The sequence below is a fragment of the Chromobacterium indicum genome (genome assembly GCF_039708975.1).
Lineage (GTDB): Bacteria > Pseudomonadota > Gammaproteobacteria > Burkholderiales > Chromobacteriaceae > Chromobacterium > Chromobacterium piscinae.
Window position 1 is genome coordinate 56,559 of the sequence record NZ_JAYFSJ010000010.1, and the last position, 55,030, is coordinate 111,588.

Annotated in this window: 54 protein-coding genes, 3 tRNA genes and 1 riboswitch (2 of these 58 only partly in view); of the genes, 36 read left to right on the plus strand and 21 right to left on the minus strand. The window is 63.7% G+C overall.

Annotated features, from left to right (window positions below; genetic code table 11):
* On the plus strand, positions 1-668 hold the end of the coding sequence (gene recG, locus VA599_RS14755; protein WP_346789269.1) for an ATP-dependent DNA helicase RecG. 1,381 nt of this gene lie to the left of the window's left edge; only the last 668 of its 2,049 coding nucleotides appear in the window; the start codon falls outside the window, past its left edge; the stop codon is at positions 666-668.
* A 194-nt stretch (positions 669-862) separates the two neighbouring features.
* On the opposite strand, the gene VA599_RS14760 is transcribed toward recG, so the two are convergent.
* The 5 genes from VA599_RS14760 to pstS all read right to left on the minus strand — a co-directional run bounded on the left by VA599_RS14760 (position 863) and on the right by pstS (position 6,347).
* Positions 863-2,317, minus strand: a complete 1,455-nt coding sequence (locus tag VA599_RS14760) for an inorganic phosphate transporter (RefSeq protein ID WP_346789271.1) — start codon at positions 2,315-2,317, stop codon at positions 863-865.
* A 244-nt stretch (positions 2,318-2,561) separates the two neighbouring features.
* Entirely contained in the window at positions 2,562-3,335 is a 774-nt protein-coding gene (pstB, locus tag VA599_RS14765; RefSeq protein WP_031296183.1) for a phosphate ABC transporter ATP-binding protein PstB, read from the minus strand.
* Between the two features lie 3 nt (positions 3,336-3,338).
* Positions 3,339-4,229 carry a phosphate ABC transporter permease PstA gene (pstA, locus tag VA599_RS14770; RefSeq protein WP_021476492.1) on the minus strand — a complete coding sequence of 297 codons (891 nt, stop codon included), beginning with the start codon at positions 4,227-4,229 and terminating at the stop codon, positions 3,339-3,341.
* Positions 4,230-4,263: 34 nt separating this feature from the next.
* Positions 4,264-5,226 (minus strand): phosphate ABC transporter permease subunit PstC, encoded by a 963-nt coding sequence (gene pstC / locus VA599_RS14775; RefSeq protein ID WP_021476493.1) that lies wholly within the window; start codon positions 5,224-5,226, stop codon positions 4,264-4,266.
* A gap of 83 nt (positions 5,227-5,309) precedes the next feature.
* Positions 5,310-6,347, minus strand: a complete 1,038-nt coding sequence (gene pstS / locus VA599_RS14780) for a phosphate ABC transporter substrate-binding protein PstS (RefSeq protein WP_021476494.1) — start codon at positions 6,345-6,347, stop codon at positions 5,310-5,312.
* Positions 6,348-6,519: 172 nt separating this feature from the next.
* On the opposite strand from pstS, the gene tpiA reads away from it, so the two are divergent.
* The 19 genes from tpiA to VA599_RS14875 all read left to right on the plus strand — a co-directional run bounded on the left by tpiA (position 6,520) and on the right by VA599_RS14875 (position 23,448).
* Positions 6,520-7,266: a triose-phosphate isomerase gene (tpiA, locus tag VA599_RS14785; protein WP_346789273.1), complete on the plus strand. Its 747-nt coding sequence runs from the start codon at positions 6,520-6,522 to the stop codon at positions 7,264-7,266.
* 1 nt (position 7,267) lies between these two features.
* Positions 7,268-7,618: a preprotein translocase subunit SecG gene (gene secG, locus VA599_RS14790; RefSeq protein ID WP_021476496.1), complete on the plus strand. Its 351-nt coding sequence runs from the start codon at positions 7,268-7,270 to the stop codon at positions 7,616-7,618.
* A 19-nt stretch (positions 7,619-7,637) separates the two neighbouring features.
* Positions 7,638-7,722 (plus strand) — tRNA-Leu (locus VA599_RS14795).
* Between the two features lie 91 nt (positions 7,723-7,813).
* Positions 7,814-8,170 (plus strand): NADH-quinone oxidoreductase subunit A, encoded by a 357-nt coding sequence (locus VA599_RS14800; RefSeq protein ID WP_011134496.1) that lies wholly within the window; start codon positions 7,814-7,816, stop codon positions 8,168-8,170.
* The gene (locus tag VA599_RS14805; protein WP_011134497.1) at positions 8,161-8,637 is read left to right on the plus strand and encodes a NuoB/complex I 20 kDa subunit family protein; all 477 of its coding nucleotides are present in this window, start codon (positions 8,161-8,163) and stop codon (positions 8,635-8,637) included. The genes VA599_RS14800 and VA599_RS14805 overlap by 10 nt, the downstream gene beginning before the upstream one ends.
* Before the next feature lie 10 nt (positions 8,638-8,647).
* Positions 8,648-9,244, plus strand: a complete 597-nt coding sequence (locus VA599_RS14810) for an NADH-quinone oxidoreductase subunit C (protein WP_021476497.1) — start codon at positions 8,648-8,650, stop codon at positions 9,242-9,244.
* Positions 9,237-10,490: an NADH-quinone oxidoreductase subunit D gene (locus tag VA599_RS14815; RefSeq protein WP_046155444.1), complete on the plus strand. Its 1,254-nt coding sequence runs from the start codon at positions 9,237-9,239 to the stop codon at positions 10,488-10,490. Before VA599_RS14810 ends, VA599_RS14815 begins: the two co-directional genes overlap by 8 nt.
* The gene (gene nuoE / locus VA599_RS14820; RefSeq protein ID WP_021476499.1) at positions 10,490-10,990 is read left to right on the plus strand and encodes an NADH-quinone oxidoreductase subunit NuoE; all 501 of its coding nucleotides are present in this window, start codon (positions 10,490-10,492) and stop codon (positions 10,988-10,990) included. The genes VA599_RS14815 and nuoE overlap by 1 nt, the downstream gene beginning before the upstream one ends.
* Positions 10,990-12,285: an NADH-quinone oxidoreductase subunit NuoF gene (gene nuoF / locus VA599_RS14825; protein WP_021476500.1), complete on the plus strand. Its 1,296-nt coding sequence runs from the start codon at positions 10,990-10,992 to the stop codon at positions 12,283-12,285. Before nuoE ends, nuoF begins: the two co-directional genes overlap by 1 nt.
* A 3-nt stretch (positions 12,286-12,288) precedes the next feature.
* Positions 12,289-14,610 carry an NADH-quinone oxidoreductase subunit NuoG gene (gene nuoG / locus VA599_RS14830; RefSeq protein ID WP_346789278.1) on the plus strand — a complete coding sequence of 774 codons (2,322 nt, stop codon included), beginning with the start codon at positions 12,289-12,291 and terminating at the stop codon, positions 14,608-14,610.
* 3 nt (positions 14,611-14,613) lie between these two features.
* Positions 14,614-15,660, plus strand: coding sequence for an NADH-quinone oxidoreductase subunit NuoH (nuoH, locus tag VA599_RS14835; RefSeq protein WP_021476502.1), 1,047 nt, complete (start codon positions 14,614-14,616; stop codon positions 15,658-15,660).
* Positions 15,661-15,689: 29 nt separating this feature from the next.
* A complete protein-coding gene (gene nuoI / locus VA599_RS14840; RefSeq protein ID WP_199776295.1) occupies positions 15,690-16,169 on the plus strand; it encodes an NADH-quinone oxidoreductase subunit NuoI in 480 nt (159 codons plus the stop codon).
* Between the two features lie 9 nt (positions 16,170-16,178).
* A complete protein-coding gene (locus tag VA599_RS14845; RefSeq protein ID WP_021476504.1) occupies positions 16,179-16,823 on the plus strand; it encodes an NADH-quinone oxidoreductase subunit J in 645 nt (214 codons plus the stop codon).
* A gap of 28 nt (positions 16,824-16,851) precedes the next feature.
* Positions 16,852-17,157, plus strand: a complete 306-nt coding sequence (gene nuoK / locus VA599_RS14850) for an NADH-quinone oxidoreductase subunit NuoK (protein WP_011134506.1) — start codon at positions 16,852-16,854, stop codon at positions 17,155-17,157.
* A gap of 33 nt (positions 17,158-17,190) precedes the next feature.
* Complete coding sequence (nuoL, locus tag VA599_RS14855) at positions 17,191-19,242, plus strand: NADH-quinone oxidoreductase subunit L (RefSeq protein ID WP_021476505.1); 2,052 nt, start codon at positions 17,191-17,193, stop codon at positions 19,240-19,242.
* Between the two features lie 40 nt (positions 19,243-19,282).
* A complete protein-coding gene (locus VA599_RS14860) occupies positions 19,283-20,782 on the plus strand; it encodes an NADH-quinone oxidoreductase subunit M (protein WP_021476506.1) in 1,500 nt (499 codons plus the stop codon).
* 21 nt (positions 20,783-20,803) lie between these two features.
* Positions 20,804-22,258, plus strand: coding sequence for an NADH-quinone oxidoreductase subunit NuoN (gene nuoN, locus VA599_RS14865; protein WP_346789282.1), 1,455 nt, complete (start codon positions 20,804-20,806; stop codon positions 22,256-22,258).
* 10 nt (positions 22,259-22,268) lie between these two features.
* Entirely contained in the window at positions 22,269-22,565 is a 297-nt protein-coding gene (locus tag VA599_RS14870; RefSeq protein WP_346789284.1) for a DUF2818 family protein, read from the plus strand.
* A gap of 127 nt (positions 22,566-22,692) precedes the next feature.
* A complete protein-coding gene (locus VA599_RS14875; RefSeq protein ID WP_161627458.1) occupies positions 22,693-23,448 on the plus strand; it encodes a ribonuclease T2 family protein in 756 nt (251 codons plus the stop codon).
* Between the two features lie 63 nt (positions 23,449-23,511).
* Here VA599_RS14875 and VA599_RS14880 read toward each other — a convergent pair whose 3' ends face one another.
* From VA599_RS14880 to VA599_RS14900, 5 genes are all read right to left on the minus strand, one after another.
* Positions 23,512-24,174, minus strand: coding sequence for a DUF799 domain-containing protein (locus VA599_RS14880; protein WP_021476510.1), 663 nt, complete (start codon positions 24,172-24,174; stop codon positions 23,512-23,514).
* A 9-nt stretch (positions 24,175-24,183) separates the two neighbouring features.
* Entirely contained in the window at positions 24,184-24,552 is a 369-nt protein-coding gene (locus tag VA599_RS14885) for a DUF4810 domain-containing protein (protein ID WP_346789286.1), read from the minus strand.
* A gap of 32 nt (positions 24,553-24,584) precedes the next feature.
* Complete coding sequence (locus VA599_RS14890; protein WP_021476512.1) at positions 24,585-25,253, minus strand: CsgG/HfaB family protein; 669 nt, start codon at positions 25,251-25,253, stop codon at positions 24,585-24,587.
* A gap of 128 nt (positions 25,254-25,381) precedes the next feature.
* Positions 25,382-26,248 (minus strand): lipid A biosynthesis lauroyl acyltransferase, encoded by an 867-nt coding sequence (locus VA599_RS14895; RefSeq protein WP_346789287.1) that lies wholly within the window; start codon positions 26,246-26,248, stop codon positions 25,382-25,384.
* Positions 26,245-27,141, minus strand: coding sequence for a lysophospholipid acyltransferase family protein (locus VA599_RS14900; RefSeq protein WP_346789288.1), 897 nt, complete (start codon positions 27,139-27,141; stop codon positions 26,245-26,247). The genes VA599_RS14895 and VA599_RS14900 overlap by 4 nt, the downstream gene beginning before the upstream one ends.
* Before the next feature lie 76 nt (positions 27,142-27,217).
* On the opposite strand from VA599_RS14900, the gene metK reads away from it, so the two are divergent.
* Complete coding sequence (gene metK, locus VA599_RS14905; protein ID WP_231152987.1) at positions 27,218-28,387, plus strand: methionine adenosyltransferase; 1,170 nt, start codon at positions 27,218-27,220, stop codon at positions 28,385-28,387.
* Between the two features lie 47 nt (positions 28,388-28,434).
* Here metK and VA599_RS14910 read toward each other — a convergent pair whose 3' ends face one another.
* Positions 28,435-30,024, minus strand: coding sequence for a histidine kinase N-terminal 7TM domain-containing protein (locus VA599_RS14910; RefSeq protein ID WP_346789290.1), 1,590 nt, complete (start codon positions 30,022-30,024; stop codon positions 28,435-28,437).
* Between the two features lie 89 nt (positions 30,025-30,113).
* A riboswitch (S-adenosyl-L-homocysteine riboswitch) is annotated at positions 30,114-30,205 on the plus strand.
* A gap of 72 nt (positions 30,206-30,277) precedes the next feature.
* Between VA599_RS14910 and ahcY the strand changes: the two genes are divergently transcribed.
* The 3 genes from ahcY to VA599_RS14925 all read left to right on the plus strand — a co-directional run bounded on the left by ahcY (position 30,278) and on the right by VA599_RS14925 (position 33,248).
* On the plus strand, positions 30,278-31,678 hold the full coding sequence (ahcY, locus tag VA599_RS14915; protein ID WP_104946203.1) for an adenosylhomocysteinase: 1,401 nt from the start codon (positions 30,278-30,280) through the stop codon (positions 31,676-31,678).
* 123 nt (positions 31,679-31,801) lie between these two features.
* Complete coding sequence (gene metF / locus VA599_RS14920) at positions 31,802-32,638, plus strand: methylenetetrahydrofolate reductase [NAD(P)H] (RefSeq protein ID WP_021476518.1); 837 nt, start codon at positions 31,802-31,804, stop codon at positions 32,636-32,638.
* Positions 32,639-32,690: 52 nt separating this feature from the next.
* Positions 32,691-33,248 carry a TIGR00645 family protein gene (locus VA599_RS14925; RefSeq protein WP_021476519.1) on the plus strand — a complete coding sequence of 186 codons (558 nt, stop codon included), beginning with the start codon at positions 32,691-32,693 and terminating at the stop codon, positions 33,246-33,248.
* A 60-nt stretch (positions 33,249-33,308) separates the two neighbouring features.
* Here VA599_RS14925 and VA599_RS14930 read toward each other — a convergent pair whose 3' ends face one another.
* The gene (locus VA599_RS14930) at positions 33,309-33,794 is read right to left on the minus strand and encodes an Lrp/AsnC family transcriptional regulator (RefSeq protein ID WP_021476520.1); all 486 of its coding nucleotides are present in this window, start codon (positions 33,792-33,794) and stop codon (positions 33,309-33,311) included.
* A gap of 422 nt (positions 33,795-34,216) precedes the next feature.
* Here VA599_RS14930 and hppD point away from each other — a divergent pair, with 422 nt between their 5' ends.
* The 6 genes from hppD (at position 34,217) to VA599_RS14960 (ending at position 38,649) form a co-directional block, all read left to right on the plus strand.
* Positions 34,217-35,293, plus strand: a complete 1,077-nt coding sequence (gene hppD, locus VA599_RS14935) for a 4-hydroxyphenylpyruvate dioxygenase (RefSeq protein ID WP_346789292.1) — start codon at positions 34,217-34,219, stop codon at positions 35,291-35,293.
* 121 nt (positions 35,294-35,414) lie between these two features.
* Positions 35,415-36,545 (plus strand): homogentisate 1,2-dioxygenase, encoded by a 1,131-nt coding sequence (locus VA599_RS14940; protein WP_104948055.1) that lies wholly within the window; start codon positions 35,415-35,417, stop codon positions 36,543-36,545.
* Positions 36,546-36,720: 175 nt separating this feature from the next.
* The gene (locus VA599_RS14945; RefSeq protein WP_346789293.1) at positions 36,721-37,698 is read left to right on the plus strand and encodes a fumarylacetoacetate hydrolase family protein; all 978 of its coding nucleotides are present in this window, start codon (positions 36,721-36,723) and stop codon (positions 37,696-37,698) included.
* Positions 37,691-38,335, plus strand: a complete 645-nt coding sequence (gene maiA / locus VA599_RS14950) for a maleylacetoacetate isomerase (RefSeq protein ID WP_346789295.1) — start codon at positions 37,691-37,693, stop codon at positions 38,333-38,335. Before VA599_RS14945 ends, maiA begins: the two co-directional genes overlap by 8 nt.
* A gap of 156 nt (positions 38,336-38,491) precedes the next feature.
* Positions 38,492-38,567, plus strand: a tRNA-Phe gene (locus tag VA599_RS14955).
* Positions 38,568-38,573: 6 nt separating this feature from the next.
* Positions 38,574-38,649: transfer RNA gene (locus tag VA599_RS14960), tRNA-Phe, on the plus strand.
* A 68-nt stretch (positions 38,650-38,717) separates the two neighbouring features.
* Here the strand turns inward: VA599_RS14960 and VA599_RS14965 are convergent.
* A complete protein-coding gene (locus tag VA599_RS14965) occupies positions 38,718-39,917 on the minus strand; it encodes an MFS transporter (protein ID WP_021476525.1) in 1,200 nt (399 codons plus the stop codon).
* 152 nt (positions 39,918-40,069) lie between these two features.
* On the opposite strand from VA599_RS14965, the gene VA599_RS14970 reads away from it, so the two are divergent.
* Together VA599_RS14970 and cfa are read left to right on the plus strand one after the other, a co-directional pair.
* Positions 40,070-40,867: a Cof-type HAD-IIB family hydrolase gene (locus VA599_RS14970; RefSeq protein ID WP_346789297.1), complete on the plus strand. Its 798-nt coding sequence runs from the start codon at positions 40,070-40,072 to the stop codon at positions 40,865-40,867.
* Positions 40,868-41,006: 139 nt separating this feature from the next.
* Entirely contained in the window at positions 41,007-42,161 is a 1,155-nt protein-coding gene (gene cfa, locus VA599_RS14975) for a cyclopropane fatty acyl phospholipid synthase (RefSeq protein ID WP_346789298.1), read from the plus strand.
* 69 nt (positions 42,162-42,230) lie between these two features.
* Here cfa and ptsG read toward each other — a convergent pair whose 3' ends face one another.
* The 3 genes from ptsG to VA599_RS14990 all read right to left on the minus strand — a co-directional run bounded on the left by ptsG (position 42,231) and on the right by VA599_RS14990 (position 47,514).
* The gene (gene ptsG, locus VA599_RS14980) at positions 42,231-43,994 is read right to left on the minus strand and encodes a PTS glucose transporter subunit IIBC (protein ID WP_346789299.1); all 1,764 of its coding nucleotides are present in this window, start codon (positions 43,992-43,994) and stop codon (positions 42,231-42,233) included.
* A gap of 173 nt (positions 43,995-44,167) precedes the next feature.
* On the minus strand, positions 44,168-46,681 hold the full coding sequence (gene ptsP, locus VA599_RS14985) for a phosphoenolpyruvate--protein phosphotransferase (RefSeq protein WP_346789301.1): 2,514 nt from the start codon (positions 46,679-46,681) through the stop codon (positions 44,168-44,170).
* Between the two features lie 440 nt (positions 46,682-47,121).
* On the minus strand, positions 47,122-47,514 hold the full coding sequence (locus VA599_RS14990; RefSeq protein ID WP_021475516.1) for a DoxX family protein: 393 nt from the start codon (positions 47,512-47,514) through the stop codon (positions 47,122-47,124).
* Positions 47,515-47,616: 102 nt separating this feature from the next.
* On the opposite strand from VA599_RS14990, the gene VA599_RS14995 reads away from it, so the two are divergent.
* Both VA599_RS14995 and VA599_RS15000 read left to right on the plus strand, forming a co-directional pair.
* On the plus strand, positions 47,617-48,504 hold the full coding sequence (locus tag VA599_RS14995; RefSeq protein WP_346789303.1) for a LysR family transcriptional regulator: 888 nt from the start codon (positions 47,617-47,619) through the stop codon (positions 48,502-48,504).
* A gap of 127 nt (positions 48,505-48,631) precedes the next feature.
* Positions 48,632-48,952: an energy transducer TonB gene (locus VA599_RS15000; protein WP_346789305.1), complete on the plus strand. Its 321-nt coding sequence runs from the start codon at positions 48,632-48,634 to the stop codon at positions 48,950-48,952.
* Positions 48,953-48,991: 39 nt separating this feature from the next.
* Here the strand turns inward: VA599_RS15000 and VA599_RS15005 are convergent, their stop codons facing one another.
* The 5 genes from VA599_RS15005 to aroQ form a co-directional block, all read right to left on the minus strand.
* Positions 48,992-50,059 carry a DUF3426 domain-containing protein gene (locus VA599_RS15005; protein WP_346789307.1) on the minus strand — a complete coding sequence of 356 codons (1,068 nt, stop codon included), beginning with the start codon at positions 50,057-50,059 and terminating at the stop codon, positions 48,992-48,994.
* Positions 50,056-50,952, minus strand: coding sequence for a 50S ribosomal protein L11 methyltransferase (gene prmA / locus VA599_RS15010; protein ID WP_021475512.1), 897 nt, complete (start codon positions 50,950-50,952; stop codon positions 50,056-50,058). Before prmA ends, VA599_RS15005 begins: the two co-directional genes overlap by 4 nt.
* On the minus strand, positions 50,952-52,307 hold the full coding sequence (accC, locus tag VA599_RS15015) for an acetyl-CoA carboxylase biotin carboxylase subunit (protein WP_166440980.1): 1,356 nt from the start codon (positions 52,305-52,307) through the stop codon (positions 50,952-50,954). The genes prmA and accC overlap by 1 nt, the downstream gene beginning before the upstream one ends.
* Positions 52,308-52,430: 123 nt before the next feature.
* The gene (accB, locus tag VA599_RS15020) at positions 52,431-52,889 is read right to left on the minus strand and encodes an acetyl-CoA carboxylase biotin carboxyl carrier protein (RefSeq protein ID WP_021475510.1); all 459 of its coding nucleotides are present in this window, start codon (positions 52,887-52,889) and stop codon (positions 52,431-52,433) included.
* A 41-nt stretch (positions 52,890-52,930) separates the two neighbouring features.
* Positions 52,931-53,401, minus strand: a complete 471-nt coding sequence (aroQ, locus tag VA599_RS15025; RefSeq protein WP_021475509.1) for a type II 3-dehydroquinate dehydratase — start codon at positions 53,399-53,401, stop codon at positions 52,931-52,933.
* Positions 53,402-53,673: 272 nt separating this feature from the next.
* Between aroQ and queA the strand changes: the two genes are divergently transcribed.
* Both queA and VA599_RS15035 read left to right on the plus strand, forming a co-directional pair.
* Entirely contained in the window at positions 53,674-54,696 is a 1,023-nt protein-coding gene (gene queA, locus VA599_RS15030) for a tRNA preQ1(34) S-adenosylmethionine ribosyltransferase-isomerase QueA (RefSeq protein ID WP_346789310.1), read from the plus strand.
* Between the two features lie 42 nt (positions 54,697-54,738).
* Positions 54,739-55,030: the 5' portion of a gamma-butyrobetaine hydroxylase family protein gene (locus VA599_RS15035; RefSeq protein WP_104946213.1), read on the plus strand. It continues 80 nt past the right edge of the window; 292 of the gene's 372 nt are visible here — the first part of the coding sequence; it begins with the start codon at positions 54,739-54,741; its stop codon lies off the right edge, out of view.

Here is a 55,030-nt window from a genome sequence, read left to right on the forward strand (position 1 = left end):
TGGTGCAGTTCGTCGAGAAGACCTGCGCCGAGGGCAACCAAGCCTACTGGGTGTGCCCGCTGATCGAGGAGTCCGAGGCGCTGCAACTGCAGACGGCCGTCGACTGCCACCAGCATTTGCAGCAGGATCTGCCGGGCCGCCGCATCGGCCTGGTGCACGGCCGGATGAAGGCAGCGGAAAAGGCCGAGGCGATGGCGGCGTTCGGGGCGGGCCAGCTGGACGTGCTGGTGGCGACAACGGTGATCGAGGTCGGCGTGGATGTGCCCAACGCCAGCCTGATGGTGATCGAGCACGCCGAGCGCATGGGCCTGGCCCAGCTGCACCAGTTGCGCGGCCGGGTAGGGCGGGGCAGCGCCAGGAGCGTGTGCGTGCTGTTGTTCGAGAACCCCTTGTCCGATCTGGCCAAGGCGCGGCTGAAGGTGATCTACGAGAATACCGACGGTTTCGAGATCGCCCGCCAGGATCTGCAGATCCGCGGTCCCGGCGAGTTTCTGGGCGCGCGGCAGAGCGGCTTGCCTATGCTGCGCTTCGCCGATCTGGAACAGGATCAGGCGCTGCTGGAGGCGGCGCGCGATCTGGCGCCGGTTTTGCTGGAGCGCTGGCCGCGTGAGGCCGAGGCGCATCTGGAGCGCTGGCTGGCCGGCCGCGAGCAATTCCTCAAGGCGTAAAAAAATCCGCCGCGATTGGGGGAAATCGCGGCGGCGAGGGAGGATTGCTGCAAACAAAAGAAACCATTAATGAAGCAGGCGTATATTAGCAATCAATGAATTTTTCGTTCAAGCGCGGACAGCAGCTCCGTTGACTTGGATCAAGCATGAAAAAAGCCGCTCATCGAGCGGCTTTTGCGTTTGGGCGTTGTGGATCAGAACCAGTGCGCAGCCAGGTAGTACAGGCCGGCGGCCAGGCCCATCGAGGCCGGCAGCGTGAACAGCCAGGCCAGCGCGATCGAGCGCACCGTGCTCATCTGCAGGCCGGCCTTGTCGGCGATCATGGTGCCGGCCACGCCGCTGGACAGCACGTGGGTGGTGGACACCGGGAAGCCGAACCAGCTGGCCAGGCCGATCGACACGGCGGCGGTGGTCTGCGCGGCCACGCCCTGGGCGTAGGTCATGTCCTTCTTGCCGATGCCTTCGCCCACGGTCTTCACCACGCGGCGCCAGCCTATCATGGTGCCGATGCCCAGCGCCAAGGCCACGGCCACGATCACCCAGGTGGGCGCGTATTCGGTGGTGGTGGTCAGATCCTTGCGCAGATTGCTCAGCAGCTGCTTGTCGTCGGATGACAGCTTGGGCAGATCGGCGGCCTTCTTGGCGGCGTCGTCCAGGCACAAAAGCTGGGTGCGCACGTCCCAGCGCTGCGAAGCGCTGAGGGTATGGTAGTCGTTGCCGTCGCCCATCAGTTTCAGCAACTGGTCAGCGGTGGCCACGGTCTGCTGTGGATGGCACTCGTACTGGCTGGTGCTGGTGGACTTGACGATGATCTTGGACAGATCGGCCTCGTGGCGCTGGTAGAACTGCTGCAGGTGCTGCGCCGCGTCGCGGGTGCGTTCCAGCTGGTACGGGGTGCTGTCCAGGTTCAGCACGAACTTAGCCGGCACGATGCCGATCAGCACCAGCATCACCAGGCCCACGCCCTTCTGGCCGTCGTTGGAGCCGTGGGCGAAGCTGACGCCCATCGCCGATACGATCAGCATGAAGCGGGTCCAGAACGGCGGATGCTTGCGGCCTTCCACCTGCTGGCGCTGGTACGGCGTTTTATGGACGTTGCTGCGTGGACGGAAGCGCCGCAGCAGGATGACGATCAGACCCGCCATCATCGCGCCGGCAATCGGCGACACCAGCAGCGAGGCGCCGACGTCGATCGCTTTGCCCCAGTTGATGCCGTGCGACAGCGAGGTGTTGTTGATGAAGCTGTTGGCCACGCCCACGCCGAGGATGGCGCCGATCAGCGTGTGGCTGCTGGACGCCGGCAGGCCCAGATACCAAGTGCCGAGGTTCCACAGGATGGCGGCGGCGAGCAGGGCGAACACCATCGCCATGCCGCGGCTGGTGTTCACCGAGATCAGCAGGTCCACCGGCAGCAGGTGCACGATGGCGTAGGCGACGGCCAGGCCGCCGCTCATCACCCCGAGGAAGTTGCAGACGCCGGAATAGAACACGGCGAGGCGCGGCTTCATCGACTGGGTGTAGATGACGGTGGCGACGGCGTTGGCGGTATCGTGAAAACCGTTGATGAACTCAAAGGCGAGCACGAAGCCCAGAGAAAGCATCAAAGTGATGGCTACATGGGTATCGAGCCCGGAAAACAGGTCCAGCATGGCGAGTCAGCGTTTATCGTAAAGGCGGGATTGTTGTGTTCCGCGCCATGGCCGTCAAGTCTTTATAAAAAAAAAATAAAGCGTGTGGTTTTGCCTGCGAAAACGGCAAAATCTTCTTGACAGCCCAGGGTTGCAAGACGGCTAAGTCCATGATTTTACAAAATGGCGTCATCATTATTGCTTAGCCGGACGGCATGAAAAACGGCTGGCGCGATGCGTGCGCCAGCCGGGTTCGAAGGTGGAATCAGCCGAATTTGCCGGTGATATAGTCCTCGGTAGCCTTTTTCTGCGGCGTGGTGAAGATGGTGTCGGTGTTGCCGAACTCCACCAGCTCGCCCAGATACATATAGGCGGTGTAGTCGGACACCCGCGCCGCCTGCTGCATATTGTGCGTCACGATGGCGATGGTGTAGTCCTCTTTCAGTTCGTGGATCAGCTCTTCGATGTGGGCGGTGGAGATCGGGTCCAGCGCCGATGTCGGTTCGTCCAGCAGCAGCACCTCCGGCTTGGAGGCCACCGCGCGGGCGATGCACAGCCGCTGCTGCTGGCCGCCGGACAGCGAGTTGCCGGACTGCTTGAGCTTGTCCTTCACCTCGTCCCACAGCGCGGCCTTGCGCAGCGCCCATTCGACGCGGTCTTCCATCTCGCCCTTGGACAGCTTTTCGTACAGCTTCACGCCGAAGGTGATGTTGTCGTAGATCGACATCGGGAACGGGGTCGGCTTCTGGAACACCATGCCGACCTTGGCGCGCAGCAGGTTGACGTCGATGTCGCGCGCCAGGATGTTCTGGCCGTCCAGCATGATCTCGCCCTCGGCGCGCAGGCCGGGGTAGAGCTCGTACATGCGGTTGAAGGTGCGCAGCAGCGTGGATTTGCCGCAGCCGGACGGGCCGATGAAGGCGGTCACCTTGCGCGGCGCGATCTCCAGCTGGATGCCTTTCAGCGCGTGGAAGTTGCCATAGAAGAAATTCAGGTCGCGGACCTCGAGCTTGGAGGCGGTGCTGGTCATGGTTGTCATGCCTTAATTCGATTGATTCTTGCGGCCGCCCATCCAGCGGGCGACGATGTTCAGGGCGAGGACGCTGAAAGTGATCAGCAGCGAGCCGGCCCAGGCCAGCGTGTGCCAGTCCTCATAGGGGCTCATCGCGAACTGGAAGATCACGATCGGCAAGTTGGCCATCGGCTGGTTCATGTTGCTGTTGAAGAACTGGTTGTTCAGCGCGGTGAACAGCAGCGGCGCGGTTTCGCCGGAAATCCGGGCCACCGCCAGCAGGATGCCGGTCAGCACGCCGGCCTGCGCCGCGCGCAGCGTCACGGTCAGCGTTACCTTCCATTGAGGCGCGCCGAGCGCGGCGGCGGCTTCCCGCAGGCTGTTGGGCACCAGGCGCAGCATGTTCTCGGTGGTGCGCACCACCACCGGGATCACCAGGATGGCCAGGGCGAAGGAGCCGGCCCAGCCGGAGAAGTGGCCGACCGACACCACGTACACCTCGTACACGAACAGGCCGATCACGATGGATGGCGCCGACAGCAGGATGTCGTTGATGAAGCGGGTGATGGGCGCCAGCCAGCCGCGCTGGCCGAATTCGGCCAGGTAGATGCCGGCCAGGATGCCGATCGGCGTGCCGAACAGCGTGCCGAAGGCGGTCATCACCAAGCTGCCGTATATGGCGTTGGCCAGGCCGCCGGCGGAGCCCGGCGGCGGCGTGCTTTCGGTGAACACCTGCCAGCTGATGCCGGACAGGCCGTGCTGCAGCAGCGTGATCAGGATCCAGAACAGCCAGAACAGGCCGAAAACCATGGTCAGCATCGACGCGGCCATGGTCAGCCGGTTGACCAGCCGGCGCCGGCGGTAAGTGAGGCTATCCTGCTTCAGGCCGGATGCGGGGGCGGTGCGCAAGGCGTCGTTCATTGTCGCTTGGCTCATCGTTGTGACGTCTTTCATGTCAGGAAGGCTTGCCTTCCTGTTTCTTCAGGCGCAGCAGCAGCAGTTTGGAGCAGGACAGCACCACGAAGGTGATGAAGAACAGGATCAGGCCCAGCTCGATCAGCGAGCCCATGTACAGGTCGCCGTTGGCTTCGGCGAACTCGTTGGCCAGCGAGGAGGCGATGGAGTTGCCCGGCTCGAACAGGCTGGTGGAAAAGCGGGTGGAGTTGCCGATCACGAAGGTGACGGCCATGGTTTCCCCCAGCGCGCGGCCCAGGCCCAGCATGATGCCGCCGACGACGCCGGTCTTGGTGTAGGGCAGCACCACGTAGCGCACCACTTCCCAAGTGGTGGAGCCCAGGCCGTAGGCCGACTCCTTCAGCATGGTGGGCACCACTTCGAACACGTCGCGCATCACCGAGGCGATGAACGGAATCACCATGATGGCCAGGATCAGGCCGGCGGAGAACAGGCCGATGCCCATCGGCGCGCCCTGAAACAGGAAGCCCAGCAGCGGCAGTTCGCCCAGGTTGTCGATCAGCCACGGCTGGATGTGGTCGGCGAAGAACGGGGCGAACACGAACAGGCCCCACATGCCGTAGATGATGGACGGAATGCCGGCCAGCAGCTCGACGGCGATGCCCAGCGGGCGCTTGAGCCAGGTCGGGCACAGCTCGGTCAGGAACAGCGCGATGCCGAAGCTGACCGGCACGCCGATCAGCAGCGCGATGAAGGAGGTGGCCAGGGTGCCGAAGATGGGCACGACAGCGCCGAATTTCTCCTGCACCGGATCCCAGTCGGTATTGAACAGGAAGCTCCAGCCGAAGCCCTTGATGCTGGGCATGGCGCCGACCAGCAGCGAAAGGAGGATGCCCAGCAGCAGCGCCAGCACCAGGAAGGCGAAACAGCGGGTAGTCACCCGGAAGATTTTGTCCAGCAGCTGCTGGCGTCCCAGCTGCTGCTCATAGCTCAGTTTTTGCATGCGCCGATTCTTGATGGTTCAGACACAAGGCCGGAGAGAGCGAACTCCCCCCGGCCTGGGTGCGACAGTATAAGCGTCGCCTGTCAGTTCCAGACAGCCTTGCCGCTGCCGTCGGTGATTTGTTTCCAGCTGGTGCGGATCACGCCCTTCACGCTGTCGGGCATCGGGATGTAATCCAGTTCCTGCGCGGTTTTGTCGCCGTTCTTGTATGCCCAGTCGAAGTACTTCAGCACTTCGGTGGCCTGCGCCGGCTTGTCCTGCTTCTTGTGCATCAGGATGAAGGTGGCGCCGGCGATCGGCCAGCTCTGCTTGCCCGGCTGGTTGGTCAGCAGCAGGTAGAAGCCCGGCGCTTTCTTCCAGTCGGCATTGGCGGCTGCGGCCTTGAACGAGGCCTCATCCGGCTTCACGAAGGCGCCGGACTGGTTCTGCAGCAGGCCGTAGGCCAGCTTGTTCTGCTTGGCGTAGGCGTATTCGACATAGCCGATGGCGCCCTTGATGCGCGACACGTAGTTGGCCACGCCCTCGTTGCCCTTGCCGCCCACCGAGCTGCCCTTCCAGCTGACGGCGGTGTTGGAGCCGACGTCCTTCGCCCATTCCGGCGATACCTTGGACAGGTAGTTGGTGAAAATGAAGGTGGTGCCGGAGCCGTCGGAGCGGCGGACGACCGAGATGCGCTGGTCAGGCAGCTTTACGCCCGGGTTCAGCTTGGCGATGGCCGGATCGTTCCACTTGCCTACCTTGCCCAGGTAGATGTCTGCCAGCAGCGCGCCAGTGAACTTGATCTGGCCGGCGGCGACGCCCGGGATGTTGTAGACCGGCACCACGCCGCCCATCACGGTCGGGAACTGAGTCAGCCCGGACTTTTCCAGTTCTTCCGGTTTCAGCGGCATGTCGGACGCGCCGAAATCGACGGTCTTGGACTGGATCTGCTTGATGCCGCCGCCGGAACCGATGGACTGGTAGTTCATGTTGTTGCCGGTGCTGCCCTTGTAGGTCGCCGCCCACTTGGCGTACAGCGGGTAGGGGAAGGTTGCGCCGGCGCCGGTGATGTCAGCCGCGTAGACCGAGCCTGCGATAAGCGTGGAACCCAGGACTGCGGCCAGACGAACAGACTGTTTCATTGCTTAACTCCCGAACGAAAGGATGGGACTGCGTTTGTAATGGCCGCCATCGTATCGGTTGAATCTTTCAGTAATATTACAAGTCGTAAATGCTTGATCCAGGCCCATTGGAGCGGCGGGCGAGGGCGCGCTATAATCGGCGCCAACCAAGCAACATGAAGTGGAGAAACGCATGTCCGGCAAACTGGTGATTGGCAACTGGAAGATGAACACCCGCGGCGACAGCGCCCGCCAGCTGGCGGCGGCATTGCTGGCCGACGGAGAGACCAATCGCGAAGGCGTCGGCATCGCCGTTCCCGCCGTCTACCTGGCGGCGCTGGCCGAACAGCTGAAGGGCGGCAACATCGCCTTGTCCTCCCAGGACGTCAGCCGCTTCGCCGCCGACGGCGCCTTCACCGGAGAGGTGAGCGCCGAGATGTTGGCCGATGTCGGCTGCCGCTACGCGTTGGTCGGCCACTCCGAGCGCCGCCAGTATTTCCGCGAAGACAACGCCGCCTTGCTTGCCAAGATGCGCAACGCCATCGCCGCTGGCGTGGTCCCGGTGCTGTGCGTCGGGGAGACGCTGGAGCAGCGCGAGTCCGGCGCTTATCTCGACGTGGTGCGGGAACAGCTTGCCATCCTGGCCGAGATCGCCGATGGTGAATACGTTGTCGCCTACGAACCGGTGTGGGCCATCGGCACCGGCAAGGTGGCGTCGCTTGAGCAGATCGCGGAAATCCATGCATTCATCAAAAATTGGTGCTTGCAAAACGTTTCCGGCTCCGATAAGATTCGCGTCCTCTACGGCGGCAGTGTCAAAGCAGAGAATGCCGAGGCGATCCTGGCGACGGAAAACGTCGGCGGAGCACTGGTCGGAGGGGCCTCTCTGGACGCCGGTTCATTCAGAGTGATTTGCCAAGCCGCAGGAAAAATGATATAGTATGGAACTTCTCAAGACGCTTATTTGGATTGTAAATCTGCTGTCCGCAGCATCTATCATCGTCCTTGTTCTGATGCAGCATGGCAAGGGTGCGGATATGGGCGCGGCTTTTGGTAGCGGCTCGTCCGGCAGTCTGTTCGGGGCGTCTGGTTCTGCGAATTTCTTGAGCAGAACGACCGCGGTTGCTGCCGCGGTGTTTTTCTCGACTTCTTTGGCGCTGGTCTTTCTTTCCGGGGGTGGAAAGAGCGATCTCGGCGTGATGGGCGGTAAGATTGAACAGGCTGTGCCGCAAATCCCGGCAGGCGCGCCTAATAAAAATGCTTCGGGAACGGCTTCCAAAATCCCGGAGTAACAATTTAAAGCTTTGCTGTGCCGACATGGTGAAATTGGTAGACACGCTATCTTGAGGGGGTAGTGGCGAAAGCTGTGTGAGTTCGAGTCTCACTGTCGGCACCACCATTCAAAAACAGGCCACCGGGACTCCGGTGGCCTGTTTTATTTGGAGCCAAGAGGGGGCGACCCCTCTTTTTTTGGGGGTGTACGGGAAATGCTGCAAAACTACTTTCCCATTCTGATGTTTGTCATCGTCGGACTTCTGGTCGGCGTGGGCCCTATTGTCTTGGGCAAACTGCTGGCACCAAACCGTCCCGACGCTGAGAAACTTTCTCCATACGAATGCGGCTTCGAGGCCTTCGAAGATGCCCGCATGAAGTTTGACGTCCGCTATTACCTGATCGCCATTCTCTTCATCCTGTTCGACCTGGAAATCGCCTTCCTGTTTCCGTGGGCGGTGGTGTTGAAGGATCTGGGCGTCTATGGTTTGGGCGTGATGGTCGAATTTCTGGCCGTGCTGACGCTCGGCTTCGTCTACATGTGGAAGAAGGGAGCTCTGGAATGGGAGTAGAAGGGATTCTGGAGAAAGGCTTCGTCACCACGACAGCCGACAAGCTTATCAACTATACCCGCACGGGTTCTCTGTGGCCGATGACCTTCGGCCTGGCCTGTTGTGCGGTGGAAATGATGCACGCCGGCGCGGCGCGTTATGACCTCGACCGCTTCGGCGTCGTGTTCCGTCCCAGCCCCCGCCAGTCCGACCTGATGATTGTCGCCGGCACGCTGTGCAACAAGATGGCGCCGGCCCTGCGCAAGGTTTACGACCAGATGGCCGAGCCCCGCTGGGTGATCTCGATGGGCTCCTGTGCCAACGGCGGCGGCTACTATCACTATTCCTATTCTGTAGTTCGCGGCTGCGACCGCATCGTGCCTGTGGATGTCTACGTGCCGGGCTGTCCGCCGACCGCGGAAGCGCTGCTGTACGGCATCATCCAGCTGCAGAACAAGATCAAACGTACCAACACCATCGCCCGCTAAGGTAGAAACTATGGCCTCCAAGAAAATGGAAGCGTTGGGTTCGGTCGTTGCCGCGGCGCTGGGCGACAAGCTCGTGAGCAGCGCGCTGGCTCTGGACGAGCTGACCATCGTCTGCAAGGCGTCCGATCTGCCGTCCGTGGCGCTGACGCTGCGCGACCACGCCGACCTCGCCTTCGAGCAGTGCATCGACGTCTGCGGCATGGACTACAGCGCCTACCGCGACGAGCCGTGGGACGGCCCGCGCTTCGCCGCCGTGTACCATCTGCTGTCCGTCAAGCTGAACCATCGCATCCGCCTGCGCGTCTTCGCCGCAGACGACGATTTCCCGGTGATCCCCTCGGTCAACGACGTCTGGAACGCCGCCAACTGGTTCGAGCGCGAAGCGTTCGATCTGTACGGCATCGTGTTCGAAGGCCACCCCGACCTGCGCCGCCTGCTGACCGACTACGGTTTCGTCGGCCACCCGTTCCGCAAGGACTTCCCGCTGTCCGGACACGTGGAAATGCGCTACGACCCGACCCAGCAGCGCGTGATCTATCAGCCTGTCACCATCGAACCGCGCGAGATCACGCCGCGCATCATTCGCGAGGAGAATTACGGTGGCTGAGATCCGTAACTACACCCTCAACTTCGGCCCGCAACACCCGGCCGCGCACGGCGTGCTGCGCCTGGTGCTGGAACTGGACGGCGAAGTCGTCCAGCGCGCCGACCCGCACATCGGCCTGCTGCACCGCGGCACCGAGAAGCTGGCCGAAAGCAAGACCTTCATCCAGTCGCTGCCGTACATGGATCGTCTCGACTACGTGTCCATGATGTGCAACGAGCATGCCTACTGCCTGGCCATCGAGAAGATGATGGGCATCGAGGTGCCGGAGCGCGCGCAGTACATCCGCGTGATGTTCGCCGAAATCACCCGCGTGCTGAACCACCTGCTGTGGATCGGCGCCCACGCGCTGGACATCGGCGCGATGACCATGTTCCTGTACGCCTTCCGCGAGCGCGAAGATCTGATGGACTGCTACGAGGCGGTGTCGGGCGCGCGCATGCACGCGGCTTACTTCCGTCCGGGCGGCGTCTACCGCGACCTGCCGGACAGCATGCCGCAGTACACCGTATCCAAGATCAAGAACGCCAAAGAGCTGGCGCGCCTGAACGAAGGCCGCAAGGGCTCGATGCTGGACTTCATCAGCGATTTCACCGACCGTTTCCCGGGCTATGTCGACGAGTACGAAACCCTGCTGACCGACAACCGTATCTGGAAGCAACGGACGGTGGGCATCGGCGTGGTGACGGCCGAGCGCGCGCTGAACCTGGGCATGACCGGCCCGATGCTGCGCGGTTCCGGCATCGCCTGGGACCTGCGAAAGACCCAGCCGTACGACGTGTACGACAAGATGGACTTCGACGTGCCGGTGGGCGTGGGCGGCGACTGCTACGACCGCTACCTGGTGCGCGTCGAGGAAATGCGCCAATCCAACCGCATCATCCAGCAGTGCGTGGCCTGGCTGCGCGCCAACCCCGGCCCGGTGATCACCGACAACCATAAGGTGGCTCCGCCTTCGCGCGAAGGCATGAAGTCCAATATGGAAGACCTGATCCACCACTTCAAGCTGTTCACCGAAGGCATGCACGTGCCGGAAGGCGAGGCTTACGCCGCGGTGGAGCACCCGAAGGGCGAGTTCGGCATCTACCTGGTGTCCGACGGCGCCAACAAACCGTACCGCCTCAAGATCCGCGCGCCGGGTTACGCCCATTTGGCCGCGCTGGACGAGATGGCCAAGGGCCACATGATCGCCGACGTCGTCGCGATCATCGGTACGCAGGATATCGTGTTTGGGGAGATTGACCGCTGATGCTGTCCGCACAATCGCTAGCCTTGATCGACCGCGAGGTCGCCAAATATCCGGCCGACCAGAAGCGCTCCGCCGTCATGGGCGCGCTGCGCATCGCGCTGGACGAGCGGCGCGCCGCCGGTGAAACCCCGGAAGCGCGCTGCCTGAACCAGGAGCTGATCGAGTTCGTGGCCAACTACCTGGGCATCGCCCCGGTGGCCGCCTACGAAGTCGCCACCTTCTACAACATGTACGACATGAAGCCGGTGGGCAAATTCAAGATCACCGTCTGCACCAACCTGCCCTGTGCGCTGTCCGGCGGCGTCAACGCCGCGGAGTACATCTCGAAGAAGCTGGGCATCGCCATCGGCGAAACCAGCGCCGACGGCATGTACACCCTGCTGGAAGGCGAATGCATGGGCGCCTGCGGCGACGCGCCGGTCTTGCTGGTGAACAACCACAAGATGTGCAGCTTCATGACGCCCGCAGCAATCGATAAAAAACTGGCGGAGTTGAAATAATGGCTGTCTTCGCTAATGGCGTGATTTTCGACGGCGTCGACACCAGCCAGCCCGACTGCTGGCGTCTGGACGCCTACGTGGCCCGCGGCGGCTACCAGGCGCTGCGCCGCATCCTCGATTCCAAGATGACGCAGGAAGACGTGATCGCGGAAGTGAAGAACTCCGGCCTGCGCGGCCGCGGCGGCGCGGGCTTTCCGACCGGCCTGAAATGGAGCTTCATGCCGCGCTCGTTCCCGGGCGACAAGTACGTCGTCTGCAATACGGACGAGGGCGAGCCGGGCACCTTCAAGGACCGCGACATCATCCGCTACAACCCGCACTCGCTGATCGAGGGCATGATCATCGCCGGTTACGCGATGGGCACCAAGGCGGGTTACAACTACATCCACGGCGAAATCTTCGAAGACTACGTGCTGTTCGAAGAGGCGCTGGAAGAGGCGCGCAAGGCGGGTTTCCTGGGCCAGAACATCCTGGGCTCCGGATTCAACTTCGACCTGTTCGCCCATCACGGCTACGGCGCCTACATCTGCGGCGAAGAAACCGCGCTGCTGGAGTCGCTGGAAGGCAAGAAGGGCCAGCCGCGCTTCAAGCCGCCGTTCCCGGCCAGCTTCGGCCTGTACGGCAAGCCGACCACCATCAACAACACCGAATCGTTCGCCTCGGTGCCGTTCATCATCCGCGACGGCGCGCAGACCTTCCTCGAGAAGGGCAAGCCGAACAACGGCGGCACCAAGCTGTTCTCGGTTTCCGGCCACGTCAACCGTCCGGGCAACTACGAGATCGCGCTGGGCACCCCGTTCTCCGAGCTGCTGGAAATGGCCGGCGGCATGCGCGACGGCAAGAAGCTGAAGGCGGTGATCCCGGGCGGCTCGTCCGCTCCGGTGCTGCCGGCCGACATCATGATGCAGTGCACGATGGACTACGACAGCATCGCCAAGGCTGGCTCAATGCTGGGTTCAGGCGCCGTGATCGTGATGAACGAGGACGTGTGCATGGTCAAGGCGTTGGAGCGTCTGGCCTATTTCTACCACGAAGAATCCTGCGGCCAGTGCACGCCGTGCCGCGAAGGCACCGGCTGGCTGTACAAGGTGATCCATCGCATCGTCAATGGCCAAGGCCGCAAGGGCGATCTGGAGCTCCTGGATTCCGTGGGCAACAACATGGCCGGCCGCACCATCTGCGCGCTGGCCGACGCCGCGGTGTTCCCGGTTCGCAGTTTCACCAAGCATTTCCGCGAGGAGTTCGAGTACGCGATCGAACACGGAAAGACCTTGGTGGATCACAAATGGTGTTGAGCGATGCTTGAAATCGAAATCGACGGTAAGAAACTGACGGTGCCGCAAGGCAGCACCGTCATCGAGGCTGCCCATTCGGTGGGCACCTATATTCCGCACTTCTGCTACCACAAGAAGCTGTCCATCGCGGCCAACTGTCGGATGTGCCTGGTGGAAGTGGAAAAGGCGCCGAAACCGCTGCCGGCCTGTGCCACCCCCGTCACCGACGGCATGAAGGTCCATACCGCGTCGCCGCTGGCCAAGAAGGCCCAGCAGGGCGTGATGGAATTCCTGCTGATCAACCACCCGCTGGATTGCCCGATCTGCGACCAGGGCGGCGAATGCCAGCTGCAGGATCTGGCGGTCGGCTACGGCAACTCCACCTCGCGTTACGAGGAAGAGAAGCGCGTGGTGGTGGGCAAGGACATGGGTCCGCTGGTTTCCGCCGAGGAAATGTCGCGCTGCATCCACTGCACGCGCTGCGTCCGCTTCACTGAAGAAGTGGGCGGCTTCCAGGAAATCGGCATGGCCAACCGCAGCGAGTTCTCCGAGATCCTGCCGTTCCTGGGCAAGACCGTGGACTCGGAAATCTCCGGCAACGTGATCGACCTGTGCCCGGTGGGCGCGCTGACGTCCAAGCCGTTCCGCTACAGTACCCGCGCTTGGGAGCTGTCGCGCCGCAAGTCGGTGAGCCCGCACGACGGCCTCGGCTCCAACCTGGTGGTCCAGGTGAAGAGCAACGAAGTGATGCGCGTGCTGCCGCTGGAAAACGAAGCCATCAACGAGTGTTGGATCGCCGACCGCGACCGCTTCTCCTACGAAGGCCTGAACAGCGCCGAGCGTCTCACCAAGCCGATGATCAAGTTCGACGGCAAGTGGCACGAGACCGACTGGGAAACCGCGCTGAACTACGTGGTCAAGGGCCTGAACGGCGTGTCCGCCGATCATGGCAAGGACGCCATCGGCTTCCTGCTGAACCCGCACTCCACCACCGAGGAGCTGCACCTGGCGCAGAAGCTGGCGCGCGCTTTCGGCGTGAACGCCATCGACTACCGCCTGCGCCGCAGCGACTTCTCCGCCGACAGCGCCAAGCAGGGCGCCGAATGGCTGGGCTCCACCATCGCCGAACTGGCCGACGCCAAGTCGGTGCTGGCGGTGGGCGCCTCGCTGCGCAAGGAACAGCCGCTGCTGGCTTCCCGCCTGCGCGCCTCGGTCAAGAAGGGCGCCGACCTCAACATTATCCACGTCGCCGACGACAATCTGCTGACCAAGATCAACGGCAAGCTGATCGTGTCGCCGCTGGCGCTGGTGAACGCGCTGTCGCAGGTGCTGAAGGCCGTGGCTGAGATCAAGGCAGGCGCTAGCGAGATCGACCTGGCCGCGGTTGAAGTTTCCGCCGAAGCCCGTCGCATCGCCGAAAGCCTGACCGGCGCGGAAACCGCGTTCGTGGTGCTGGGCAATGTCGCGCAACATCATCCGGCCTACGGCCAGTTGCTGTCGCTGGCTCAGGAAATCTCCCGCCTGTCGGGCGCGCGTTTCGGTGTTCTGGCCGAAGCCGCCAACAGCGTGGGCGCCGAGCTGGTGGGCGCGCTGCCGAAGGCCGGCGGCAACGCCGCCGCGATGATCGCCAAGCCGAAAAAGGCCTACTTCCTGCTGAACACCGAAGTGGAGTTCGACAGCTACAACCCGCAGGCCGCCGTGGCCGCGATGAAGCAGGCCGCCACCGTGATCGCGCTGACCGCCTACAAGGGCCAGGGCCTGCTGGACTACGCCGACGTGCTGCTGCCGGTCGCGCCGTTCTCCGAAACCGCCGGCTCCTTCGTCAACATGGAAGGCAAGCTGCAGACCTTCAATGGCGTGGTGAAGCCGCTGGGCGAAACCCGTCCGGCCTGGAAGGTGCTGCGCGTGTTGGGCAATATGCTGGGCCTGTCAGGCTTCGAGCAGAACAGCGCCGAGGAAGTCCGCGCCGAGTTCGGCGATCTGGCCTCCAAGCTGAACAACGCGCTGTCCAAGGTCGCAGCCGATCCGGCCGTGTCCTCCGGCATCGTCCGCGTAGGCGAAGTGCCGATGTACCAAGCCGACGCCATTTGCCGTCGCGCGCCGTCGCTGCAGCAAACCAATGAAGCCAAGGGCGCCGCCGTCGTCCGCGCGCACAGCGGCCTGCTGGCCAAGCTGGGCGTGGCAGCCGGTTCCACCGCGTTGCTGAAGCAGGGCGAGGGCGAGGCGCGCGTTTCGGTCGAAGCCGACGACAGCCTGCCGGCCGACGTGGTACGGGTCGCCGCCGCGCACGCTTCCACGCTGGCGCTGGGCGGCATGTTCGACGCAATCGAGATCAAGCAGGGGTAAACGATGGAGTTCTTGCAAGGTATTCTTGGCACTGACGCAGGGCTCCTGGTGTGGACCCTGCTGAAGATCATCGCCATCGTGCTGCCGATGTTGGGCTGCGTGGCGTATCTGACGCTGGCCGAGCGCAAGGTGATCGGCTACATGCAGATCCGCATCGGCCCGAACCGGGTCGGTTATTTCGGTCTGCTGCAGCCCATCGCCGACGCGGTGAAGTTGCTGATGAAGGAAATCATCCTGCCCACCAACTCCAGCAAGGGCTTGTTCCTGCTGGCGCCGGTGCTGTCCATCGGACCGGCTCTGGCGGCCTGGGCGGTGATTCCGTTCACCGAACACCTAGTGGTGGCCAACGTCAACGCTTCGCTGCTGTACATCCTGGCGCTGACCTCGATGGGCGTGTACGGCGTGATCATCGCCGGCTGGGCGGGCAACTCGAAGTACTCCTTCCTCGGCGCCATGCGTTCCGCCGCCCAGATCGTTTCGTACGAGCTGGCGATGGGCTTCGCGCTGGTGGGCGTGCTGATGGTTTCCGGCAGCCTGAACCTGGTCGACATCGTCAAGCAGCAGTCTTTCGGCATGGGCGGCGGTTCGCTGCTGTCCTGGAACTGGATTCCGCTGTTCCCGCTGTTCATCGTCTACCTGATCTCCGGCGTGGCCGAGACCAACCGCGCGCCGTTCGACGTGGCGGAAGGCGAGTCGGAAATCGTCGCCGGTTTCCACGTTGAATATTCGGGCATGGCGTTCGCGATCTTCTTCCTGGCCGAATACGCCAACATGATCCTGGTCGCCGCGCTGACCGCGCTGCTGTTCCTGGGCGGCTGGCTGTCGCCGTTCCCGGCGTCGTGGGGCATCCTGGGCGCCGGCGGTTTCCACTGGCTGGCGATCAAGGTGTCGATGGTGCTGTTCTGCTTCCTGTGGTTCCGCGCCACCTTCCCGCGCTATCGCTACGACCAGATCATGCGTCTGGGCTGGAAGGTGTTCATCCCGGTGACCCTGGCGTGGATTCTGGTGGTGGGCGTGTGGATGTTTACCCCGCTGTCCATCTGGCACTGAGACAGGGGATAGGTGAAAAAATGAATTCGATCCGCAACTTTTTCAAGACCTTCCTGCTGGTGGAGCTGGTCAAGGGCCTTATGGTCACTGGCCGCTACTTCTTCGCCCGCAAGATCACGGTGCAGTTCCCGGAAGAGAAGACGCCGATTTCGCCGCGCTTCCGCGGCCTGCACGCGCAGCGCCGCTACGCCAACGGCGAAGAGCGCTGCATCGCGTGCAAGCTGTGCGAGGCGGTGTGTCCGGCGCTGGCCATCAACATCGAGTCCGAGCAGCGCGACGACGGCACCCGCCGCACCACGCGCTACGACATCGATCTGACCAAGTGCATCTTCTGCGGCTTCTGCGAGGAAGCCTGTCCGGTGGACGCCATCGTGGAAACCCACATCTTCGAATACCACGGTGAAAAACGTGGCGACCTCTACTACACCAAGCCGATGCTGCTGGCCATCGGCGACAAGTACGAGGCCGAAATCGCCGCCAACAAGGCGGCCGACGCCAAGTATCGCTAAGGGGAGGCCATGAACCTAACTACGGTAATTTTCTACGTTCTGTCCGCCATTCTGGTCTTCGCCGGCGTGCGGGTGGTCACCGCCAAGAACCCGGTTCACGCCGCGCTGTTCCTGGTGCTGGCCTTCTTCACCAGCGCCGGCCACTGGCTGCTGATGGAGTCGGAGTTCCTGGCGATCACGCTGGTGCTGGTTTATGTCGGCGCGGTGATGGTGCTGTTCCTGTTCGTGGTGATGATGCTGGACATCAACATCGAGAAGCTGCGCGAAGGTTTCTGGAAGAACCTGCCGGTGGCCGCCACCGTCGGCGCCATCATGGTGTTCGAAATGGCGCTGATCCTGGTCAGCCCGCAGGCCGCGCTGTCGCAGTACAAGGCCGCCGCGCCGCTGGCCGCCGACTTCAGCAATGTGAAGATGCTGGGCAGCCAGCTGTACACCACCTATCTGCTGCCGTTCGAGATCGCGGCGGTCGTGCTGTTGCTGGCGATGATCGCCGCCATCGGCCTGACCATGCGCGCGCGCAAGGACACCAAGACGATCGACCCCGCCGTCCAGGTGAAGGTGCGCCGCGAAGACCGCGTCCGCATCGTCAAGATGGACGCCGTGAAAAAAGTGGAAGAAGCCGAACAGGCCGATTCCGGTGAGCAACAGGCCTGACGGCCAATCAACCAATAAGGGAGGAAACGTGCTGACACTGACTCACTTTCTGGTGCTGGCCGCCATCCTGTTCGCCATCAGCGTGCTCGGGATTTTCCTGAACCGGAAAAACCTGATCATCCTGCTGATGGCCATCGAGCTGATGCTGCTGGCGGTGAATTTCAACTTCATCGCGTTCTCGCACTACCTGTCGGATTCGGCAGGCCAGATCTTCGTGTTCTTCATCCTGACGGTTGCCGCCGCCGAGTCCGCCATTGGTCTGGCGATCCTGGTGGTGCTGTTCCGCAACCTGCAGAGCATCAACGTTGAAGACTTGGGCAGCCTCAAGGGCTAACGGCAAACCGGAACCATTACAAAGCACAAAAGCATGGATATGAAGAGCTTATACCTGCTGATTGCACTCGCCCCGTTGGCGGGTTCCATCATTGCGGGCCTGTTTGGATGGGCGATCGGACGGCGCGCCTCGCACGTCGTGACGATAGCCGGCGTGGCGGTGTCCGCCGCGCTGTCGCTCAAGGTGCTTCTGGGTTTCCTCAATGGAAGCGCGGAAGTGTTCAACGGACCGGTCTACACCTGGCTGACCGTCGGCGGCTACGAGTACTCGGTCGGCTTCCTGGTCGACTCGCTGACCGCGATGATGCTGGTGGTGGTCACCAGCGTGTCGCTGATGGTGCATATCTACACCATCGGCTACATGCAGGACGATCCGGGCTACCAGCGTTTCTTCAGCTACATCTCGCTGTTCACCTTCTCGATGCTGATGCTGGTGATGAGCAACAACTTCGTCCAGCTGTTCTTCGGCTGGGAAGCTGTGGGCCTGGTGTCCTATCTGCTGATCGGCTTCTGGTTCAAGCGCTCGACCGCGGTGTTCGCCAACCTGAAGGCCTTCCTGGTCAACCGCGTCGGCGACTTCGGCTTCCTGCTGGGCATCGGCCTGGTGCTGGCCTACTTCGGCGGCTCGCTGAACTACAGCGACGTGTTCGCCGCCGCGCCGGCGCTGGCGCAGAAGACCATCGAGATCATTCCCGGCCAGCAATGGTCGCTGCTGACCGTCACCTGCATCCTGCTGTTCATCGGTGCGATGGGCAAATCCGCCCAGTTCCCGCTGCACGTGTGGCTGCCGGACTCGATGGAAGGCCCGACCCCGATCTCGGCGCTGATCCACGCGGCCACCATGGTGACCGCCGGCATCTTCATGGTGTCGCGCATGAGCCCGTTGTTCGAGATGTCCGACACCGCGCTGAACGTGGTGATGGTGGCAGGCTCGATCACCGCGCTGTTCATGGGCTTCCTCGGCATCGTCCAGAACGACATCAAGCGCGTGGTGGCTTACTCCACGCTGTCGCAGCTGGGCTACATGACCGTGGCGCTGGGCGCTTCGGCGTACTCGGTGGCGATGTTCCACGTGATGACCCACGCCTTCTTCAAGGCGCTGCTGTTCCTGGCGGCCGGCTCCGTGATCATCGGCATGCACCACGATCAGGACATGCGCAATATGGGCGGCCTGCGCAAGTACATGCCCATCACCTGGCTGACTTCGCTGCTGGGCTCGCTGGCGCTGATCGGCACGCCGTTCTTCTCCGGCTTCTACTCCAAGGACTCGATCATCGAGGCGGTCGCCGCTTCGCATCTGTCCGCGGCCGGCTTCGCCTACTTCGCCGTCGTGGCTGGCGTGTTCATCACCGCCTTCTACTCCTTCCGCATGTACTTCCTGGTCTTCCACGGCAAGGAGCGCTGGATGGAGAACCATGGCTCGCACCACGAGCACCATGGCGACAGCGATGAGGAAGAAGTGTCCCACGACCACCATCATGGCCTGGGCCCGAACGACAAGCCGCACGAATCGCCGTGGGTGGTGACGCTGCCGCTGGTGCTGCTGGCCATTCCGTCGGTGCTGGTGGGCTACTTCGCCATCGACAAGCTGGTTTACGGCGACTTCTTCAAGGGCGTGATCGCGGTCAACAACGAAGCGCATCCGGGCATGGAAGAGCTGGCGCACGAGTTCCACGGCGCCTTCGCCATGACGCTGCACTCGTTCACCACGCTGCCGCTGTGGCTGGCCATCGCCGGCGTCGTCGTGGCCTGGTACTTCTACATGAAGGCGCCGCACATCCCGGCCGCCATCAAGGAAAAGTGCGCTCCGATCCACAAGCTGCTGGAAAACAAGTACTACCTGGACGAGATCTATTTCGCCGTGTTCGCCAAGGGTTCGCGCGCGCTGGGCACCTTGTTCTGGAAGGTGGGCGACACGCTGCTGATCGACGGCCTGCTGGTCAATGGCACCGCCAAGCTGGTGGGCTGGTTCTCCAGCGTGGTTCGCCGCGCGCAGACCGGTTTCATCTACAGCTACGCCACCGCGATGATCATCGGCGTGCTGGGTCTGATGACCTGGTGGTTCCTGCCGCTGATCCTGCGCTGAGTCCGGATTCCGGGATTGAAATAACAATATAGGTTTGACTATGTTCACAAATCTGTTAAGTCTGGTGATCTGGACGCCGATACTGGCCGGCCTGGTAGTGCTGGCCACCGGCGGCGACCAGCGCGCGCCGCTGGCGCGCTGGCTGGCGGTGGCGGGAGCCCTGGCGGGCTTCCTGCTGTCGATCCCGCTGTTCACCGAGTTCAACAACCTGAACGGCGGCATGCAGTTCGAAGAGATGAAGCCGTGGATCGCTTCGCTCAACATCAACTACCACCTGGGCGTGGACGGCATCTCGATGCTGTTCGTGGTGCTCAACAGCTTCACCACGCTGTTGGTGGTGATCGCTGGCTGGGAAGTGATCCAGAAGCGCGTGTCGCAGTACATGGCCGCCTTCCTGATCATGTCCGGCCTGATCAACGGCGCTTTCGCCGCGCTGGACGCCATCCTGTTCTATGTCTTCTTCGAAGGCATGCTGATTCCGATGTACCTGATCATCGGCGTCTGGGGCGGTCCGCGCCGCGTCTACGCGTCGATCAAGTTCTTCCTGTACACGCTGCTCGGCTCGCTGCTGATGCTGGTGGCGTTGATCTACCTGTACTTCCAGGCCGGCAAGAGCTTCGAGATCCTGGCTTTCCACGACATCGCCAAGATTTCGCTGACGGTGCAGATCCTGCTGTTCGTCGCCTTCTTCATGTCCTTCGCGGTGAAGGTGCCGATGTGGCCGGTCCACACCTGGCTGCCTGACGCCCACGTGGAAGCGCCGACCGGCGGCTCCATGGTGCTGGCCGCGATCACGCTGAAGATCGGCGCCTACGGCTTCCTGCGGTTCATCCTGCCCATCATGCCGGACGCCGCGCGCGAGCTGTCGCCCATCATCATCGGCCTGTCGCTGGTGGCGGTGGTCTATATCGGCCTGGTGGCGCTGGTTCAGTCCGACATGAAGAAGCTGGTTGCGTACTCGTCCATCTCCCACATGGGCTTCGTGACCCTGGGCCTGTTCCTGTTCACCGGCAGCGAGCTGAACCAGTGGGCCGTCGAAGGCGCGCTGGTGCAGATGGTGTCCCACGGCTTCGTCTCCGCCGCGATGTTCTTCTGCATCGGCGTGATGTACGACCGCGTGCACAGCCGCAACATCGCCGACTACGGCGGCGTGGCCAACAAGATGCCTATCTTCGCCGCCTTCATGATGCTGTTCGCGATGGCCAACTCCGGCCTGCCGGCCACTTCCGGCTTCGTCGGCGAGTTCATGGTGATCATGGGCGCGGTGCAGGTGAACTTCTGGTACGCCGCGCTGGCCGCCACCACGCTGATCTTCGGCGCCGCCTACACCCTGTGGATGTACAAGCGCGTGATCTTCGGCGATGTGGCCAACGAGCATGTGGCCGAGCTGTCCGACGTCAACAAGCGCGAGTTCCTGGTGCTGGCCATCCTGGCCCTGATGGTGCTGGGCATGGGTCTGTACCCGCAGGCTTTCGTCGCCAAGATGCACCTGGCGGTCAACGACCTGATCACGCACGTCGCGCAGACCAAGCTGCCGTAAGGACGGAAGGAATACACACAAATGAATTGGGCTGATCTCAACCTGATACCCGCGATGCCGGAGCTGTTCCTGATCGGCGCGTTGCTGGTGGTGCTGATGCTGGATCTTTTCATCTCGGATGAAAAGCGCTGCATCACCTACGGCCTGACGCTGCTGACCCTGGTCGGCGCCGCCGTCGCGCAGGTATGCACCTTTACCCCGTACCCGGTGACCACGTTCTCCGGCATGTTCGTCGCCGATCCGCTGGCGGCGCTGGTCAAGCTGGCGATGTACGGCGTCACCGCCATCGTGCTGGTGTACAGCCGCCAGTACACCGCCGACCGTGGCCTGTTCAAGGGCGAGTACTTCTCGCTGTCGCTGTTCGCGCTCCTGGGCATGAACCTGATGGTGTCCGCCTCGCACTTCCTGACCCTGTATATGGGCCTGGAACTGCTGTCGCTGGCGCTGTACTCGCTGATCGCGCTGCAGCGCGACTCCGTCCCGGCCACCGAGTCGGCGATGAAGTATTTCGTGCTGGGCGCGCTGGCCTCCGGCCTGCTGTTGTACGGCATCTCGATGATCTACGGCGCCACTGGCTCGCTGGAACTGGCCGCCATCGCCAAGGCGATCAAGTCGCACTCCGCCAATGGCGTGCTGCTGATCTTCGGCCTGGTGTTCATCGTCGCCGGCCTGAGCTTCAAGCTGGGCGCCGTGCCGTTCCACATGTGGGTGCCCGATGTTTATCAAGGCTCGCCGACTTCCGTCACGCTGATGGTCGGCGCCGCCCCCAAGCTGGCCGCCTTCGTGTTCGTGCTGCGCATCCTGGCCCAGGGCCTGGACGCGCTGGTGGGCGACTGGCAAGGCATGCTGATCATCGTCGCCGTGCTGTCGATGGCGATCGGCAACATCACCGCCATCGTGCAGACCAACATCAAGCGGATGCTGGCTTACTCCACCATCTCGCACATGGGCTTCTTGCTTCTGGGCGTGCTGGCCGGCACCAAGCAGGGTTACTCCGCCGCGCTGTTCTACGCGGTGGTGTACGTGGCGATGTCGCTGGTCAGCTTCGGCATCATCCTGGCGCTGTCGCGCAAGGGCTTCGAATGCGAGAAGATCGACGATCTGAAGGGGCTGAACAGCCGCAACAGCTGGTACGCGCTGCTGATGCTGCTGGCCATGTTCTCGATGGCCGGCATCCCGCCGCTGGCGGGCTTCTATGCCAAGTTCGCGGTGATCCAGGCCGTGGTGCAGATCGGCATGATCAAGCTGGCCGTGTTCTCCGTGCTGATGTCGGTGATCGGCGCCTTCTACTACCTGCGCGTGGTCAAGGCCATCTACTTTGACGACGCCCAGGACAACGCCCCGATCAACGTTCGCGCCGACATGAAGCTGGTGCTGTCGCTGAACGCGCTGGCGCTGCTGGCGGTGGGCATCCTGCCGCAGTCGCTGCTTGAGCTGTGCGCGCAAGTGATGCGCCAGTCTCTGAGCATGATGTAAGGACTGGGCCATGCAGACCGGCATCGTGATCTTGCTGCTGCTGGCCCTGGCGGCCGCCAACTTGCCGTTCGCCACCGCCCGCGTGGCCTGCGTGTTCAAGGTGGCGCGCAAGCACTTCGGCTGGCAGGCGCTGGAGCTCGTCGCGCTGTATCTGCTGGTGGGCCTGATGGCCCGCCTGCTGGAGGCGCAGACGATGCCGGTGCATGCGCAGAATTGGCAGTTTTACGTCACCACTTTCGCGCTGTTCGTGGTGGCGGCCTTTCCGGGCTTCGTCTACCGCTATTTCTGGCGCAAGCCAGGACAATAGCCGCGCGAACGCGCAAGCAACAAAGCACTGCCTAGGCAGTGCTTTTTTTATTGTCATTTGTTGCGGCTCCTTGCTTAATATCGCTTTTTGATTGAAATTGACATTTTATATCCGCATGAAATGCGGAATGAACCCAATGGTCATCATCATGCGCAAATTACTGACAGTCTCCCTGTTCGCCCTGTTGGCGGGCGTTGCCCAGGCCGATGAGCTGAAACCAGCCCGCCACGGCGATTTCGCCCATTACACCTTCGCGCTGGCCTGGCTGCCGGGCTTCTGCACCGCGGGCGGAGAGGGCTGTCTGCCGAGCCAGCCCAAGGAGGAATTGATCGGCCTGCACGGTTTGTGGGCGTCGGAACCCAAGAGCCTTGAAGACCAGGGCGTGAAAGTGCAGCAATGGTGGGCGTCGGGCTGCTCGATGCTGCCGCATGTGACGGCGGTCCCGCTGCTGTCCGAAGAGCTGCGGCAGAGGCTGAAGGAAACGATGCCGCAGCTCGCCAGCGATCTGCAGACCCATGAATACGTGAAGCATGCGCAGTGCTTCGGCTACGACGCCAACGAATTCTTCTCCACCGCGCTGCAGCTGCGCGAAGCGGTGGTGGACAGCGATTTTGGCCGCTACCTGAGCGCCCAGGCCGGCCAGACCCGCACCGGCGCGGAAGTGAAGGATGCGTTCACCAAGGGCTACGCCACCGGCGAGCGCGGCGCGCTGCAACTGCGCTGCGCCAAGGACGCCAAGGGACGCAACGTGCTGACCGAGCTGTGGTTCACGCTGAAGAAGGACAAGCTGGACCGCTTCCCGGAGGTGGACAGCTTCATGGACACGCCGGCGGCAGAGCGGGAGGACACCTGCTCCCAGCCCTTCCTGTTGCCCAAATGGTGAGCGAGGCATGAAAAAGCCGCCCGGCCGTGAGGCCGGGCGGCTTTCCATCCGTAAGCTAGACGCTCAGTCGGTGCCGTATTGCGGCGAGCGAGGGCCGTACAGCACGCCGTTGGCGTGCCCCGCGGAGAGCAGCTGATTGCTGGCCATGCCGGCGACCGGATAGGTGGCGTCGGTGGCGCTGTTGACGATCTGCTTGATCGCGGCGTTGATCAGCATGCCCACCAGTCCGCCCGCATTATTGTTGTTGCTGTTGGCGTTGTTGGCGGCGGCGCTGCCGGCCCACAGCTCCTGGCCGCTTTTCAGATCCACCAGCTTGGTTTGCACTTCCACTTCCGCGACGCTGTCCAGCACGCTGTAGCGCACGCCATAGCGCTTGACCGTGGTGTACAGCGCGGCATCTGCGCCGAAGATCTCGCGCAGCTTGGCCGGAGAGACCGCCTGAATGTCGTTGGCGGTGGAGAGGCCGTTCTGCTTGAAGGTTTCCGTCATCAGCGCGACGGGGACCACGTAGTAGCCGGCTTCGGCCAGCGGGTAGGTCATCTGCGACAGCACGCCGATGGGGCCGTTGACTTCCGGCGAGTCATTGACCGGCGGCAGCACCAGGATGGCGCGCGGACGGCTCTGCTTGTAGGCGGTGTAGTCGCGATTGACGACCGGGGCGGCGCAGCCGGTGGCCAGCGCGGCCAAAGAGGCGATCAGCATCGCCTTGACGAGATGTTTGAGCATGATGTCCTCTTATTTTTTCAGCTTGCTCATCAGGAAGTTAAGATAGGAAGTGGATTCGGGGAACAGCTTCTTCTCGGCTTCGAACTCCTGCGCCATCCGGTCGGTGTTGCCGGCGTTTGCGTACAACATGCCCAGATGGGCGTGATAGCCCGGTGGCTCCTGATTGCCCTTGGCGCGGATCTTCTGCAGCCCTTCTTCCAGCACGGAGATCTGCTTCTGAGCGTCCGCGCCGTCGCCTTTCAGGTATTCATACACTTCCGGTTGGTACGACTCCCATTGATAGAGAGTCTTGGGGCCGGTCGCGCAGGCGCTGAGCAGCGCGCAGCCGGCCAGCATGCCGATCACGCGGCGATGCGGTTTGATGCTTTTCGTTTTCATTGTCTCGGTTTTGTTTTTGTGTGGGTTGAGGCTTATTTGCCGGGCGTCCAGGCGCCGGAGTCGATGCCGTTGACCAGGTTGTTGACCGCTTCGCGCATGGCCAGATCCAGCACCTTGCCGTTCAGCGTGGAGTCGTAGCTGGCGGTGCCGCCGAAACCGATGATCTCGCGATTGGACAGCGAGTATTCGCCGGCGCCCTGGGAAGAGAAGACGACTTCGGAGGTTTGGGTGTTGACCACGTTCAAGCTGACCTTGGCGTAGGCGATCTGTTGCTTGCCGCGGCCGAGGATGCCGAACAGCTGGTGGTCGCCCACTTCCTTGCGGCCGAATTCGGTGACGTCGCCGGTGATCACGTAGTCGGCGCCCTTCAGCGCTTGCGCCTGCTTCTTCAGGCCGGCTTCCTGCTTGATCTCCGCCAGGTTGTCGCGGTCAAGCACGTTGAAGCGGTTGCTCTGCTGCAGATGGGTGATCAGCACGGTCTTGGCCTGGCTGCCCAGGTGGTCGACGCCATCGGAGAAGATGCCGCGCATGAAGCTGGAGCGGTTGTCGAACTTGCCGACCGAAATCGGTGCGCGCGGACCGTTGTAAGGCTTGTTGGCGCTGGCGACCTGCGCGACCGCGAGCGTCTGGGACGACTCGGTGGCGCAGCCGGACAGCAGGGCGGCTGCCAGGGCGGCGGTGAAAAGCGTTTGTTTTATCATTAACAATCTTCCTGTTTTAAATACGTGTGCGTATGTTAACGGCGGTTAACAATATACCGTAAGTTGGAAGACTGCCATCGGATTAGGTGAGTGACATTTGAGGCCGGGCAAGCGCCCGGCCTGCCGGATCAATAGACGCGCGTCTCGCCCTGCGGGCGGTTCTTGAAGCGTTTGTGCAGCCAGAAATACTGGTCTGGAATTTCGCGGACGCGGTCTTCCAGGAAAGCGTTCATGCGGCGGGTATCGGCCTCGATGTCTTCGCTGGGATAGCCGTCCCAAGGCGGGTAGAACTCCAGCTCGAAGCGATCGCCGACGCGGCGGGGGATCGCCGGCACCACCTTGGCGCGAGCCAGCTTGGCGATGCGCGACATTCCGGTGATGGTGGCCGCCTTGACGCCGAAGAAGTCGACGAACAGCGAGTCGCGGACGCCGAAATCCTGGTCCGGCAGATACAGGAAGGGCGCGTGGTCCTTGCGCATCGCCTTGATGATGGGACGCAGGCCTTCCTGGCGCGACACGATGTAGGCGTTGTCGTAGCGCTGGCGTCCGGCGTAGATCTGCTTGTCCAGCGCCTCGTTCTTCTGGTGCGAATACACGCTGACCAGCGGGATGTACTGGTTAAGCGCGTAGACGCACATCTCGAAGCCGACGAAGTGCGGATAGAACAGGATCACATCCTCGCCCTTGTCGCGAAGAGCGGTGACGTAATGCAGGTTCTTGATGTCCACCAGATTGTCGATCCGCTTGGCCGAACTCCACCAGCACACGCCGTACTCCAGCGCCAGCCGTATCATGTGCTGGCAGTTCTTGCGGATCAGTCGCTTGCGTTCGGCCAGCGGCATGTCTGGGAAACACAGCCGCAGATTGATCAGGCCGACGCGGCGGCGGCCGCGCGCCAGCAGGTAGGCGAGGTTGCCCAGGCCGGCGGCGATGAGGCCGATGGCCCGCATCGGCAGCAGGCGAATCAGCCACAGCAGGGCGAAAGCGAATTTCATGCGTGTCCTTGTTGTTCGGTGTCCGGCCGGGTGACGCCGGCCGGGCATTTGTAGCGGTTATAGCTCCACAGATACTGGCTGGGGAAGCGGCGGATCAGGTTTTCCACCTGGGTGTTCATCAGCGCGCAGTCGGCTTCCTTGTCGCCGGTGAACGGCTGAGCCAGCGGTTCGATATGGACGATGAAACCCTGTCCGCCGGGCAAGCGCTCGCCGACGAAGAACAGCGTGGTGACCTTGTTCATCTGCGCCAGGCGGGGCGCCAGCGTCATCGTGTAGGCCGGGCGGCCGAAGAAGGGCGCCCATACGCCTTCGCCATTGCCGGGCGCCTGGTCGGGCAGGATGATGGTGGCTTCGCCGGATTTCAGCGCCTTCATCAGCACTCTCACGCCAGCGGCGGTGGCCGGCGCGGTCTTGCCCTTGCCGCGCGCGCGGCCGGCCTGCATCACCGGCTCCAGCCACTGTAGCTTGGGCGGCCGGTACATCGCGGTCAGCGGAAACGGCAACCGCGAACTGATGTAGCGGCCGGCGATGTCATAGCTGCCCAGATGTGGTGTGATGAAGACGATGCCGTTATTCTGTTCCAGAGCGGTCTCGACATGCTCCCAGCCGTGGCACTGCTTGACCATGGCGGCGATGTCTTCCGGGCTGCGGCACCAGGCGATGGCCAGCTCCAGCGCGCCCTTGCCGGTTTCCGCTGCTGCTAGTTTGACTTGCTGCGGTAAAAGCTGATAGGTTTCGTAGATTTTACTAAAACCAAGATTTTCCCGCAGCCGCGCCGCAAAACGGGGCGATGCGAGGTAAGTCAGCCGCCCCAGAGCGGCGCCCAAACCTTGTAGCCAGGATAATGGGAGGCTCGCCAGGAAGGTCAGTAGCAGTTGGACTAGCTTGGACATAAGCTGAGCGGTCTTGATCTGAAAGCGGCCTATTCTACCATCACGGGGTTTTGTATTTTTTGGGAACGCATAATAAATGAGTGAATACCTGTTTACCTCCGAATCGGTTTCCGAAGGCCATCCGGACAAGGTAGCCGACCAGATTTCCGACGCCATCCTCGATGCGATCCTGCGCGAGGACAAGCACGCGCGCGTCGCGGCCGAGACGCTGGTCAACACCGGCCTGGTCGTATTGGCCGGCGAGATCACCACCACCGCCAACATCGATTACATCAAGATAGCTCGCGAGACCATCAAGCGCATCGGCTACGACGACTCCGAGCTGGGCTTCGACTACCGCGGCTGCGCGGTGATGGCTTGCTACGACAAGCAATCGCCGGACATCGCCCAAGGCGTGAACGAAGGCGAGGGCCTGGACCTGAATCAGGGCGCCGGCGACCAGGGCCTGATGTTCGGCTACGCCTGCGACGAAACGCCGACGCTGATGCCGTTCCCGATCTACTATGCGCACCGTCTGGTGCAGCGCCAGGCCGAACTGCGCAAGGACGGCCGCCTGCCGTGGCTGCGTCCGGACGCCAAGAGCCAGATCACCTGCGTGTACGACGGCGCCACCGGCCTGCCCAAGCGCATCGACACCGTGGTGCTGTCCACCCAGCACAGCCCGGACATCGATCACAAGACGCTGTCCGAAGCGGTGATCGAAGACATCGTCAAGCCGGTGCTGCCGCCGGAAATGATCACGGCGGAAACCAAGTTCCTGATCAATCCGACCGGCCGCTTCGTCATCGGCGGCCCGATGGGCGACTGCGGTTTGACCGGCCGCAAGATCATCGTTGACACCTATGGTGGCGCGGCGCCGCACGGCGGCGGCGCGTTCTCCGGCAAGGATCCGTCCAAGGTCGACCGTTCGGCGGCGTATGCCGGCCGCTACGTGGCGAAGAACATCGTCGCCGCCGGCCTGGCCCGCCAGTGCCAGATCCAGGTGTCGTACGCGATCGGCGTGGCTGAGCCGACCTCGATCGCGGTGGACACCTTCGGCACCAACCGCATCCCGAACGAGAAGATCGTTGAGCTGGTGAAGAAGCATTTCGACCTGCGTCCGAAAGGCATCATCCAGATGCTGGACCTGCTGCGTCCGATCTACGGCAAGACCGCCGCTTACGGCCACTTCGGCCGCGAGGAGCCGGAATTCAGCTGGGAGCGCACTGACAAGGTCGAGGCGCTGCGCGCCGACGCCGGCCTGTAAGCTACCCGGCCGTGGTCTAAAAACCGCCAGTTTTCGCTGGCGGTTTTTTATTGGCCGTTGGCTGCGCGCACGCTGCAGTTTTTCCCGGCGGCTTTGGCCTGGTATAGCGCCTGGTCGGCGCGGCGATACAGCTCGTCCAGCGCGCGGCCGTTGCCGGGCAGTGCGGCGATGCCGCAGGAGAAGCTGGCGCGGAACGGATGTTCGCCGATGTGCTCAAGGCGATGAAAATCGCGCCGCCATGCTTCAACCCGCTGTTGCGCCTGCTCGGCGTCGCTGCCCGGCAGCACCACCATGAATTCCTCGCCGCCCAGCCGGCAGACGATGTCGGCGGCCCGGCTTTGCTGTTGCAGCAGGCGGGCCAATGCCTGCAGCACCCTGTCGCCGACCTGGTGGCCGTGCAGGTCGTTGATGCGCTTGAAGTCGTCCAGATCCATCATCGCCACCGCGATCGGCTTCGCCTCGCGCTCGGCGCGCTCGCGTTCGCGCTCGAAGGTTTCGTCCAGATAGCGGCGGTTGAACAGATGCGTCAGCGGATCGCGCAGCGTCTGTTCGCGCAGCGCCGCCTGCAGCGTTTCGATTTGCGCCAATCTGTCGGTCAGCTGCAGATTGGCCTCGCGCAGCGCGTCTTCGGCTTGCCGCCGCTGGGTGATGTCGCGCATCACCAGCATGCGGGTGCGCGCCGGCTTGTGGAAAGGCTCGATTTCGTAGGCGCGGATGTCGAGGATGCGGCTGCCGTCCGGCGTCGTCAGCTCCAGATGCGCGCCGGTTTCCAGCATGCTGGCCTCCAGCCATGGAGCGGGCAGCGGCTGGCCGGGCCAGTCCGCCGGCGCGCCGCCCAGCATGCGGACCCCGGACGGGTTGATGTCGAGTATGCGCAACTGGTGGTCGACCACCACCACGCCGTCGCCCATGGCCTCGAAGGCGCGGGCGCGCGCCACCGGCACCAGATGCAGCTGGCGCAGGTAGAGCAGATCGATCGCGAAGATCAGGCCGGTGAAGGCGAAAGAGTGCGGCGTCGGGTCCAGGCCTTGCAGGGGAAAGGCGCCGGTCAGGTAAAGAATATTGCCGAACCAGGGTGCGATCGCGCTGAGCATCAGCGTCAGCGACTGGCCGCGGAAGTGCGCGGGAAAGTAGTGCAGCGCGCGGATCAGCAGTAGGCTGCCCAACAGCATCATCAGATAGGAATAACCGGCCACACCCAGCCAGAATGCCGGCCCATGGCCGTAGATCAGCAGGTTGTGGCCCGAGGGGCTGGGCTGGAAGCTGGTCCAAACCAAGTGGTGGCGCTCGTTGGAGGCCGCCAGCAGCAGGCAGACGACGGGAATGGCGAACAGAAGGGCCAGTCCGCGCCGCCGCAGCGAGATGTGGTTGTAGTCTAGCGCCAGCAGCAGAAACAGCACCGGGGTGCTCAGCGTGCCGAGGTATTCCACCTTGGACCAGAACAGCTTGGCGGCTATGCTGGTGACGGACAGCTCGCACATCGCGCCAGCCGCCCAGAACGCGACCGAGGCCATCAGCAGAGCCAGCCAGCGCACGCCGGCGAATTGCCTGCGGCTCCAGGCGATGATGCTGATGGCGGCGGCCAGCAGCGCGGCCAGGCCGGATAGCGCGGCTAGCGGGGTGAACACGAAACTCATGGCGGTCCGGCGGAAGGACAAGCCCTTAGTTTATCGCTTTGACATGACAAGTCCTACCTTTTCCGATTCGACTGGGTATAATGTCCCGGTCACCCGAGGAGCGCTGCGAGGAGTCTTCTCCCCAGGCTCGGGCAGCCGCAGGCCGTTTCATCAGCCAGCGACCCAACGGCGCTCACCTGACTCATGACCGTGGCGGCACGGGATGACGGGTGGGCCGCATCCTGGCTGGCCGCGTGAACAAGGATGCTTCACGATGGCTGATTTTTCCGATTTCCATGTAGCAGACATCGCGCTTGCCGGTTGGGGGCGCAAGGAACTGAACATCGCCGAGACCGAAATGCCCGGTCTGATGGCGGTCCGCGACGAATACCACGCCGCGCAGCCGCTGCGCGGCGCCCGCATCGCCGGCAGCCTGCACATGACGGTGCAGACCGCGGTGCTGATCGAGACCCTGACGGCGCTGGGCGCCGAAGTGCGCTGGGCGTCGTGCAATATCTTCTCCACCCAGGACCATGCCGCGGCCGCCATCGCCTCCGCCGAGATTCCGGTGTTCGCGTTCAAGGGCGAGAGCCTGGACGAGTACTGGGAATTCAGCCACAAGATCTTCGAATGGCCCGAGGGCCAGCCGGCCAACATGATCCTGGACGACGGCGGCGACGCCACGCTGCTGCTGATGCTGGGCAGCAAGGCCGAGCAGGACATCGGCGCGATCGCCCACCCCACCAATGAGGAAGAGACCGCGCTGTTCGCGTCGATCAAGCGCCATCTGGCCATCGACCCGCGCTGGTACTCCAAGCGCCTGCAGCACATCCAGGGCGTTACCGAGGAAACCACCACCGGCGTGCATCGCCTGTACCAGCTGGAGAAGGACAGCCAGCTGCCGTTCCCGGCGATCAACGTCAACGACTCCGTCACCAAGTCCAAGTTCGACAACCTGTACGGCTGCCGCGAGAGCCTGGTGGACGGCATCAAGCGCGCCACCGACGTGATGGTGGCTGGCAAGGTGGCGGTGGTGCTGGGCTACGGCGATGTGGGCAAGGGCTGCGCGCAGAGCTTGCGCGGCCTGGGCGCCACCGTGTGGGTGACCGAGATCGACCCGATCTGCGCGCTGCAGGCTTCGATGGAAGGCTACCGCGTGGTGCGCATGGACGAGGTGGCCGATCAGGCCGACATCTTCGTCACCTCCACCGGCAACGTCGGCGTGATCACCCACGATCACATGAAGAAGATGCGTCACAACGCCATCGTCTGCAATATCGGCCACTTCGACAGCGAGATCGAGGTCGCGTCGCTGCGCCAGTACCAGTGGGAGAACATCAAGCCGCAGGTCGACCATATCATCTTCCCCGACGGCAAGCGCATCATCCTGCTGGCCGAAGGCCGCCTGGTGAACCTGGGCTGCGGCACCGGCCACCCGAGCTTCGTGATGTCCAACAGCTTCACCAACCAGGTGCTGGCGCAGATCGAATTGTTCGCCAACGGCCATCAGTATGAAAAGAAAGTGTACGTGCTGCCCAAGCATCTGGACGAGAAGGTGGCGCGCCTGCACCTCGCCCGCATCGGCGCGCGCCTGACCGAACTTTCCGATCAGCAGGCCGCTTACATCAGCGTGCCCAAGCAAGGCCCTTATAAGCCGGATCACTATCGTTATTGATTATTGAACCTAGGCGAAACGGACAGGCCCCATAAAATGGATCTGTCCGTTTTTTTTCGGGCAAGCCAAACGAGCAACGGCACACAGAGGCCGGTAGCCAGGACAGCGATAGAGAGGATCACCATGACGCAGACGCCGCGCACCTTCAGTTTCGAATTCTTTCCGCCCAAAACGCCCGAGGGCGTGGCCAAGCTGCGCACCACGCGCCAGCAGCTGGCCCAGTTCAAGCCGCAGTTCTTCTCGGTGACTTTCGGCGCCGGCGGAACTACCCGCGACGGCACCTTGTCCACCGTGCTGGAGATCCGTAGCGAAGGGCAGGCTGCAGCGCCGCACCTGTCCTGCATCGGCTCCACCCGCGAGAACATCGCCGCCATCCTCAACGAATACCGCGGCAACGGCATCCGCCACCTGGTGGCGCTGCGCGGCGACATCCCGTCGGGCATGGTGGCCGCCGGCGAATTCCGCTACGCCAACGAGCTGGTGGAGTTCATCCGCGCCGAGCATGGCGACCATTTCCACATCGAGGTGGCGGCCTATCCGGAATTCCATCCGCAGGCGCGCTCGGCCGAAGACGACCTGGCCAACTTCGTGCGCAAGGTCCGGGCCGGAGCCGACTCTGCGATGACCCAGTACTTCTTCAACGCCGACAGCTATTTCCGCTTCGTCGACGAAGCGCGCGCGCGCGGGGTGGACATTCCCATCGTGCCGGGTATCATGCCGATCTCCAATTTCGGCCAGCTGTGCCGTTTCTCCGACATGTGCGGGGCGGAAGTGCCGCGCTGGCTGCGCCTGCGCATGCAGGCCTATTACGACGATACCGCGTCCATCCGCGCGCTGGGGCTGGACGTGGTGACCGAGCTGTGCGACCGCCTGTTGCAAGGCGGCGCGCCCGGTCTGCATTTTTACACATTGAACCAGGCGGGCCTGGTCTCCACCATCTGGCAGAGGCTGGGCCTGTGACGGCGAGCGGGCGGCGCAAAGCCGCCCGCGGCCGCGAACGACAGGAAAGCCCATGCAAGACCAGCAACACGTCCAACGACAAATTCAAGCCGAACCCAGGAAATCGCTGCTCGGCCAGGTGATCTTCAGCAGCCGCTGGCTGCAATTGCCCATCTATCTCGGCCTGATCGTGGTGCAGGGCGTGTACGCCTGGAAATTCCTGGCCCAGCTGTGGGAGCTGCTGGAGGGGCTGAACCACCTGACCGAGACCGACATCATGCTGGCGGTGCTGGGCCTGATCGATGTGGTGATGATCGCCAATCTGCTGGTGATGGTGACGGTGGGCGGCTACGAGACCTTCGTGTCGCGGCTGCGCATCGACAGTCACCCGGACCAGCCGGAGTGGCTGGACCATGTCAACGCCTCGGTACTGAAGGTGAAGCTGTCGATGGCCATCATCAGCATTTCATCCATTCATCTGCTGCAGACCTTCATCAACGCCAGCCGCATCGACGAGCACACCATCAAGTGGCAGCTGTTCCTGCACCTGGCCTTCCTGCTGTCGGCGGCGGCCATCGCCTACACCGACAAGCTGCTGGCCGGCACCACCGCCCACCACCAGCGCGATTGACCGGCGCAGCCAAAACAAAACGGCCCTTTCGGGCCGTTTTGTTTTTGGGGCGCGCGCCGCTTACATGCCGCGCATCTGTCCCAGCGGCAGCGCGGTGGTGCGCTTGATCTCCTTCAGCACGAAGCTGGACTTCACGTCCTCGACGCCCGGATGCTGGAGAAGCTCGTCCATCACGAAGCGCGAGAAGTGCTCCATGTCTTCGAAGTACACCTGCAGCAGGTAATCCATTTCGCCGGTCATCGCGAAGCAATTGATCACTTCCGGCCAGTTTTGCACGGCGTCGATGAAGCTCTGCAAATGCATATTGCCGCGTTTTTCCAGCGTGACGCGCACCCAGGCCTGCAGGCCTAAACCGATGTGAGCGGGGTCGAGCAGGGCGACGTACTGGCGGATTACACCGGACTCTTCCAGTTGCTTAAGTCGGCGCAGGCAGGGCGACGGCGACAGCGCCACGCGTTCGGCCAGCTCGACGTTGGTCAACCGGCCGTCAAGCTGCAGCTCGGCCAGAATACGCAAGTCTGTCTTATCTAATGTGAGACTTGGCATATTTTCTCCTGATAATCGGTTTGTTGAGACATTTTATTCCTCAATATCGCTCGGCAAAATCCATTTAGCAAGATAATTGCCGCCCGCTTTCCATAGAATAAAAAGCCTAAATCGCAAACGGCGGCGCAAGACTGCCGATGCATGTCGATGGTGTGTGACAGCAGACAACGATTCGTTCGGAGGAGAGCCAAGCCGTGCCGTTTTTGGCGGCCGGCGTCGGCGCGCGTGTCCCATCGCGCGTTCCGCTTCCCCTTGTCTCTGCTTCCTCCCGCCTCGTCGAACCGCTTCCTCCGCCCTGCGGATAGGCATGCGGTCAGCTTACATAACGCGGACCGTCCGCGCACGTTTACAAAAGTCTGAACGAAAATTGATAGTCCATGCCGCCATTGACAGGTATGGGGCTATAAACAGAGGAGAAACAGATGAAAATGGAAGCCATGCTGCAAAATCCGCTCGCTACCGACGGTTTCGAGTTCGTCGAATACACCGCTCCCAACGCCGAGGGCGTGGAGAAGCTGAACCAGCTGTTCCTGTCGCTGGGCTTCACCGAAGTGGCCCGCCACCGCAGCAAGGACGTGCGCCTGTACCGCCAGGGCGACATCAACTTCATCCTGAACGCCGAGCGCAGCCAGCCGGCCAGCGAATTCGCCAAGGCCCACGGCCCGTCCGCTTGTGCGATGGCCTGGCGCGTCAAGGACGCCGCCAAGGCGTACGAATACGCGCTGTCGCACGGCGCCAAGCCCTATCAGCGCCCGGTCGGCGCGATGGAGCTGAACATCCCGGCGGTGGAAGGCATCGGCGGCTCGGCCCTGTATTTCGTCGACCGCTACGGCAAGGACAAGGACATCTACGAGATCGACTTCGTGCCGCTGGAAGACGTGGACCAGCATCCGTACGGCGTCGGCCTGACCGAGATCGACCACCTGACCCATAACGTGGCGCGCGGCAATATGGCCACCTGGGCCGATTTCTACACCGGCATCGCCAATTTCCGCGAAATCCGTTACTTCGACATCGAAGGCAGGCTGACCGGCCTGGTGTCCAAGGCGATGACCAGCCCCTGCGGCAAGATCCGCATCCCGATCAACGAGTCGTCCGACGACAAGAGCCAGATCGAGGAATTCCTGCGCCAGTACAACGGCGAGGGCATCCAGCACATCGCGCTGACCACCGCCGACATCTACGCCACGGTGGAAACGCTGAAGGCCCGCGGCACCCGCTTCCTGGATACGCCGGACACCTATTACGAGAAGGTGGATGCCCGCGTGCCGGACCACGGCGAGGACGTCGCCCGCCTGCACAAGAACAGCATCCTGATCGACGGCGCGCCGGTGGAAGGCATCCTGCTGCAGATCTTCACCGAAACCGTGATCGGCCCGATCTTCTTCGAGATCATCCAGCGCAAGGGCAACGAAGGCTTCGGCGAAGGCAACTTCAAGGCCTTGTTCGAGTCCATCGAGGAAGACCAGATCCGCCGCGGCGTGCTGAAGGCCGATTGATCCATTCCCGCCGCGGCGGCCGGCTCCGGACTTCCGGACGGGCGTCGCGGCGTTTTGCCGTGCGTACATCATGCAAGGGCGCGGTCTGTGCGCCGCCGGCCGCGCCGACAGGACATTCAAAATGCGTAAATGGATCAGTTACCCGCACCGCGAAGGCACCATCTCGCGGCAGGCCCACGCCGATTTCCCGGCCGAGGCCATCTACGAGCGCGAAGTGGGCCGCAGCGGCTTCTTCGGCCCGGCCACCCACCTGCACCACAAACACCCGCCGACCGGCTGGAGCGCCTGGGAAGGCCCGCTGCGTCCGCGCGCCTTCGACCTGAACGAGCTGCCGCATGGCACGCCGGCGCCGTGGGACGCGCCGCTGGTGTTGCACAACGCCCAGTGCAAGCTGCGCATCTGGCGCTGCGACAAGGCGATGACCCAGCTGTTCCGCAACGCCGACGGCGACGACCTCTTGTTCATCCATGCCGGCAGCGGCGAGCTGTTCTGCGACTACGGCCACCTGAGCTACCGCGACGGCGACTACATCCTGGTGCCGCGCTCCACCAGCTGGCGCATCGAGCCGGCCAGCCCGACCACCATGCTGCTGGTGGAAACCAGCAACGGCGCCTACCAGCTGCCGGAAAAGGGCCTGGTCGGCCCGCACGCGATCTTCGACGAGGCGGTGCTGGACGTGCCGGCGATAGACGACGCCTTCCGCGCGCAGCAGACCGAGGACGAATGGCAAGTGGTGATCAAGCGCCGCGGCGCGCTGTCCACCGTCACCTACCCCTACAACCCGCTGGACGCCATCGGCTGGCACGGCAATTTGTCGGTGGCGCGCGTCAACTGGCGCGACATCCGCCCGCTGATGAGCCACCGCTACCATCTGCCGCCGTCGGCGCACACCACTTTCGTCGCCGACGGCTTCGTGATCTGCACCTTCGTGCCGCGGCCGATCGAGTCCGACCCAGGCGCGCTGAAGGTGCCGTTCTATCACAACAACGACGATTACGACGAAGTGATCTTCTACCACGCCGGCGACTTCTTCAGCCGCGACAACATCAAGCCCGGCATGCTGACCTTCCACCCGGCCGGCTTCACCCACGGCCCGCACCCGAAGGCCTTCGCCAAGGCGATGACCGACCCGAAGAAGTTCACCGACGAAGTGGCCGTGATGATAGACGCCCGCGACGCGCTGGAGCAGGGCCCGGGCCTGGCCAGCGTCGAGTGGCAAGGCTACGTGGACAGCTGGAAGCCTAAAGCTTGAGTTCATTTCTGCTGCGCGGTCCGATCTCGAAGCTGCGATGCTCGCTGTACCATTTGTACAGCTGCGCGTCTCGCTTCGACCTCGGGCCGCTCGCGACAGAATGCTCCTTAAGCTACGTTGGGCGTATAAAAATCAAGCAATAGAGTCACTGCCTGCCGGCAGAAAGAACATCAAGATGAAATTAGCTACTTATCACAACCACACCCGTGACGGCCAGCTGATGGTCGTCAGCCGCGATCTGACCCGTGCCGTGGCGGTGCCCGCCATCGCCGCCACGCTGCAGGGCGCGCTGGACAACTGGGCGCAGGCCGAGCCGCGCCTGAAGGAAGTCTACGCCGCGCTGAACCAGGGCAGGGTACCGGACGAAGTCACCTTCGATTCCAAGCGCTGCCTGAGCCCGCTGCCGCGCGCCTACCAGTGGGCCGACGGCAGCGCCTACCTGAACCACGTCGAGCTGGTGCGCAAGGCGCGCGGCGCCGAGGTACCGGATAGCTTCTACACCGATCCGCTGATGTACCAGGGCGGCTCCGACGCCTTCCTGGCGCCGACGGCCGACATCCCGCTGCGCGACGAGGCCTGGGGGCTGGATTTCGAAGGCGAGGTGGCGGTGGTCACCGGCGACGTGCCGCTGGGCGCGCCGGCCGACGCCAAGCACATCCTCCTGCTGATGCTGGTCAACGACGTGACCTTGCGAGGCCTGATCCCGCCTGAGCTGGCCAAGGGTTTCGGCTTCTTCCAGAGCAAGCCGGCCACCGCCTTCTCGCCGGTCGCCGTCACGCCGGACGAACTGGGCGACGCCTGGGACGGCGGCAAGGTGCATCTGCCGCTGTTGGTCGACTACAACGGCGCCTTCTACGGCAAACCCGATTGCGGCGTCGAGATGCAGTTCAGCTTCCCGCAGCTGGTTGCCCACGTGTCCAAGACCCGCGAGCTGGTCGCTGGCTCCATCGTCGGCTCCGGCACCATCTCCAACAAGGACCGCTCGGTCGGCTCTTGCTGCCTGGCCGAGCAGCGGATGATAGAGACCATCGAGCAGGGCGCGCCCAAGACTCCGTTCATGAAGGTGGGCGACACCGTGCGAATCGAGATGAGGAACGCCGCAGGCGACAGCATCTTCGGGGTGATCGAACAGACCGTGGTGAAACATGACTGATCGCGTGTTGTACGGTTATTTCCGTTCCAGCGCCGCCTACCGGGTGCGCATCGCGCTGAACCTGAAGGCGCTGGATTACCGCTATCAGCCGATCAATTTGCTGAAGGGCGAGCAGCGCAGCGCCGAGTACCTGGCGATCAACCCGAATGGCCTGGTGCCGCTGCTGGATGACGGCGGCGTCAGGATCGCGCAGTCGCTGGCTATCTGCGAATACCTGGACGAGGCTTACCCGGACACGTCGCGGCTGTTGCCGGCCGAGCCGGCGGCGCGGGCGCGGGTGCGCTCGCTGGCGCTGGCCATCGCCGCCGACATCCATCCTTTGCAGAACACCCGGGTCGGCAAGTATTTGCAGACTGAGTACGGCAAGGACGAGGAAGGCAAGGCCGAGTGGATCCGCCACTGGATCCGCACCGGCTTCGACGCGCTGGAAAAGCAGCTGGCCGAGTCGCCGAGCCGCTATGCGGCAGGCGATGAGCCGACGCTGGCCGACGTCTGCCTGCTGCCGCAGGTGTTCAGCGCCCGCCGTTTCGGGGTGGATCTGGCGGAGTATCCGAATATCGTCCGCGTCGCCGACGAGTTGGAGCATTTGCAGGCATTCGCCGAAGCGCATCCGTCCCGCCAGCCGGACGCGATGTAAGTCTTTGATCTGAAGGCCCGGCCGCGTAGAGCGGCCGGGCCGCTTGTTTTCACCGGGCAGCGACAGGCTGTTTTTTTGCAATTATTCCTTGACGCGAATGGCGTCCTCTGATTAAATGCGTGGCTCTGACGGCGCGGTAGCGCTGAAGGTAGAAGTGGCCAGTTAGCTCAGTTGGTAGAGCAGCGGATTGAAAATCCGCGTGTCCGTGGTTCGATTCCGCGACTGGCCACCACAGCAAGGCCAGTTAGCTCAGTTGGTAGAGCAGCGGATTGAAAATCCGCGTGTCCGTGGTTCGATTCCGCGACTGGCCACCAGATTGAAAAAGCCGAATCCGCAAGGGTTCGGCTTTTTGCATTGGGTGCCCGGATGGCGCCTGGCAGCCTCAGCAGGCGTCCTCCACGATGCTTTTGGGCGAGGGCGCGCGCGGCAGGGCAAGGGCGATCAGCAGCGAACAGACGCCCGCCGCCAGCGTCAGGTTCAGTCCGGCGCGGGCGCCGTAGGCGTCGATCGTCAGGCCGCACAGGGATGCGCCGCCGGCCACGCCCAACAGAATGCCGGTGACCAGCCAGGTCAGGCTCTCGGTCAGCCGCGCGCGCGGCACCGCTTTCTCCACCATCTCCATCGCCACGATCAGCGTCGGCGCGAATGACAGTCCGCATAGCAGCATCACCGCCGCCAGCCAGAAGACGTTCGGCGCCAGCGCGATGAAGGCCGAGCTGGCCGCGGTGGCCGCGCAGCAATACAGCAACAGCCTGCCCAGCGGCATGGCCGGCTTGAACGCGCCGAAGGCCAGGCCGCCGATGCCGGAGCCCAGCGCGTACAGCGCCAGCACCCAGCCGGCGGCGGACGGCGAGCCCTGCGCTTTGGCGAACGCCACGGCGGCGACATCGATGATGCCGGCGATGGCGCCCAACGTGCCCATCAGCAGGGCGAGGACCGCCACCGGCTGCAGGAAGAGCGCGGAGCGGCCGCTGCCCGGCGTGGCGGGATGGGCCGGTGGTTCGGTGGATTTCTGGCGCAGCAGCGCGGAAACGCTGAACAGGATGAGCAGGGCGGCCAGCAGCGGGCCGGCCTCGGGAAACCAGGCCAGGCACAGGCCTATAGCCAAGGGCGGGCCCATGACGAAGGCGATCTCGCTCAAGACGCTGTCCAGCGCGAACGCCGTCGGCAGCAGGGCATTGCCTTCCAGCAAGCGGGCCCAGCGCGCGCGGGTCATCGCCGGAATGCTGGGCAGGCAGCCGGCGCATGCCGCGCATAGATACAACATCCAAGATGGCGCGTGCAGATGGCTGCACAGGACCATCGCCAGCAGGGCGCAGGCGCCGATGCCGGTGGCCGGCGGCAGCACGCGGCTCTGGCCGTGGCGGTCGGCCAGCCGCGACACCTGCGGCGACAGCAGGGCGGTGGCCAGCATCAGGGTGGCGGCGACCGATCCGGCAAGGCTGTAGCTGTCCCGGGTCTGCGACAGCATGGTGATGATGCCGACCCCCACCATGGTGCTGGGCAGGCGCGCCACCCAGCCGGCCAGCGCCAGCGCCGTAACGCCCGGCGTGCGGAACAATTGGCCGTATCGATTGGCCATGGGGGCTCTCCTTGCGGTTTTCCGCGCGTAGCGGGGATCATGCGGATAGGCCAAGTTATCCAGGCCATATGTCTTTGTCAATTTGAGGACGGTCGGCGGAGGCCTTGGTTCGACGGCGTATAATCGGCAACTTGTATTGCGCCGGAGCTCACATGCCTTACCGTTTCATCGCCTCCGATCTGGACGGCACCCTGCTGGACCAGCATCACGCCGTGACCCCGTTGACCGCCTCGACTTTGCAATGCCTGGAACAGCGCGGCGTGCGGTTCGCCCTCGCCACCGGCCGCCATTACCTGGACGTCAGGGGCATCCGCCAGGCGCTGGGCGTGCGCGCCTATTTGATTACTTCCAACGGCGCGCGGGTGCATGATCCTGATGATGCCTTGATCTATCGACGGAATATCGACGCGGAGCTGGTCCGCGTCATTTCCCAGCCGGAGTTCGCAGACGGGGCCATCGTCAATTTCTACCTGGACGATGAGTGGCTGATCAGCGAACCCTGCCAGGAACTGCTGGACATGCACAAGGATTCCGGCACCGCGTATCGGGTGTGCGATCTGGCCCGCCATGACGGCGCTGGCGTGGGCAAGGTGCTGTACATCGCGCCGCACGAGCATTTGCTGGGTGTGGAGCGCAGGCTGCGAGAGCGTTTCGGCGACAGGCTCTATATCACGTTCTCGCTGGAGCATTGCCTGGAGGTGATGGCGGCCGGCGTGTCCAAGGGCCATGCGCTGGAACTGGTGCTGGAACAGCTGGGCATCCCGGCGGACGCGTGCCTCGCTTTCGGCGACGGCCAGAACGACATCGAGCTGCTGCGGGCGGCAGGCCATCCGCGGGTGATGGGCAATGCGCATCCGCGGCTCAGCGACATGCTGCCGCAGGCCCGGCGCATCGGCAGCCATGCGGAGTCGGGCGTGGCGCTGCACTTGCGGGAGCTGTTCACGCTGTAGCCGATGGCGCGTTCGCAGACTGGATTTCTCCCGCTGGCCAAGCGGGGCGGGAGCGCGTTAAGCTAGGTAAAACGTCTGTCCTTGTTTCTGATCGTCGATCGAGTTCGTTGTGCTGAATGGCCATGCCGGGGGGATCGCCATGAATTCATCGTGTCTGGAAAATGAGAGCGGAAACGCCCGCCAAGCGGAGCGCGCCATCATCGAGGAGATGCTGGCCGCCGCCGATGTCGCCGTCAACGGCAGCCGTCCGTTCGACATTCAAGTGAAAAATCCGCAGTTCTACCGCCGCGTGCTGCAGCAGGGCTCCTTGGGCCTGGGCGAAAGCTATATGGACGGCTGGTGGGAGTGCGAGCGGCTGGACGCCTTCTTCCAGCGGGTGATGCGCGCCGGCCTGGAGAATAGGCTGCCGCGGCGCTGGCGCGACACGCTGTACCTGATGGCGGCCAGGCTGGTCAATTACCAGTCCTTGCGGCGGGCCCGCAAGGTGGGCGAACACCATTACGACCTGGGCAACGACTTGTTCGCCGCGATGCTGGACCCGAACATGCAGTACTCCTGCGGCTACTGGAAGGGCGCCGCCACGCTGGAGGAAGCGCAGGAAGCCAAACTGCGGCTGATCTGCGACAAGCTGGGGCTCAAGCCAGGCATGCACCTGCTGGACATCGGCTGCGGCTGGGGTGGCCTGGCCGCTTACGCCGCGCGTCATTGCGGTGTCCGGGTCACCGGCATCACGATCTCCGAGCAGCAGCGGCAGCTGGCGCTGCAGCGCTGCGCCGGGCTGGACGTGGACATCTTGCTGCAGGATTACCGCCACCTGGCGCTTAGGGCCGACCGCATCGTCTCGGTGGGAATGTTCGAGCATGTCGGGCCGCGCAATTACGATGCCTATTTCGAGACCGCCGCGCGCAATCTGACGCCGGACGGCCTGTTCCTGCTGCATACGATAGGCGCCAAGACGACCGATTTGCGCATCGACCCGTGGATAGAGAAATACATCTTTCCCAACGGCTGCCTGCCATCGGTCTCGCATATCGCCCGTGCCAGCGAGCGCTATTGGCTGGTGGAGGACTGGCACAATTTCGGCGCCGACTACGACCTGACGCTGATGGCCTGGCTGCAGCGTTTTCAGCAGGCCTGGCCTCAGCTGACGGCCCATTACCCGTCCCGCTTCTACCGGATGTTCACCTATTACCTGAACGCCTGCGCCGGGGCTTTCCGCGCGCGCGACCTGCAACTGTGGCAGGTGCTGTTCAGCCGGGAGGGAGTAGAGGGCGGGCTGAGGGTGGCGCGCTGAGGGATGGGGGGAATGAAAAACGCCAGCGAGATTCGCTGGCGTTTTTGTTTGCGGCATGACGGGGAACGGTCAGCCCTGCAGCGCGGCGGCCAGCGCCGTGGCCTGGTCGCCGACGATCAGATGCAGCACGCCCGGCGCCACCTGAGTGACGGCGGAGACGCCGGCGGCGCGGGCCGCGGCCTCGTTGAAGCGGGCGGCGTCCTTCAGCTCCACGCGCAGGCGGGTGTGGGCGATGGCCTCCACCTTGCCGAGGTTGGCCGGGCCGCCCAGCGCCTGCTTCAGCGCGGAGACGTCGGCCTTGGCGGCGGCTGCCGGGGTGGCCGCGGGCGCGACGGCCGGAGCCGGAGAGGCAACCGGGGCGGACGACAGTTCGGCATCGCTGCCCGCGCTGCGCAGATAGATCTCCATATCGGTCTTCAGGTTTTCGGACAAGGGTCCGAAGATGGCCTGGATGCCGCTGCCCACCACCACCACGCCGGATGCGCCCATCGCTTTCAGCTTGGACTGGTCCACCTTGGCGGTGTCCTGCACCGCGATGCGCAGGCGGGTGATGCAGGCGTCCAGACTGCGGATGTTGGAGCGGCCGCCGAAGGCCAGCACCAGCTCGCGCGCGCGTTGGTCTTCGCTGACGGCGCCGATGCTTTCCGCGCTTTCATCTTCGCGGCCCGGCGTCTTCAGATTGAACTTGGCGATCACGAAGCGGAACACCGAGTAGTAGACCACTGCGTAGATCGGTCCCAGGATGAACACGTAGCCGGCGTGCTTGGCCTTGTCGCCGATCAGGTTGAACATCAGGAAATCGATGCCGCCCTGCGAGAAGGTGAAGCCCATGTGCATGTCCAGCGTATTGGCCACGAACTGGGTGGAGGCGGCCAGCACGGCATGGATCAGGTACAGCACCGGCGCGACGAACAGGAAGGAGAATTCTATCGGTTCGGTGATGCCGGTCAGGAAGGAGGTCAGCGCGGCGGAGATCATGATGCCGCCCACTTTGACGCGGTTCTCCGGTTTGGCCGAGTGCCAAATGGCGATGGCCGCGGCCGGCAGGCCGAACATCTTGAACAGGAAGGCGCCGGACAGAATGCCCGCGGTCGGGTCGCCGGCGAAGAAACGGTTGATGTCGCCGTGGATGATCTTGCCGGACGCATCCGGGAAAGCGCCGATTTCAAAGAAGAACGGCACGTTCCAGATGTGGTGCAGGCCGAACGGAATCAGCATCCGCTCGACGAAGCCGTACACGGTGGCCGCGGTGCGGGGATCGCTGACGGCCGCCCATTGCGAGAACGACTTGATGCCGTTGCCGATCGGGGGCCAGACGAAGGACAGCACCACGCCCAGGCCGATGGCGCCGATGGCGGTGATGATGGGCACGAAACGCTTGCCGGCGAAGAAGCCCAGGTACTCGGGCAGCTTGATCCGGTAGAAGCGGTTGAACATATAGGCCGCCAGGCCGCCGGCCAGAATGCCGCCGAATACGCCGGTCTGGATAGACGGCAAGCCCATGATGGGGGTGGTGGCGACGCCAAGAATGCCGGCCATCACGCCCAGCGTGACGGTGGTGACCAGATGGCCGATCACCGCGGCGATGGCGGCGACGCCATCGTTCTCGGTGAAACCAAGCGCCACGCCGACGGCGAAGATCAACGGCAGGTTGCCGAAAATCACGTCGCCGGAATTCTTCATCAGCGACAGGATCGCCAAGAAGACCGTGTTCTGGGTGTGGAAGTCGGTCGCGCCGATGCCGAGCAGCAAGCCCGCTACGGGCAGCACCGCCACCGGCAGCATCAGCGCCTTGCCGATCTTCTGCAGAAAAGCGAATGATTGACTAAACATGATTATTATCCTGCTTTGACATGCTTATGGAATGTCGAGCGGCTGTGATGCCGTCCCCTCTATAAAGCCTCTTCGCGCGCCAAGCCGCTTGAGTGGCGCCGGACGGCGCCGGGTTTCCCCGGCGGTCTCCCCGCCCGGCGCCGCAGGCCGTGCCCGCGCCGAGGCTTATTCTGTTAACGAGCGAGTTGATTCAGATGGTGGCGGACGTCGGTGACGGTGGACAGCGCCAGCACCTCGCGTGCCAGCTCGCGGCACTCGTCCATGCTCCAGCGCGCCAGCGTGGCTTTCACCGAGGCGACCGCCGGGGTGCTGACCGACAGCTCGGTCACGCCCATGCCCACCAGCAGCGGGGCTGCGCGCTCGTCGGAGGCCAGGCCGCCGCAGACGCCCACCCACTTGCCGTGGGCGCGCGCGCCCTCGCAGGTCAGCGCGATCATAGCCAGCACGCCCGGGTGCAGCGCGTCGGCCTGCTTGGCCAGCTGCGGGTGGCCGCGGTCCATCGCCAGCACGTACTGGGTCAGGTCGTTGGTGCCGATGGAGAAGAAGTCCACCTCCGGCGCGAAGCGCGCGGCCAGCACCGCGGCCGACGGCACTTCCACCATGATGCCCACCTTGACGCCGGACACGCCCAGCGCGGCCTGCTCTTCGGTCAGCACCGCCTTGGCGGCGCGCAGCTCTTCCAGCGAGGCCACCATCGGGAACATGATGTGCAGCTGGGTCAGCGGCGCGGCTTGCAGAATGGCGCGCAGCTGGGTGCGCAACAGGTCGGGGCGTTCCAGACTGACGCGGATGCCGCGCAGGCCGAGGAAGGGGTTGTCTTCCTTGGGCAGCGGCAGGTAGGACAGCGGCTTGTCCCCACCGACGTCCAGCGTGCGCACCACCAGCGGGCGCTCCTTGCCCAGCGCCTCGGCCACCGCGCAGTATTCGGCGGCTTGCTCGGCTTCGGTAGGCGCGGTGTCGCGGTTGTCGAACAGGAATTCCGAGCGCAGCAGGCCCACGCCCTCGGCGCCCTTGGCCACCGCTTCGCGCGCGTCGGCGGCGTTGCGGATATTGGCCACCACGTCGATGCGGGCGCCGTCGCGGGTCGCGGCCGGACGCATCGAGCTTTCGGCCTCGGCGGCGCGGCGCTCGGCCAGGCGAGCGATGTCGCGCTCGGCGGCGGCGATGTCGTCAGCGGTCGGCGCGATGGCCAGCGTGCCCTCGTTGCCGTTCAGGATCACCTGCAGGCCCTCCGGCAGCTTCAGCGCGGCCTGGGAGATGCCGCAGATCGCCGGAATGCCCAGCGAGCGCGCCAGGATGGCCACGTGGCTGGTGGCGCCGCCGGTGCGGGTACAGAAACCCATCACCTTGGACGGATCCAGCGCGGCGGTATCGGACGGGGCCAGGTCTTCGGCGATCAGGATGGAGCCGGCCGGCAGCTCCAGCGCGGCCTGCTTGACGCCGGCCAGCAGCGCCAGCACGCGGCGGCCCACATCGCGGATGTCGTTGGCGCGTTCGCGCAGCAGCGGATTGTCCTGCGCTTCCAGGCGGGCGGAATAGGCGCTGAAGGCCGCGCGCCAGGACCAGGCGGCGGACTTGCCGTCGGCCAGGCCGGTATAGGTCTGCGCCAGCAGCTCGGGGTCTTGCAGCAGTTCCTGGTGCATGGACAGGATGGCCTGCTTGGCCGGATCGGTCAGCTGGGCCTTGACCAGGTCCAGCTGGGCCGAAGCCTCCTCGGCGGCGCGGGAGAACGCCTGTTGTTCCACATTGGCGCCCTTGCCGTGCTCGGGCACGTCGAACTCCTGCAGACGATGGTGGACGATGCGGCCGATGGCGATGCCAGGCGAAGCGCCGACGCCGGCCAGCTGGCTGTCGCTGTCCTGCTGCTGGGCGAAGACCGGCGCGGCGGCCGGGGCGATCGGCGCCTCGTCGGCCTTCTCGCCGCAGCGCTCGTTCAGCAGTTGGGTCAGTTCCGCGATGGCGGCCGAGGCGTCGCCGCCGGCGGCGCGCACGCGCACCAGGTCGCCCAGTTTGGTGGCCAGGCCCATGATGGCGACCACGGATTTGGCGTTGGCTTCCTTGTCGCCCAGAATCAACTGGATGTCGGAGGAGAAGGTCTTGGCCTTGCTGGCGAATACCGCCGCCGGACGGGCATGCAGGCCGGCGGGGTTGCCGATGGCGATGTCGGCGGACAGTTGGGGTTCGGCGGTTTCGGTAGGCAATACGGCCTTGCCGTTGGCCAGCTGCAGCGACAGCACCACGCTCTTGCCGGCGTCGACCATGCCGTCGGCCAGGCTCATCCTGGCCACGGTTTCGCCGTTGGTGACGATGATCTGGGTCAGCAGGCTGGCGGCCTTGCGGCCGACCAGGTCAAGGTCGAAGTCGATGACCGGCTGGCCGACGGCGACTCGTTGGCCTTGCTCGACCAAGGGGAAAAAGCCTTCGCCTTTCAGCATCACGGTGTCGATGCCGATGTGCACCATCACTTCCACGCCTTCGGCGGTGGTGATGGTCAGCGCGTGGTGGGAGGAATGCAGATTGCTGACCACGCCGCTGACCGGAGCCAGCAGACTGCCCGAGGTGGGATCGAGCGAGATGCCGTCGCCGACCATCTTGCCGGCGAACACGGGGTCCGGAACGCTGTCCAAGGGGACCAGCCACCCGGAAAGGGGGGCCAGAACATCTAATCTTGGTGCGGTGGTGCCCATGAGAAACTCCTCAATTCGTGGATAATTCCAGTCGTTTTATTACGAGCGTCAATCAAGCCGTTGGATGGGGGCCGGGGAATGGCCGCGCGTCGGCGCGCTTTTGTCGTGCTGGCTTGTCCTGACGGGGTTTTGACAATTATATACAGGCAGTCGTCATGTCGGGCCGGCGACTGGGCTTGTTCGTATCTTGCCTATTTTGTAGTTTAACTACACGCAAATCACGCAGCAGCTTGATGGCAATCAAGAAAATGTGCAAGTCGGAATTGTCTTGATTGTCTGCTGCATTGCAGCATATTGGCGGACAGACGCGAGATAGCGCTTGAATATTGCGGACTTGGGGCGCGGGGAGGAAAGACAGGCGCTGTTGCATTTTTGTAATGCAACTCTAAAAAGCGAAAAACCCCGCGGAAGCGGGGCTGGAGAGCGGTGACCGGGCTTGATCAGGCTTGGCGCTGCCGTTCCGGCTGGCCCAGCAGGAACAGCGCGAGCGAGCTGGCGATCAGGAAGGCGGGGTATTCCCAGCCGCCGCCCTCGTTGGTGAACATCCAGCCCTTGGCGCCGTGCACCAGAACGATGGCGCCCAGCAGTTGCGGAATCAGCAGCAGCGCCACCCAGCGCGCCTGGATGCCGGCCAGCAGCAGCAGGCCGCCGCCGATCTCGATCAGGATGGCGAAGTAGCCGACGAAGCCCGGCAGGCCCAGGCTGGCGAAGTATTCGGCAGTGCCGGCAGGAGTGAAGACGAACAGCTTCAGCGCGCCGTGGGACAGGTACATCAGGCCCAGCGCCAAGCGCAGCACCAGGGCGGCCAAGTAGGGGTTTTGCAGACGGTTCATGATTGCGTTCCAGTTCAGATTGGTATGGCGCTATTTGACCATCAGCTTTATATTCAATAAATACTGCATTTTGAAAATAATTATTTCACTATAAGAAACTATATGGATAGATTCTCCGAGATACGCGCCTTTGTCTGCGTGGCCGAGTTGGGCAGCTTCGTCGCCGCGGCGGAAAGGCTGGAGCTGTCGCGGGCGATGGTGACCAAACTGGTGGCGGCGCTGGAGAACCGGTTGGGGGTGCGGCTGATGCATCGCACCACGCGCAAGCTGTCGCTGACCGAGGCCGGCGAAACCTATCTGGCCCAGGCGGGCAGCCTGCTGGGCGAACTGGACGAGCTGGACGCGCTGCTGTCCCACGGCGCCAGCGAGCCGGTGGGCAGGCTCAGAGTGTCGGCGCCGGTGTCGTTCGGCATGCGCTATCTGGGGCGCATCATCGGCGGTTTTCACCAGCGCCATCCGCAGATCGAGGTGGAGCTGAGCCTGAACGACCGACGGGTGGACCTGGTGGAGGAGGGGTTCGATCTGGCGCTGCGGGTGTCCAATCTAAGCGACTCCTCTTTGGTGGCGCGCAAGCTGGCGCAGATAGAGGATTTGCTCGCCGCTTCGCCGGATTATCTGGCGCGCTGCGGCACGCCCAAGAGCCCGGCCGAGCTGGTCGACCACCAGTGCCTGTTGTACGCGCTGACCTCCCAACCCAACGTCTGGGACTATCAGGCCCCGGATGGCGGCCAGGGCAAGGTGAAGGTCCGTGGCGGACTCAAGGCCAACAACGGCGACGTGCTGACCGACGCCGCCGTGCACGGCATGGGCATCGTGCTGCAGCCGCGCTTTCTGCTGGACGAGGAGCTGGCCGACGGCAGGCTGGTGCCGGTGCTGCCCGGCTATCATTGGCACTGCCTGGACCTGTCGGTGGTCTATCCGGTGCGCCGCCATGTGCCGGGCAAGGTGAGGGTGTTCGTTGAATACCTGGCGGAATTCTTCCGCGGCTAAGGCGGATGGTTCATGTCAATGGATTGATTTTAAAGATAAATGTTTGCATGCGGACAATCATCTCTTTTCCTATAACGGAAGCCGGCGCGCGTAGGCACGCGCTCCGTGTATCGGGAAGGAGTAGGTCATGCAAACAAAGATGGTGGTGGCCGGTTTGCTGGTTTTGGGCGCGGCGATGACTGCGGCGGCGGCGGGTTGCGCCAAGCAGCAGAAACCCGACTATCCGGTGGCGGCGATGAGGGATGACGTGGCCGGGGTGGTCAAGGTGACGTTCAAGACCGGCGCCGACGGCTCGGTATCCGGCATCAGAAGCGCGACGTTCAGCGCGGCGATTCCGCCGCAATACCGCAGCGGCTTCCGTTCGGAGATCGCCAAGGCCTTGCGCGAATACCGCTGCGCGCCGAGCGCGACCTTGAGCCAGGAATTCGATTTCAAGATGGAGGAGTGAGGCGGCGGATACGGGGCGGCGCGGGAGCGCCGTCCGTTCTCAGGGGTAGAACCAGTACAGGCTGTAACCCATCGCATGCACCTTGCCGGCATCCAGCCGCATGGTGACCTTGACCTCGCTGTTGGCGTTGAAGCGGTTCAGCTTCAGGTCGTCCGGCTTCAGGTATTCCTTGGGCGCGAAAACCTTGCGGATCAGCACCTGGTCGTCGCTGTCCTTCAGCGTCACTTCCAGCATCGGATACGCCTGCGGATACTGCGCATGGTTCTTCAGCGTCGCCGACAGCTGGATCAGATTGGGGTAGTCGGGGACGAAGGCCAGCTCCGACCATTCGGTGCGGATCAGCGCGATGTCGGTCGGCCACGGCACTTCGCAATCCAGCGCGCGGCACAGATGTTCCAGCGTCGGCCGGGATTCCGGCACTTCGGCCGCGATGCGGGTGCGATTGATGTAGACCAGCTGCGCGGCGAGGAACAGCGCGCCGATCACCGCCAGCGCGGCCAGCAGGCCGTTCAGCCAGGGGCCGGCCGGCTTGTGGGTTCGGGCCGCCTCCTCTTCCACCGCGTCGGCGTCGGTGAACAGCGGCTCATCGAATTCGACGTGCGCCGGCGGCGCTTCCTCGGCATGCGCAGCCTCGGCGCGCCGGCGGCTGCCGAACACCTCGGGCTGGGCCGGGGCGGGCGGTGGTTCTGGATCGTCGAAGGGGTTGCCGATCGGGGTGGAGACGTGGCGGTTCTGCATCGCCTCGGACAGCGCGCGCTGGAAGGCTTCCACGTCTTCCTGTTTCGGGGGCGGCGCTTCGGCCTGGATGGGGGCGGCCGCCGCGCGCGGCTGCTGAGCGGCGACCGGATCCGGCAGGATCTGGACATCGCCCTGCTGGGCCTGGGGATCGAAGTCCGGCACTTCCAGCTCGAAGTCGTCCATCGGATCGCGCGCCGGAGGCGCCGCCAGAGCGGGCGCCGGCTCGGGGCGGGTGATGACGAAATGGTCCGGGGCCTTGAATACATGGGAACAGCGCCCGCAGCGCACCAGTCCATTGGCGGCTGCTAACTGGCTGTCATTGACCTTGAAGCGGGTCTGGCAGTTGGGGCACTGTGTCGTGTATGTCATACGGCGGCGCGTCGGGTTCCTGTCAGTCTAGTCCATCCTTCGTCGAACACCGGCGGGTCCATCTCGAACCATTGGCTGTAAATGGCGGACAGTTCTTCGGCTTGTTCGGCGAGGATGCCGGAAAGCACGATTCTACCACCGGTTTTCACATGGCTTGCCAGCAGGTCGCCCAGCATGCGCAGCGGATTGGCCAGAATATTGGCCAGCACCACGTCGTACTGGGTTTGCGGATTGGCGTCCGGCAGGAAGAAATCGGCCGCCACGCCGTTCTGCTCGGCGTTGTCCTTGCTGGCGCGAACCGCCTGCTGGTCGATGTCGATGCCGACGGCCGAGGCTGCGCCCAGCTTCAGCGCGGCGATGGCCAGGATGCCGGAGCCGCAGCCGTAGTCAAGCACGCTTTCGTTGCCTTGCAGCTGCTTGTCCAGCCACTGCAGGCACAGCCGGGTGGTGGGGTGGCTGCCGGTGCCGAAGGCCAAGCCCGGGTCCAGCTGCAGGTTCACCGCATCGGGAGACGGAGCCTCGTGCCAGGTCGGTGTGATCCACAGCCGGTCGGAGATGCGGATCGGCTCGAACTGCGACTGCGTCAGCCGCACCCAGTCCTGCTCTTCCACGCGCTCGACGCTGTAGGCCGGCATGGCCAGCTGGCAGGCGTTGGCGGCGGCTGCGATCAAGAGCGCCACTTCGGCGTTCTCGTCGAACAGGGTGATGATGCGGCTCTGGCTCCACAGCTGGTCCACCGGCTCGCCCGGTTCGCCGAAGATCGGCTGCTCGCGGTCGGTGCCGGCCCAGGCGTCTTCGATGGCGGTGGACAGCGCGCCGGCATCCATCAGCGCGTCGGCCAGCCGTTCGGCGACGGCGGAATCGGAATCAATGGTGGCTTGCAACCATGCCATCAGGCTTCCCCTTTTTTCTGCTGCAGGCGGTGCTCCAGATAATGGATGCTGGTGCCGCCGCGTTGGAAGGCCGCATCCAGGAACAGTTCCTGGTGCAGCGGAATATTGGTCTTGATGCCGGAGATCGCCATCTCCGACAGCGCCACGCGCATCCGCGCCATCGCCTGGTCGCGGGTGTCGCCGTAAGCGATCAGCTTGCCCACCATCGAGTCGTAGTGCGAGGGCACGGTGTAGCCCTGGTAGATGTGCGAGTCGATGCGGATGCCGGGGCCGCCGGCCGGGTGGTAGCTCTCGATCTTGCCCGGGGACGGCACGAAGGTGAACGGGTCCTCGGCATTGATCCGGCATTCCATCGCATGGCCGGCGAACACGATGTCTTTTTGCTTATAGCGCAGTTTCTCGCCGGCGGCGATGCGGATCTGCTCCTGCACGATGTCCACGCCGGTGATCATTTCCGTCACCGGATGCTCCACCTGCACGCGGGTGTTCATTTCGATGAAGTAGAACTCGCCGTTCTCGTACAGGAACTCGAAGGTGCCCGCGCCGCGGTAGCCGATGCGGCGGCAGGCTTCGGCGCAAGCTTCGCCGATTTTCTGGCGCTGCTTGTCGGTGATGCCCGGCGCCGGCGCTTCCTCGATGATCTTCTGGTGGCGGCGCTGCATCGAGCAGTCGCGCTCGCCCAGGTAGATGGCGTTGCCGTATTCGTCGGCCAGCACCTGGATCTCGATGTGGCGCGGCAGCTCCAGGAACTTTTCCATGTACACGGTCGGATTGCCGAAGGCCGCGCCGGCTTCGGTGCGGGTCATCTGCACCGAGCTGATCAGCGCGCCTTCGGAGTGGACCACGCGCATGCCGCGACCGCCGCCGCCGCCGGAGGCCTTGATGATGACCGGGTAGCCGATCTTCTTGGCGATCTTGGCGATTTCAACCGGGTCATCCGGCAGCGCGCCGTCGGAGCCGGGCACGCAGGGCACGCCGGCTTCGATCATCGCGTGCTTGGCCGACACCTTGTCGCCCATGGTGCGGATGGTGTCCGGACGCGGGCCGATGAAGACGAAGCCGGACTGTTCGACGCGTTCGGCGAAATCGGCGTTTTCCGACAGGAAGCCGTAGCCGGGGTGGATGGCCTGGGCGTCGGTCACCTCGGCGGCGGCGATCAGCGCCGGCACGTTGAGGTAGCTCTTGGCCGACGGGGCCGGACCGATGCAGACCGATTCATCGGCCAGCTTCACGTATTTGGCTTCGCGGTCGGCCTCGGAGTGCACGACCACGGTCTTGATGCCCATTTCACGGCAGGCGCGCTGGATGCGCAGCGCGATTTCACCACGGTTGGCGATCAGAATTTTTTCGAACATGGAATCTCTCCGCGGGCTGATCCGGTCCAGGCGCTTGGCCGGTCCGGGGCCCATGCTGTCACGTCAAACGACAAGGGCACAGACCTTGGCCGTGCCCTGAATCTCGCGATGTCGACCGAGCGCTTACTCGATGACGAACAGCGGTTCGCCGTATTCCACCGGCTGGCCGTCTTCCACCAGGATGGCCTTGATCACGCCGGAGCGGTCTGCTTCGATCTCGTTCATCAGCTTCATCGCTTCGATGATGCACAGCGTGTCGCCGGCGCTGACGCTCTGGCCCACTTCGATGAAGGACTTGGCGCCCGGGCTCGGCGAGCGGTAGAAAGTGCCGACCATCGGCGACTTCATCGCGTTCTGGGTGTCGGCGGCCGGGGCGGCGGCGGGAGCGGCGGCTGCCGGAGCCGCGGCCGGGGTGCCGGCCGGAGCGGCGTACATCTGCGCCATCGGCTGGACAAAAGCTTGTTGAGCGACCGAGGATACGCGGGTGATGCGGACTTTTTCCTCGCCTTCGGTCACTTCCAGTTCGGCGATGCCGGACTCTTCGACCAGGTCGATCAGTTTTTTCAGTTTACGCAGGTCCATTGTCGATCCTTCGATTTGGATATTCTGTTCTGTAACGATGGTCAGGCTTGCGCGGATAGGTGTCGTACCGCGTGAGCAAGCGCCAGTTCGTAGCCATGGGCGCCCAGACCGCAGATCACGCCGAGCGCCAGATCGGAGAAATACGAATGCTGGCGGAACGGTTCGCGGGCGTGGACGTTGGATAGATGTACTTCAATGAACGGAACCTTCACCGCGGCCAGCGCGTCGCGCAGCGCGACGCTGGTGTGGGTGAACGCCGCCGGATTGATCAGGATGAAGGCGGTGCCGTCATCCAGGCATTGGTGTATGCGTTCTATCAGTATGTGCTCGGCGTTGCTCTGCAGCGCGGACAGGGAAAAGCCCGCCGCTTTGGCCTGCTGAGTCAGGCGCCGATTGATGTCGTCAAGGGTGTCCCGGCCGTAGTGTTGTGGTTCCCGAACGCCAAGCAAGTTGAGGTTGGGGCCGTGCAGCACGAGGATGGATTGGCTCAAGGCCAGGCTCCTGTTTTTCATCTTGGCCGCGAGTTTGCCGCAATTCGCCGCAAGATGTCCAGCGTTTGCGGGATTTAAAACGGTTGTTTGGTGCGCCGCGCCGCGCATCGCTTCGCGCGGTTTAGAGTGAAGGCCCTAGATTTTTCGGCGTTTTTTCGGGCGCGCGCGTTTTCGCCATGCCGAGAGGATACTGTGGCGAAAAGTCGGAGATGGCAAGGGCTGTCGACGCGCGGCACTGTGCCCGGAGAGTGGGCGCGGGTATAATTCGCCGATTCAGAACGATAGTTTCCGCAATGCAGCTTTCCGATTTCGACTACCACCTGCCCGAGGCGCTGATCGCGCAGCACCCGCCGGCCGAGCGCGGCGCCAGCCGCCTGTTGCACGTGGACGGCATGACGCTGTCCGACCTGAGCTTCGCCGACCTGCCGTCCCGGCTGCAAGCCGGCGACCTTCTGGTGTTCAACGACACTCGCGTGATCCGCGCCCGCCTGTTCGGCGAAAAAGCCAGCGGCGGCAAGGTTGAGGCCTTGATCGAGCGGGTGCTGGACGACCACACCGCGCTGGCCCATGTCCGCGCCTCCAAATCGCCGAAGCCGGGCAGCCGGCTGATCTTCGCCGGCCGCTGGGAGGCGGAGATGGTGGAGCGCCACGACGCCTTGTTCAAACTGCGCTTCCTGGCCGAGGAAAACGTCTACGACATCCTGGAAGCATCCGGCAAGCTGCCGCTGCCGCCTTATATCGAGCGCAGCGCCGAGCACGACGACGACGAACGCTACCAGACCGTCTACGCCCGCGAGCAGGGCGCGGTGGCGGCGCCGACCGCCGGCCTGCACTTCACCGACGAGATGCTGGCCGGGCTGAAGGCCCAGGGCGTGGAAACCGCTTTCGTCACGCTGCACGTAGGCGCCGGCACCTTCCAGCCGGTGAAGGTGGACAACGTGGCCGAGCACAAGATGCACAGCGAGATCTACGACATTCCGCAGGCCACGGTGGATGCCGTCGCCGCCGCCCGCGCCCGCGGCGGCCGCGTGGTGGCCATCGGCACCACCAGCGTGCGCGCGCTGGAATCGGCCGCCCGCAGCGGCGAGTTGACCGCCGGCCGCGGCGAGACCGACATCTTCATCACGCCAGGATACCGCTTCCGCGTGGTGGACCGCCTGCTGACCAATTTCCATCTGCCCAAGTCGACGCTGCTGATGCTGGTGTCGGCCTTCGCCGGCTACGACGAGATTTTCCAGGCTTACCGCCACGCGGTGGAGAAGGAATACCGTTTCTTCAGCTACGGCGACGCCATGCTGCTGGAAAAGAAGACCTGACCGCGCCGCCGCGGTCCAATCAGATATAGAGGGATCATGCCCATGTCCGGACTTGCGCCAGACGCCGCCCAGCCGGTGGAAATCCAGCTGCACCAGGTGTCGAAGATATTGGAAATCGCCTTCGACGACGGTGCCCGCTTCGAGCTGCCGTGCGAATACCTGCGGGTCTACTCGCCGTCGGCGGAAGTGCGCGGCCACGGCGCCGGCCAGGAGAAGCTGCAGAGCGGCAAGATGCATGTGGGCATCACGGCGTTGGAGCCGGTCGGCCATTACGCGCTGAAGATCACCTTCGACGATGGCCACGACAGCGGCCTCTACAGCTGGACCTATCTAT

Excerpts from the sequence above, each read along its gene's own strand:
- VA599_RS14760 (WP_346789271.1), bottom strand. The coding sequence starts at position 2,317 with ATGCTGGACCTGTTTTCCGGGCTCGATACCCATGTAGCCATCACTTTG.
- pstB (WP_031296183.1), bottom strand. The coding sequence starts at position 3,335 with ATGACAACCATGACCAGCACCGCCTCCAAGCTCGAGGTCCGCGACCTG.
- pstA (WP_021476492.1), bottom strand. The coding sequence starts at position 4,229 with ATGAACGACGCCTTGCGCACCGCCCCCGCATCCGGCCTGAAGCAGGAT.
- pstC (WP_021476493.1), bottom strand. The coding sequence starts at position 5,226 with ATGCAAAAACTGAGCTATGAGCAGCAGCTGGGACGCCAGCAGCTGCTG.
- pstS (WP_021476494.1), bottom strand. The coding sequence starts at position 6,347 with ATGAAACAGTCTGTTCGTCTGGCCGCAGTCCTGGGTTCCACGCTTATC.
- tpiA (WP_346789273.1), top strand. The coding sequence starts at position 6,520 with ATGTCCGGCAAACTGGTGATTGGCAACTGGAAGATGAACACCCGCGGC.
- secG (WP_021476496.1), top strand. The coding sequence starts at position 7,268 with ATGGAACTTCTCAAGACGCTTATTTGGATTGTAAATCTGCTGTCCGCA.
- VA599_RS14800 (WP_011134496.1), top strand. The coding sequence starts at position 7,814 with ATGCTGCAAAACTACTTTCCCATTCTGATGTTTGTCATCGTCGGACTT.
- VA599_RS14805 (WP_011134497.1), top strand. The coding sequence starts at position 8,161 with ATGGGAGTAGAAGGGATTCTGGAGAAAGGCTTCGTCACCACGACAGCC.
- VA599_RS14810 (WP_021476497.1), top strand. The coding sequence starts at position 8,648 with ATGGCCTCCAAGAAAATGGAAGCGTTGGGTTCGGTCGTTGCCGCGGCG.
- nuoE (WP_021476499.1), top strand. The coding sequence starts at position 10,490 with ATGCTGTCCGCACAATCGCTAGCCTTGATCGACCGCGAGGTCGCCAAA.
- nuoF (WP_021476500.1), top strand. The coding sequence starts at position 10,990 with ATGGCTGTCTTCGCTAATGGCGTGATTTTCGACGGCGTCGACACCAGC.
- nuoG (WP_346789278.1), top strand. The coding sequence starts at position 12,289 with ATGCTTGAAATCGAAATCGACGGTAAGAAACTGACGGTGCCGCAAGGC.
- nuoH (WP_021476502.1), top strand. The coding sequence starts at position 14,614 with ATGGAGTTCTTGCAAGGTATTCTTGGCACTGACGCAGGGCTCCTGGTG.
- VA599_RS14845 (WP_021476504.1), top strand. The coding sequence starts at position 16,179 with ATGAACCTAACTACGGTAATTTTCTACGTTCTGTCCGCCATTCTGGTC.
- nuoL (WP_021476505.1), top strand. The coding sequence starts at position 17,191 with ATGGATATGAAGAGCTTATACCTGCTGATTGCACTCGCCCCGTTGGCG.
- VA599_RS14860 (WP_021476506.1), top strand. The coding sequence starts at position 19,283 with ATGTTCACAAATCTGTTAAGTCTGGTGATCTGGACGCCGATACTGGCC.
- nuoN (WP_346789282.1), top strand. The coding sequence starts at position 20,804 with ATGAATTGGGCTGATCTCAACCTGATACCCGCGATGCCGGAGCTGTTC.
- VA599_RS14870 (WP_346789284.1), top strand. The coding sequence starts at position 22,269 with ATGCAGACCGGCATCGTGATCTTGCTGCTGCTGGCCCTGGCGGCCGCC.
- VA599_RS14875 (WP_161627458.1), top strand. The coding sequence starts at position 22,693 with ATGAACCCAATGGTCATCATCATGCGCAAATTACTGACAGTCTCCCTG.
- VA599_RS14880 (WP_021476510.1), bottom strand. The coding sequence starts at position 24,174 with ATGCTCAAACATCTCGTCAAGGCGATGCTGATCGCCTCTTTGGCCGCG.
- VA599_RS14885 (WP_346789286.1), bottom strand. The coding sequence starts at position 24,552 with ATGAAAACGAAAAGCATCAAACCGCATCGCCGCGTGATCGGCATGCTG.
- VA599_RS14890 (WP_021476512.1), bottom strand. The coding sequence starts at position 25,253 with ATGATAAAACAAACGCTTTTCACCGCCGCCCTGGCAGCCGCCCTGCTG.
- VA599_RS14895 (WP_346789287.1), bottom strand. The coding sequence starts at position 26,248 with ATGAAATTCGCTTTCGCCCTGCTGTGGCTGATTCGCCTGCTGCCGATG.
- VA599_RS14900 (WP_346789288.1), bottom strand. The coding sequence starts at position 27,141 with ATGTCCAAGCTAGTCCAACTGCTACTGACCTTCCTGGCGAGCCTCCCA.
- metK (WP_231152987.1), top strand. The coding sequence starts at position 27,218 with ATGAGTGAATACCTGTTTACCTCCGAATCGGTTTCCGAAGGCCATCCG.
- VA599_RS14910 (WP_346789290.1), bottom strand. The coding sequence starts at position 30,024 with ATGAGTTTCGTGTTCACCCCGCTAGCCGCGCTATCCGGCCTGGCCGCG.
- ahcY (WP_104946203.1), top strand. The coding sequence starts at position 30,278 with ATGGCTGATTTTTCCGATTTCCATGTAGCAGACATCGCGCTTGCCGGT.
- metF (WP_021476518.1), top strand. The coding sequence starts at position 31,802 with ATGACGCAGACGCCGCGCACCTTCAGTTTCGAATTCTTTCCGCCCAAA.
- VA599_RS14925 (WP_021476519.1), top strand. The coding sequence starts at position 32,691 with ATGCAAGACCAGCAACACGTCCAACGACAAATTCAAGCCGAACCCAGG.
- VA599_RS14930 (WP_021476520.1), bottom strand. The coding sequence starts at position 33,794 with ATGCCAAGTCTCACATTAGATAAGACAGACTTGCGTATTCTGGCCGAG.
- hppD (WP_346789292.1), top strand. The coding sequence starts at position 34,217 with ATGAAAATGGAAGCCATGCTGCAAAATCCGCTCGCTACCGACGGTTTC.
- VA599_RS14940 (WP_104948055.1), top strand. The coding sequence starts at position 35,415 with ATGCGTAAATGGATCAGTTACCCGCACCGCGAAGGCACCATCTCGCGG.
- VA599_RS14945 (WP_346789293.1), top strand. The coding sequence starts at position 36,721 with ATGAAATTAGCTACTTATCACAACCACACCCGTGACGGCCAGCTGATG.
- maiA (WP_346789295.1), top strand. The coding sequence starts at position 37,691 with ATGACTGATCGCGTGTTGTACGGTTATTTCCGTTCCAGCGCCGCCTAC.
- VA599_RS14965 (WP_021476525.1), bottom strand. The coding sequence starts at position 39,917 with ATGGCCAATCGATACGGCCAATTGTTCCGCACGCCGGGCGTTACGGCG.
- VA599_RS14970 (WP_346789297.1), top strand. The coding sequence starts at position 40,070 with ATGCCTTACCGTTTCATCGCCTCCGATCTGGACGGCACCCTGCTGGAC.
- cfa (WP_346789298.1), top strand. The coding sequence starts at position 41,007 with ATGAATTCATCGTGTCTGGAAAATGAGAGCGGAAACGCCCGCCAAGCG.
- ptsG (WP_346789299.1), bottom strand. The coding sequence starts at position 43,994 with ATGTTTAGTCAATCATTCGCTTTTCTGCAGAAGATCGGCAAGGCGCTG.
- ptsP (WP_346789301.1), bottom strand. The coding sequence starts at position 46,681 with ATGGGCACCACCGCACCAAGATTAGATGTTCTGGCCCCCCTTTCCGGG.
- VA599_RS14990 (WP_021475516.1), bottom strand. The coding sequence starts at position 47,514 with ATGAACCGTCTGCAAAACCCCTACTTGGCCGCCCTGGTGCTGCGCTTG.
- VA599_RS14995 (WP_346789303.1), top strand. The coding sequence starts at position 47,617 with ATGGATAGATTCTCCGAGATACGCGCCTTTGTCTGCGTGGCCGAGTTG.
- VA599_RS15000 (WP_346789305.1), top strand. The coding sequence starts at position 48,632 with ATGCAAACAAAGATGGTGGTGGCCGGTTTGCTGGTTTTGGGCGCGGCG.
- VA599_RS15005 (WP_346789307.1), bottom strand. The coding sequence starts at position 50,059 with ATGACATACACGACACAGTGCCCCAACTGCCAGACCCGCTTCAAGGTC.
- prmA (WP_021475512.1), bottom strand. The coding sequence starts at position 50,952 with ATGGCATGGTTGCAAGCCACCATTGATTCCGATTCCGCCGTCGCCGAA.
- accC (WP_166440980.1), bottom strand. The coding sequence starts at position 52,307 with ATGTTCGAAAAAATTCTGATCGCCAACCGTGGTGAAATCGCGCTGCGC.
- accB (WP_021475510.1), bottom strand. The coding sequence starts at position 52,889 with ATGGACCTGCGTAAACTGAAAAAACTGATCGACCTGGTCGAAGAGTCC.
- aroQ (WP_021475509.1), bottom strand. The coding sequence starts at position 53,401 with ATGAAAAACAGGAGCCTGGCCTTGAGCCAATCCATCCTCGTGCTGCAC.
- queA (WP_346789310.1), top strand. The coding sequence starts at position 53,674 with ATGCAGCTTTCCGATTTCGACTACCACCTGCCCGAGGCGCTGATCGCG.